The 54,597-nt window shown below is 71.4% G+C and carries 57 protein-coding genes, 1 tRNA gene and 1 other RNA gene (1 of these 59 running past the window's edge); 26 read left to right on the forward strand and 33 right to left on the reverse strand.

Going from position 1 to position 54,597, the window contains the following annotated elements; genetic code table 11:
* Nucleotides 1–76: 76 nt before the first annotated feature.
* Both ACLQ3K_RS06675 and ACLQ3K_RS06680 read left to right on the forward strand, forming a co-directional pair.
* On the forward strand, nt 77–379 hold the full coding sequence (locus tag ACLQ3K_RS06675) for a VOC family protein (RefSeq protein ID WP_425997994.1): 303 nt from the start codon (nt 77–79) through the stop codon (nt 377–379).
* 28 nt (nt 380–407) lie between these two features.
* The gene (locus ACLQ3K_RS06680; protein WP_425997996.1) at nt 408–557 is read left to right on the forward strand and encodes a hypothetical protein; all 150 of its coding nucleotides are present in this window, start codon (nt 408–410) and stop codon (nt 555–557) included.
* Nucleotides 558–599: 42 nt separating this feature from the next.
* Here the strand turns inward: ACLQ3K_RS06680 and ACLQ3K_RS06685 are convergent, their stop codons facing one another.
* The 6 genes from ACLQ3K_RS06685 to ACLQ3K_RS06710 all read right to left on the reverse strand — a co-directional run bounded on the left by ACLQ3K_RS06685 (nt 600) and on the right by ACLQ3K_RS06710 (nt 2,549).
* Nucleotides 600–983 (reverse strand): hypothetical protein, encoded by a 384-nt coding sequence (locus tag ACLQ3K_RS06685; RefSeq protein ID WP_425997998.1) that lies wholly within the window; start codon nt 981–983, stop codon nt 600–602.
* 103 nt (nt 984–1,086) lie between these two features.
* Nucleotides 1,087–1,242 (reverse strand): hypothetical protein, encoded by a 156-nt coding sequence (locus ACLQ3K_RS06690; RefSeq protein ID WP_425998000.1) that lies wholly within the window; start codon nt 1,240–1,242, stop codon nt 1,087–1,089.
* Complete coding sequence (locus tag ACLQ3K_RS06695; RefSeq protein WP_425998002.1) at nt 1,239–1,454, reverse strand: helix-turn-helix domain-containing protein; 216 nt, start codon at nt 1,452–1,454, stop codon at nt 1,239–1,241. Before ACLQ3K_RS06695 ends, ACLQ3K_RS06690 begins: the two co-directional genes overlap by 4 nt.
* Nucleotides 1,451–1,714 (reverse strand): glutaredoxin family protein, encoded by a 264-nt coding sequence (locus ACLQ3K_RS06700; protein WP_425998004.1) that lies wholly within the window; start codon nt 1,712–1,714, stop codon nt 1,451–1,453. The genes ACLQ3K_RS06695 and ACLQ3K_RS06700 overlap by 4 nt, the downstream gene beginning before the upstream one ends.
* A gap of 27 nt (nt 1,715–1,741) precedes the next feature.
* Entirely contained in the window at nt 1,742–2,137 is a 396-nt protein-coding gene (locus ACLQ3K_RS06705) for a hypothetical protein (protein WP_425998006.1), read from the reverse strand.
* 88 nt (nt 2,138–2,225) lie between these two features.
* On the reverse strand, nt 2,226–2,549 hold the full coding sequence (locus ACLQ3K_RS06710; RefSeq protein WP_425998008.1) for a hypothetical protein: 324 nt from the start codon (nt 2,547–2,549) through the stop codon (nt 2,226–2,228).
* A gap of 116 nt (nt 2,550–2,665) precedes the next feature.
* Between ACLQ3K_RS06710 and ACLQ3K_RS06715 the strand changes: the two genes are divergently transcribed.
* Nucleotides 2,666–3,505: a tyrosine-type recombinase/integrase gene (locus ACLQ3K_RS06715; RefSeq protein ID WP_425998010.1), complete on the forward strand. Its 840-nt coding sequence runs from the start codon at nt 2,666–2,668 to the stop codon at nt 3,503–3,505.
* 55 nt (nt 3,506–3,560) lie between these two features.
* Here ACLQ3K_RS06715 and ssrA read toward each other — a convergent pair.
* From ssrA to prfB, 7 genes are all read right to left on the reverse strand, one after another.
* Nucleotides 3,561–3,931: a transfer-messenger RNA gene (gene ssrA / locus ACLQ3K_RS06720) on the reverse strand.
* A 316-nt stretch (nt 3,932–4,247) separates the two neighbouring features.
* Entirely contained in the window at nt 4,248–4,727 is a 480-nt protein-coding gene (smpB, locus tag ACLQ3K_RS06725; RefSeq protein WP_224648840.1) for an SsrA-binding protein SmpB, read from the reverse strand.
* 97 nt (nt 4,728–4,824) lie between these two features.
* The gene (gene ftsX, locus ACLQ3K_RS06730) at nt 4,825–5,730 is read right to left on the reverse strand and encodes a permease-like cell division protein FtsX (RefSeq protein WP_224648842.1); all 906 of its coding nucleotides are present in this window, start codon (nt 5,728–5,730) and stop codon (nt 4,825–4,827) included.
* Between the two features lie 51 nt (nt 5,731–5,781).
* On the reverse strand, nt 5,782–6,471 hold the full coding sequence (ftsE, locus tag ACLQ3K_RS06735) for a cell division ATP-binding protein FtsE (RefSeq protein ID WP_068521966.1): 690 nt from the start codon (nt 6,469–6,471) through the stop codon (nt 5,782–5,784).
* A gap of 27 nt (nt 6,472–6,498) precedes the next feature.
* Nucleotides 6,499–7,095, reverse strand: coding sequence for a hypothetical protein (locus ACLQ3K_RS06740; RefSeq protein ID WP_425998013.1), 597 nt, complete (start codon nt 7,093–7,095; stop codon nt 6,499–6,501).
* Nucleotides 7,092–8,003 (reverse strand): mechanosensitive ion channel family protein, encoded by a 912-nt coding sequence (locus ACLQ3K_RS06745; protein ID WP_425998015.1) that lies wholly within the window; start codon nt 8,001–8,003, stop codon nt 7,092–7,094. Before ACLQ3K_RS06745 ends, ACLQ3K_RS06740 begins: the two co-directional genes overlap by 4 nt.
* Nucleotides 7,993–9,108: a peptide chain release factor 2 gene (prfB, locus tag ACLQ3K_RS06750; RefSeq protein WP_425998017.1), complete on the reverse strand. Its 1,116-nt coding sequence runs from the start codon at nt 9,106–9,108 to the stop codon at nt 7,993–7,995. The genes ACLQ3K_RS06745 and prfB overlap by 11 nt, the downstream gene beginning before the upstream one ends.
* Nucleotides 9,109–9,169: 61 nt before the next feature.
* On the opposite strand from prfB, the gene ACLQ3K_RS06755 reads away from it, so the two are divergent.
* Nucleotides 9,170–9,940, forward strand: coding sequence for a sulfite exporter TauE/SafE family protein (locus ACLQ3K_RS06755; RefSeq protein ID WP_224648850.1), 771 nt, complete (start codon nt 9,170–9,172; stop codon nt 9,938–9,940).
* A 9-nt stretch (nt 9,941–9,949) separates the two neighbouring features.
* Here ACLQ3K_RS06755 and ACLQ3K_RS06760 read toward each other — a convergent pair whose 3' ends face one another.
* Nucleotides 9,950–10,312 (reverse strand): hypothetical protein, encoded by a 363-nt coding sequence (locus ACLQ3K_RS06760; RefSeq protein WP_224648852.1) that lies wholly within the window; start codon nt 10,310–10,312, stop codon nt 9,950–9,952.
* A gap of 62 nt (nt 10,313–10,374) precedes the next feature.
* On the opposite strand from ACLQ3K_RS06760, the gene hisN reads away from it, so the two are divergent.
* From hisN to ACLQ3K_RS06800, 8 genes are all read left to right on the forward strand, one after another.
* The gene (hisN, locus tag ACLQ3K_RS06765; protein WP_425998020.1) at nt 10,375–11,175 is read left to right on the forward strand and encodes a histidinol-phosphatase; all 801 of its coding nucleotides are present in this window, start codon (nt 10,375–10,377) and stop codon (nt 11,173–11,175) included.
* A 133-nt stretch (nt 11,176–11,308) separates the two neighbouring features.
* Nucleotides 11,309–12,685, forward strand: a complete 1,377-nt coding sequence (locus ACLQ3K_RS06770) for an acyl-CoA dehydrogenase family protein (protein ID WP_425998022.1) — start codon at nt 11,309–11,311, stop codon at nt 12,683–12,685.
* A gap of 35 nt (nt 12,686–12,720) precedes the next feature.
* Nucleotides 12,721–13,962, forward strand: coding sequence for an acyl-CoA dehydrogenase family protein (locus ACLQ3K_RS06775; protein ID WP_224648858.1), 1,242 nt, complete (start codon nt 12,721–12,723; stop codon nt 13,960–13,962).
* 155 nt (nt 13,963–14,117) lie between these two features.
* On the forward strand, nt 14,118–15,281 hold the full coding sequence (locus tag ACLQ3K_RS06780; RefSeq protein WP_425998025.1) for a sensor histidine kinase: 1,164 nt from the start codon (nt 14,118–14,120) through the stop codon (nt 15,279–15,281).
* 45 nt (nt 15,282–15,326) lie between these two features.
* Nucleotides 15,327–15,983 carry a response regulator gene (locus ACLQ3K_RS06785; protein ID WP_224648863.1) on the forward strand — a complete coding sequence of 219 codons (657 nt, stop codon included), beginning with the start codon at nt 15,327–15,329 and terminating at the stop codon, nt 15,981–15,983.
* Nucleotides 15,984–16,123: 140 nt separating this feature from the next.
* Nucleotides 16,124–19,672: a tRNA-guanine transglycosylase gene (locus ACLQ3K_RS06790; protein WP_425998027.1), complete on the forward strand. Its 3,549-nt coding sequence runs from the start codon at nt 16,124–16,126 to the stop codon at nt 19,670–19,672.
* Nucleotides 19,673–20,230: 558 nt separating this feature from the next.
* On the forward strand, nt 20,231–20,554 hold the full coding sequence (locus ACLQ3K_RS06795) for a transglycosylase family protein (protein WP_224647952.1): 324 nt from the start codon (nt 20,231–20,233) through the stop codon (nt 20,552–20,554).
* Nucleotides 20,555–20,710: 156 nt separating this feature from the next.
* Nucleotides 20,711–21,946 carry an MFS transporter gene (locus ACLQ3K_RS06800; protein ID WP_425998030.1) on the forward strand — a complete coding sequence of 412 codons (1,236 nt, stop codon included), beginning with the start codon at nt 20,711–20,713 and terminating at the stop codon, nt 21,944–21,946.
* Here ACLQ3K_RS06800 and ACLQ3K_RS06805 read toward each other — a convergent pair.
* Both ACLQ3K_RS06805 and ACLQ3K_RS06810 read right to left on the reverse strand, forming a co-directional pair.
* On the reverse strand, nt 21,909–22,388 hold the full coding sequence (locus tag ACLQ3K_RS06805) for a GNAT family N-acetyltransferase (RefSeq protein WP_224647950.1): 480 nt from the start codon (nt 22,386–22,388) through the stop codon (nt 21,909–21,911). The genes ACLQ3K_RS06800 and ACLQ3K_RS06805 overlap by 38 nt on opposite strands.
* Nucleotides 22,389–22,473: 85 nt before the next feature.
* On the reverse strand, nt 22,474–23,427 hold the full coding sequence (locus ACLQ3K_RS06810) for a sulfite exporter TauE/SafE family protein (RefSeq protein ID WP_224647949.1): 954 nt from the start codon (nt 23,425–23,427) through the stop codon (nt 22,474–22,476).
* A 161-nt stretch (nt 23,428–23,588) separates the two neighbouring features.
* Between ACLQ3K_RS06810 and ACLQ3K_RS06815 the strand changes: the two genes are divergently transcribed.
* Complete coding sequence (locus ACLQ3K_RS06815) at nt 23,589–23,975, forward strand: DUF3060 domain-containing protein (RefSeq protein WP_425998033.1); 387 nt, start codon at nt 23,589–23,591, stop codon at nt 23,973–23,975.
* A gap of 22 nt (nt 23,976–23,997) precedes the next feature.
* Here ACLQ3K_RS06815 and ACLQ3K_RS06820 read toward each other — a convergent pair whose 3' ends face one another.
* A complete protein-coding gene (locus ACLQ3K_RS06820; RefSeq protein WP_425998035.1) occupies nt 23,998–25,248 on the reverse strand; it encodes an adenylate/guanylate cyclase domain-containing protein in 1,251 nt (416 codons plus the stop codon).
* Between the two features lie 95 nt (nt 25,249–25,343).
* Here ACLQ3K_RS06820 and ACLQ3K_RS06825 point away from each other — a divergent pair, with 95 nt between their 5' ends.
* Nucleotides 25,344–26,237, forward strand: a complete 894-nt coding sequence (locus ACLQ3K_RS06825; RefSeq protein WP_425998037.1) for an LLM class flavin-dependent oxidoreductase — start codon at nt 25,344–25,346, stop codon at nt 26,235–26,237.
* Here ACLQ3K_RS06825 and ACLQ3K_RS06830 read toward each other — a convergent pair whose 3' ends face one another.
* The 3 genes from ACLQ3K_RS06830 to ACLQ3K_RS06840 form a co-directional block, all read right to left on the reverse strand.
* Nucleotides 26,238–26,783 (reverse strand): sugar O-acetyltransferase, encoded by a 546-nt coding sequence (locus ACLQ3K_RS06830; protein WP_425998150.1) that lies wholly within the window; start codon nt 26,781–26,783, stop codon nt 26,238–26,240. It abuts the gene before it with no gap.
* A gap of 119 nt (nt 26,784–26,902) precedes the next feature.
* Nucleotides 26,903–26,976, reverse strand: a tRNA-Met gene (locus ACLQ3K_RS06835).
* A 111-nt stretch (nt 26,977–27,087) separates the two neighbouring features.
* Complete coding sequence (locus ACLQ3K_RS06840; RefSeq protein WP_425998039.1) at nt 27,088–30,054, reverse strand: UPF0182 family protein; 2,967 nt, start codon at nt 30,052–30,054, stop codon at nt 27,088–27,090.
* Between the two features lie 89 nt (nt 30,055–30,143).
* Between ACLQ3K_RS06840 and ACLQ3K_RS06845 the strand changes: the two genes are divergently transcribed.
* Entirely contained in the window at nt 30,144–30,740 is a 597-nt protein-coding gene (locus ACLQ3K_RS06845) for a PPA1309 family protein (RefSeq protein WP_224647943.1), read from the forward strand.
* 24 nt (nt 30,741–30,764) lie between these two features.
* On the opposite strand, the gene ACLQ3K_RS06850 is transcribed toward ACLQ3K_RS06845, so the two are convergent.
* Entirely contained in the window at nt 30,765–31,808 is a 1,044-nt protein-coding gene (locus ACLQ3K_RS06850; RefSeq protein ID WP_224647942.1) for a YlbL family protein, read from the reverse strand.
* A 96-nt stretch (nt 31,809–31,904) separates the two neighbouring features.
* Here ACLQ3K_RS06850 and ACLQ3K_RS06855 point away from each other — a divergent pair, with 96 nt between their 5' ends.
* From ACLQ3K_RS06855 to ACLQ3K_RS06875, 5 genes are all read left to right on the forward strand, one after another.
* A complete protein-coding gene (locus ACLQ3K_RS06855; protein WP_425998042.1) occupies nt 31,905–33,263 on the forward strand; it encodes a zinc-dependent metalloprotease in 1,359 nt (452 codons plus the stop codon).
* A 48-nt stretch (nt 33,264–33,311) separates the two neighbouring features.
* Nucleotides 33,312–34,037, forward strand: coding sequence for a ferritin-like domain-containing protein (locus ACLQ3K_RS06860; protein WP_425998044.1), 726 nt, complete (start codon nt 33,312–33,314; stop codon nt 34,035–34,037).
* Nucleotides 34,038–34,113: 76 nt separating this feature from the next.
* Complete coding sequence (locus tag ACLQ3K_RS06865; protein ID WP_425998046.1) at nt 34,114–34,959, forward strand: hypothetical protein; 846 nt, start codon at nt 34,114–34,116, stop codon at nt 34,957–34,959.
* Nucleotides 34,960–34,973: 14 nt separating this feature from the next.
* A complete protein-coding gene (locus tag ACLQ3K_RS06870) occupies nt 34,974–36,290 on the forward strand; it encodes an ABC1 kinase family protein (protein ID WP_425998048.1) in 1,317 nt (438 codons plus the stop codon).
* A 75-nt stretch (nt 36,291–36,365) separates the two neighbouring features.
* Entirely contained in the window at nt 36,366–36,716 is a 351-nt protein-coding gene (locus tag ACLQ3K_RS06875; protein WP_425998050.1) for a VOC family protein, read from the forward strand.
* A 4-nt stretch (nt 36,717–36,720) separates the two neighbouring features.
* Here the strand turns inward: ACLQ3K_RS06875 and ACLQ3K_RS06880 are convergent, their stop codons facing one another.
* The 4 genes from ACLQ3K_RS06880 to ACLQ3K_RS06895 all read right to left on the reverse strand — a co-directional run bounded on the left by ACLQ3K_RS06880 (nt 36,721) and on the right by ACLQ3K_RS06895 (nt 40,948).
* Complete coding sequence (locus tag ACLQ3K_RS06880) at nt 36,721–38,703, reverse strand: acyl CoA:acetate/3-ketoacid CoA transferase (RefSeq protein WP_425998052.1); 1,983 nt, start codon at nt 38,701–38,703, stop codon at nt 36,721–36,723.
* A 107-nt stretch (nt 38,704–38,810) separates the two neighbouring features.
* Nucleotides 38,811–40,019: an acyl-CoA dehydrogenase family protein gene (locus tag ACLQ3K_RS06885; protein WP_224647935.1), complete on the reverse strand. Its 1,209-nt coding sequence runs from the start codon at nt 40,017–40,019 to the stop codon at nt 38,811–38,813.
* 212 nt (nt 40,020–40,231) lie between these two features.
* A complete protein-coding gene (locus ACLQ3K_RS06890; protein ID WP_224647934.1) occupies nt 40,232–40,528 on the reverse strand; it encodes a WhiB family transcriptional regulator in 297 nt (98 codons plus the stop codon).
* Nucleotides 40,529–40,744: 216 nt separating this feature from the next.
* Entirely contained in the window at nt 40,745–40,948 is a 204-nt protein-coding gene (locus ACLQ3K_RS06895) for a hypothetical protein (protein WP_415675014.1), read from the reverse strand.
* 225 nt (nt 40,949–41,173) lie between these two features.
* Here ACLQ3K_RS06895 and ACLQ3K_RS06900 point away from each other — a divergent pair, with 225 nt between their 5' ends.
* On the forward strand, nt 41,174–42,016 hold the full coding sequence (locus ACLQ3K_RS06900) for a siderophore-interacting protein (RefSeq protein WP_425998055.1): 843 nt from the start codon (nt 41,174–41,176) through the stop codon (nt 42,014–42,016).
* Nucleotides 42,017–42,019: 3 nt separating this feature from the next.
* On the opposite strand, the gene ACLQ3K_RS06905 is transcribed toward ACLQ3K_RS06900, so the two are convergent.
* On the reverse strand, nt 42,020–44,110 hold the full coding sequence (locus ACLQ3K_RS06905) for an ATP-dependent DNA helicase UvrD2 (RefSeq protein ID WP_425998057.1): 2,091 nt from the start codon (nt 44,108–44,110) through the stop codon (nt 42,020–42,022).
* A gap of 77 nt (nt 44,111–44,187) precedes the next feature.
* Here ACLQ3K_RS06905 and ACLQ3K_RS06910 point away from each other — a divergent pair, with 77 nt between their 5' ends.
* Nucleotides 44,188–44,427, forward strand: a complete 240-nt coding sequence (locus ACLQ3K_RS06910; protein ID WP_068522052.1) for a mycoredoxin — start codon at nt 44,188–44,190, stop codon at nt 44,425–44,427.
* Between the two features lie 78 nt (nt 44,428–44,505).
* Here ACLQ3K_RS06910 and ACLQ3K_RS06915 read toward each other — a convergent pair whose 3' ends face one another.
* Nucleotides 44,506–45,063 (reverse strand): hypothetical protein, encoded by a 558-nt coding sequence (locus ACLQ3K_RS06915; protein ID WP_425998060.1) that lies wholly within the window; start codon nt 45,061–45,063, stop codon nt 44,506–44,508.
* A 66-nt stretch (nt 45,064–45,129) separates the two neighbouring features.
* Nucleotides 45,130–46,032 carry an NAD(+) diphosphatase gene (nudC, locus tag ACLQ3K_RS06920; RefSeq protein WP_425998062.1) on the reverse strand — a complete coding sequence of 301 codons (903 nt, stop codon included), beginning with the start codon at nt 46,030–46,032 and terminating at the stop codon, nt 45,130–45,132.
* Between the two features lie 14 nt (nt 46,033–46,046).
* Between nudC and ACLQ3K_RS06925 the strand changes: the two genes are divergently transcribed.
* The gene (locus tag ACLQ3K_RS06925) at nt 46,047–46,841 is read left to right on the forward strand and encodes a sulfurtransferase (protein ID WP_425998064.1); all 795 of its coding nucleotides are present in this window, start codon (nt 46,047–46,049) and stop codon (nt 46,839–46,841) included.
* Between the two features lie 4 nt (nt 46,842–46,845).
* On the opposite strand, the gene ACLQ3K_RS06930 is transcribed toward ACLQ3K_RS06925, so the two are convergent.
* Both ACLQ3K_RS06930 and ACLQ3K_RS06935 read right to left on the reverse strand, forming a co-directional pair.
* Nucleotides 46,846–47,613, reverse strand: coding sequence for an SDR family oxidoreductase (locus tag ACLQ3K_RS06930; protein ID WP_425998066.1), 768 nt, complete (start codon nt 47,611–47,613; stop codon nt 46,846–46,848).
* Between the two features lie 38 nt (nt 47,614–47,651).
* Entirely contained in the window at nt 47,652–48,245 is a 594-nt protein-coding gene (locus ACLQ3K_RS06935) for a TetR/AcrR family transcriptional regulator (RefSeq protein ID WP_425998068.1), read from the reverse strand.
* An 85-nt stretch (nt 48,246–48,330) separates the two neighbouring features.
* Between ACLQ3K_RS06935 and ACLQ3K_RS06940 the strand changes: the two genes are divergently transcribed.
* Nucleotides 48,331–48,885 carry an LLM class flavin-dependent oxidoreductase gene (locus tag ACLQ3K_RS06940; RefSeq protein WP_425998070.1) on the forward strand — a complete coding sequence of 185 codons (555 nt, stop codon included), beginning with the start codon at nt 48,331–48,333 and terminating at the stop codon, nt 48,883–48,885.
* Nucleotides 48,813–49,199 carry a hypothetical protein gene (locus ACLQ3K_RS06945; protein ID WP_425998072.1) on the forward strand — a complete coding sequence of 129 codons (387 nt, stop codon included), beginning with the start codon at nt 48,813–48,815 and terminating at the stop codon, nt 49,197–49,199. The genes ACLQ3K_RS06940 and ACLQ3K_RS06945 overlap by 73 nt, the downstream gene beginning before the upstream one ends.
* On the opposite strand, the gene ACLQ3K_RS06950 is transcribed toward ACLQ3K_RS06945, so the two are convergent.
* Nucleotides 49,196–50,299, reverse strand: coding sequence for a potassium channel family protein (locus tag ACLQ3K_RS06950; protein ID WP_224647925.1), 1,104 nt, complete (start codon nt 50,297–50,299; stop codon nt 49,196–49,198). The genes ACLQ3K_RS06945 and ACLQ3K_RS06950 overlap by 4 nt on opposite strands.
* Before the next feature lie 96 nt (nt 50,300–50,395).
* Between ACLQ3K_RS06950 and ACLQ3K_RS06955 the strand changes: the two genes are divergently transcribed.
* Entirely contained in the window at nt 50,396–50,803 is a 408-nt protein-coding gene (locus ACLQ3K_RS06955) for a DoxX family protein (protein WP_425998075.1), read from the forward strand.
* On the opposite strand, the gene ACLQ3K_RS06960 is transcribed toward ACLQ3K_RS06955, so the two are convergent.
* Both ACLQ3K_RS06960 and ACLQ3K_RS06965 read right to left on the reverse strand, forming a co-directional pair.
* On the reverse strand, nt 50,800–54,102 hold the full coding sequence (locus ACLQ3K_RS06960; RefSeq protein WP_425998077.1) for an ATP-dependent DNA helicase: 3,303 nt from the start codon (nt 54,100–54,102) through the stop codon (nt 50,800–50,802). The two genes, ACLQ3K_RS06955 and ACLQ3K_RS06960, sit on opposite strands and share 4 nt — an antisense overlap.
* Nucleotides 54,095–54,597, reverse strand: partial view of an ATP-dependent helicase gene (locus ACLQ3K_RS06965; RefSeq protein ID WP_425998079.1) — the end only. It continues 2,794 nt past the right edge of the window; 503 of the gene's 3,297 nt are visible here — the last part of the coding sequence; its start codon lies off the right edge, out of view — the gene reads right to left on this strand; it ends in the stop codon at nt 54,095–54,097. The genes ACLQ3K_RS06960 and ACLQ3K_RS06965 overlap by 8 nt, the downstream gene beginning before the upstream one ends.

The following is a 54,597-nucleotide window of genomic DNA, read 5'->3' on the forward strand; positions in this document are numbered from 1 at the left end:
CGGGGCAGGATCCGATCGGAGCAGTGTTGATAACATCAACACTGCTCCGTCAGCCCCGAGGGGCATGCTTCACGTCATGAACCTGAGCTACCTCGTCATCTACTGCTCCGACCCCGACGCCAGCCGCGACTGGTACGAGTCCGCGCTCGGCCTGTGGTTCCAGCGTGAGCAGCACGGCGTCAACCGGCCGGTGCACTACTCCACGACGCTGGACGGCGGCACCGTGCTCGAGCTCTATCCCGCCGGCGACAGGCCCGTCACCCGCACCCGCATCGGAATCACCGTTCCCGATCCCTACGGCGTCACCCCGGCCCCGACCGTCATCACCGACCCTGACGGGAACACGATCGCGATCGAGGCCCGCGCCGCATCAGCCTGATCCGGCGCCGCGCTGCTACACCGGCGCAATGGAGAAGCAGCAGCTCAGCGGGGATGCGCGGCGATTGATCGCGTACCGCATCGAGAACGGCGGGACCGCAGCCCGGGTGGCGTACGACTTCGGGATCACGGAGGAGGAGGCGCAACGGGTCGCCCTCAGCTACTACCCCCGCACATAAGAACAGCCCCGGCCGTGTGGCCGGGGCTGTTGCATATCGGGGTCAAGCGGCCCGCACCTGCGCCGTAGCGAGCAGGTTGCGGAGCTCGGCGGCGGTCTCGCGCGGCGAAGAGGTGACCTCGCCGACGACGCCGACCACCCGGAGGCCGTGGTCGAGGGCGTGGAATGCCGCGCTGACCTCCTGCGGGTCGCGCCGGCCGATCCTCAGGTGCGCGTCCGTCATCGCATCCTCGAACGGGCTGGGCCGCACCCAGACCACCATGAACTGCTCGGGGAGCTGGGCCACGGTGCCGAGGCAGACCGCGGCGGCGATGCCGGTCACCTCGTCGGGCGGCGTGACGGCCACCCCGCCGTCGCGGAGGATCGTGGTCCACGGCTCTGCGCGGAACTTCGAGCCGATCAGGGTGACGGGGATGGGCTGGGACATGAGGGTCTCCTTCTTTATTGGGCCTAGCGACGGCCGCGCCAGGCTAGGAACAGGCGCCGCCACCACGGCAGATGCGGATGCTGTGCGGGGCCGGCGTACTCGCTCACGGTGCCTCCGTCCGAATGCGGAAGAACGCCGCGTCGAGGGCGGCCTCGGCGGTGGCCCGCGACCGCTGCACGGCGGCCTGGTCGACCGGCGTCGCGGCGTGCAGGGCCTCGGCGAGCTGCTCGGCGGTGAACTCGGGGATCGTCGTGGTCACTGGTCCTCCTTCGGGTCGAGAGGCTTCGGCGTCGTCTGCTCGGCGGCGAAGGCCTCGACGTCGGTGCGCTTTAGCAGGATCCTGTTGCCGACGCGGTACGCCGGCAGATCACGTCGATGGACGGCCGCCGTCACCCGCTGCGGGTACCAGCCGATCAGTCGGGCGGCCTCGGTGCGGGTCACGAACTCCGGCGGAGGCGGGGCGGCGCTCACGCGGCCTCCTCCCGTCGCAGTTCCCGGAGCCGGTCGCGGATCACGGGGCCGATCACCACGTCGCCCGGACCGAGGATTGTGACGGGCGTGCTGGGGTGCTGACCCGGGCGGAGGCGCTCGTAGATGCCTCGGAGCAGATCCTCCGCAGCGGGGTCTTGGCGGACGTCGCGAACCGTGTACGGCAGGCCCTCCGCGTCGAGGGTCTTCTCGACGAACCGGCAGGCGGCACATCCGGGCTGGCTAAGCACGGTGATGGTCATGGTCCTGATTCCTGTCGTCGATGCCGGTCAGGCGGCGAAGCCGTCGTAGTTCTCGCCGAAGGCTTCGAGGTACGGGTCGTTCTCACCGCGGGCGATCTGCCCCGCGCGCAGCAGGATCACGGGCCAGAGGCGACGCACGAACTCCTGAACCAGCGCGCCGGCGTCCCCGAGCTCGGCGTGCGCCAGGGAGACGTGCGGATCCCAGACCTCACGCGCCGCGGCGACTCCGGTCAATCCCAGCGCGTCCTCGACGTACCGAAACCGTGCATACCAGGAGGCTGCGACGGCCTCGGCCGGGGTGATCCGACGGCGGAACGGGCTCAGAGAGCTGCTGTCGAGGATCTGCACGGCGGCGGTGCCGACTCGCACGGCGTGGACGCCGTGCTGGCGGACGAACTTCTTGTCGGCGCTGTTCTTGGTCATGGTGTTCTCCTTGTTCTGGGGTCGCCTGTGCTCCGGCCGACGCGGCGGGGCACCTCGCGAAGGAGATGCGCCACCGTCTCGGCTGGCGTCAGAGCTGAGCGTCGCGAAGGTGGTCGATCACCGCTGCCCGCATGTCGGATTCGTTGCCCACTCCCTCTTCGATCACCTTCCACCGACCACGTGCAGGCAGGCTCAGGAGCTCCCACTCCAGCGCGTCGCCGGCTTCGGTCGGCCACACAGCAGCGCGGCGCTCGCCCCGGCTGATGGTGTAGGCGTCGGCGGGGTGCAGTTCGAGCGCCGTCGCCTCGATGTCGTGGGCGGCGATCTCCAGCAGCAGGTGGTAGACGGCGCGGTCGTTGTAGGAGCAGCTCGTCGGCGGTGTGATGTGCATGGTGGTGGTTGCGTTCTCCATGATGTAGTTCCTTTGCTAGAAGGTGTTTCCGATGACATCGATGATGCCGTTGTCGAGACGTCGTTCGCAAGGAGTCATAGCCTCTGACCTGCGATAATTCTCTGAAACAGAGCGACGTGAGGGACTGGATCGCACGCCTCGACCGCGCGGCGTCAACGGTTCAGGACATCCACGGTGTCCTCCTCGCGATCCTCGAGGAGGCCTGCGACGAGCGGCGCATCTCGGCGAACCCCGCCCGTGGGATCCCTCTCCCCCGCCGGACCGGCAGTGACCACGTGTACCTCACGCACGGCCAGGTGCGCACGCTGGCCAGCGAGGTCTCACGTCACTCGGAGATCATCATGCTGCTCGCGTACTCCGGTATCCGTTGGGGCGAGCTGGCAGCACTGCGCCCCCGAGATGTAGACACCGACCGAAACCGAATCCGCATCGCCCGCAGCGCCTCGAAAGTGAACGCACGCAGCATCATCGTCGAGCCCAAGACGTGGGAGCGGCGCACGGTCGCGGTTCCCTCGGAGGTGATGGGTTTGCTGGTCCCCGTCATCGGTAAGCAGAGAGATCCGTCAGGGCTGATATGGGCTCGGCCAGACGGCGAACCGATGCGGCCTCCCACCACAACGCACTGGTTCACCAAGGCCGTGGCGCGGTGCGTCGAGGCCTCCGTTCCTCGCAGCGATGACGGCGAGCCAGTCGGGCTGGCTACCTTCCCGCGCATAACCGCGCACGAGCTGCGACACACCGCCGCCTCGCTGATGATCGCGTCGGGCGCACACGTGAAGACCGTGCAGCGTCAGCTCGGGCACAAGAGCGCGACGATGACCCTCGACACGTACGGGCACCTGTTCGACGATGACCTGGGGGAGGTCGCGGACCGGATGGGAGAAGGACTGAGGGCCGCCGCGGCGGAGCTCGCGAAGGAGAATGTGCAACTTTCGTGCAACTCTCGACCGATGTAGACGCCGACCGCAAAGATAAATCGGCTCCCACCTGGCATTTCAGGTGGGAGCCGATTCGTGGAGCCGCCGGGAATTGAACCCGGGTCCTCCGTCATTTCTACGGGGCTTCTCCGTGCGCAGTCCGCTCTGTCTCTACTCGGATCTCCCGGTCTCACGGACGAGCCGGGATGACGATCCCAGTCGCTGTTTGATGTCCCCCGCGATACCGCGACCGCACCGCGGGGTGAATCCCTCTAGCTGATGCCAGTACCCGGGCCGAGGGCGAACCCGGACTGACAGACTCGCCTGGCTGCTTAGGCAGCGAGAGCGAAGTCGCGCTGATTGGAATCGGCGCTTATAGGGTTGCTGCGACGCTTACGGTGGTCTCCAGCCTGCACCGGCACGCTTCCCCCGCGTCAACAAACGAAGTCGAAACCGATCGGCCCCTCATCGTCCGCTCTGCGGAAGCCCATCCCTTGCGGAGTGGAAGTTCCATACTACCGCACCGGCATCGGCGACTGTCCAGCGATTATCAGACGGTGCGCAGCCGCACGCCGGCGGCGGAGGCGTTCATGTTCATCAGCACGGTGAGCAGCACCGCTCCGACGCGATGCGCCAGCGAAACGACCTTGGCCTTGTTCTCGACACTCATGGATCCGCTCCTCACTTGAGTCCCACGAGTCACATCAGTAACTCGTATCTCAAGTGAACGCCCGCCAAGACCGGAACTCAACGCGCCACGCCGGGCACCGTCGGAAAGAAATCAGCCGCGCATGCCCTTGACGCGCCGGCCCAGCTCCTTGACGAGCTCGCGCTCGGCGGTGCGGCGGGCGATGTCCTGGCGCTTGTCGTAGTCCTGCTTGCCCTTGGCGAGCGCCAGCTCGACCTTGACCCGGCCCTCGTTGAAGTACATCGACAGCGGCACCAGGGTCTGGTTGCCCTCGCGGATCTTGCCGGTCAGCGAGTCGATCTCACGGCGGTGCATGAGCAGCTTCCGCGTGCGGCGCGGCGTGTGGTTGGTCCACGAGCCGTTGCCGTACTCGGGGATGTGCAGCCCGCGCAACCAGACCTCGCCGTCGTCGATCGTGGCGTAGGCGTCCACCAGAGACGCCTTGCCCTCGCGGAGCGCCTTCACCTCGGTGCCCACCAGCACCACGCCGGCCTCGAAGGTGTCGAGGATGGCGTAGTTGTGGCGCGCCTTGCGGTTGCTCGCGATCACCGAGCGCCCCTTCTCCTTCGCCATCGTCTCTTCCCTTCCGTTTCGGCCGCTGCGAGCGGCTGGACAACCACTCCATCGTACGGGGATGCGACGGTGCGCGGAAAGCGACTTATCGGCGGGGCTACTCCCGCACGTAGAAGCGCAGCGTGACGTACGCCGTGATGGCGGCGAAGCCGGCGCCCACGAGGAGCAGCCACGGGGAGACCAGCAGCACGTCGGTGTTCGTGATCCGCGCCAGGATGTTCACGCCGTACATCTCGCGCAGGGCCCGGTCGAAGAACAGGGCCTTGCCCGCGAACAGGCCGGCGATCGCGAGCACCGCCCCGATGACGGCGCCGATCACCGCCTCCAGCAGGAAGGGCAGCTGGGTGTACCAGCGGGAGGCGCCCACCAGGCGCATAATCGAGACCTCGGTGCGCCGCGTGTACGCGGCCACCTGCACCATGTTCGCGATCAGCAGCACCGCAGCGACGGCCTGGATCAGGGCGACGAAGAAGGCGGCGTTCCGCGCGCCGTTGAGCACGGAGAAGACGCGCTCCACCAGCTCGCGCTGGTCCTGCACCCCGGCCACGCCGGGCTGCCCCTTCACCGCGTCGATCACCGCGGAGAACTTCGTCTCATCGCCCACGCGCACCTTGAAGGACGCGGGCAGCACCCCGGGCCGCACCAGCTCGGCGAGCTCGGGCTGGTCGGCGAAGGTCTTGGTCTTCGCGGTCTCGAGCGCCTTGTCCTGCGAGATGTAGTCGATCGAGTCGACGCCCGGCTGCGCCTTGATCTTCGACTCGATCGCCTGGCACACGGCCTTCTGGCAGTCGGGGTCGTCGGCGGCGACCTTGTCGTCGACGAACACCTGGATCTCGACGCGCTGCAGGAAGATGTCCTGGCTCTTGTCCGCCATCCGCACCACGAGCAGGCCGCCGCCGAACAGGCCGAGCGAGATCGCGGTGGTGAGGATCATGGCGATCGTCATGCTCACGTTCCGGCGGAGGCCCGTGAAGACCTCGCTGGTGATGAAACTGGCTCGCACTGGAAATTCAGTCCTTCGGTTCGTCGTCGTCGGCGGGAGCGGCGGGCGCCGTCAGCGGCCCAGCCCGTACACGCCGGTGGCGTCGTCGCGCACCATCTCGCCCATGCGGAACTCGATGACGCGGCGGCGCATCGAGTCCACGATGTGGCGGTCGTGCGTGGCCATGACCACGGTGGTCCCGGCCCGGTTGATCCGGTCGAGCACGTCCACGATCTCCGCGGAGGTGTCGGGGTCGAGGTTGCCGGTCGGCTCGTCGGCGAGCAGCAGCAGCGGCCGGTTGGCGATGGCGCGGGCGATGGCCACGCGCTGCTTCTCGCCGCCCGACAGCTCGCTGGGCATGCGGTTCGCCTTGCCGCCGAGGCCCACGTAGTCGAGCACCTGCGGGACCGTCCGGTCGATGACGTTGCGCGGCTTGCCGATGACCTCGAGGGCGAAGGCCACGTTCTCGGCCACCGTCTTCTGCTGGAGCAGGCGGAAGTCCTGGAAGACGCAGCCCAGCGACTGCCGCAGCTGCGGCACGCGGCGCCCGGAGAGCTTGTTCACGTGGTAATCGCCCACGTAGACGTCGCCGCTCGTCGGCTTGTCCTCCTTGAGCAGGAGCCGGAAGAACGTCGACTTCCCGGAACCCGAGGGCCCGATCAGGAAGGCGAACTCACCCTTGCCGATCTCGAGCGACAGGTCGTGGAGCGCCGGCCGGGCCGACGCCTTGTACATCATCGTGACGTTCTGGAGCGTGATCACGAGCGCCCAGTCTACTGACGCCGCGCACTAGCCCGGCGGAACCACCGTCGTCGGTGCGCCGCCGGTGGTGGGCGGCTCGGTCGTCGCGCCCGGAATCCCCGGCAGCGTGACCCCGCCCGGCAGCACGATCCCGCCCGGCGCGGAGGTGGTCGTCGCGCCTCCCGTGGTGGTGGCGGTCCCCGGCTCACCCGAGCGGCCCGGCACCGTCGACGACGGTGCGCCGGACTCCCCCGGCCCACCGCTCGACGGGACCGCGCTCGACGGTGCCCGCGGGGGCGTGGTCGTGACCGGCGCGTCGTACGTGGGCTCCTCCTGCGCGGGCGCCGTCGTGGTGGCGACCGGCGTCTGCCCGGTGCGGCGCTGCTCCTCGGGGACGAACTGCGCGTACAGGTCGAGGTACCACCACATCAGCCCCAGGAACAGCAGCCCCAGGACGACGGTGCTGGTGCGCGCGCGGGTGTGCGGGATCGTCTTCGGGATCCGCTCCCACGCGGCCGGGAGCGCCCGGGTGGGCTCGGACGGCGCGGGAGGCGGCTCGGGCGGCGCGGCCTGGGCGCGGATCTCCGTCGTGGCGTCGGCGTCGTTCTCGGGCTCGTCCTGCGGCCCCTTCGAGATGTCGCTCACTGCGGCGTCACCTCCTCCTCGTCCTCGACGGTGTCGGTGACGGGCGCGACGTCGATGCCGGCCGTCGCCAGGCTGCGGACGATGCGCTCGCGCAGGTTGCGACCCACCTCGAACTGCTTGCCGGGCAGTGTGCGGGCGACCATCCGCAGGTTCACCCGATCGAGGTCGATCGACTCGATGCCCATGAGGGTGGGCTCGTCGAGCAGCAGCGTCGACATCTTCGGGTCGTGATAGGCCCGCTCGCCGACGCGGTGCAGCAGCGTGTTGACCTTCCCCATGTCGACGGTCTTCGGCAACGGGATGTCGACCACGGCGCGCGCCCAGTCCTTCGACAGGTTGGTGGCCTTGACGATCTGCCCGTTCGGCACGGTGATGACCTCGCCGTCGGTGTTGCGGAGCTTGGTGACCCGCAGCGTGACGTCGGAGACGGTGCCCTCGGCCTCCGAGCCGCCGGTCAGCGAGAGGTTCACCACATCACCGAAGCCGTACTGCCGCTCGGTGATGAGGAAGAAGCCCGCGAGCAGGTCCTGCACCACCCGCTGGGCGCCGAAGCCGAGGGCGGCGCCGATGACGGTGGCGGGCGCGACGAGGGCGTTGATCGGCACGCCGAGCGCCTTGACGATCTGATAGGCGGCGAACAGGTAGATCGCGGCGATGGCGACCCAGCTGATCACCTGGATGAGCGCGTGCTGGTGCTTCGCGGACTCCGAGCGCACCAGCGAGTCGCTGTTCTTGAACTGGGCGTCGATCCGCATGGTGACGCGCGCCGAGAACCAGTTGACGAACCGGTTCGCCAGGACCGCGGCGAGTATCCACAGCATGATCGGCAGGACCCGCTCGAACATGAGGAGACGCCACCCCGTGACGTCGGGGAGGATCGAGTTCGCGAGCAGCGCGCTACTCGTCATCGCCGCGCATCCGCCAGCGGATACCGGCCTCGATGAAGCCGTCCAGGTCGCCGTCGAGCACGGCCGACGGGTTGTTCACCTCGTACTCGGTGCGCAGGTCCTTGACCATCTGGTACGGGTGCAGCACGTAGGAGCGCATCTGGTTGCCCCAGGAGGCGCCCTCGTTGGTCTTGAGCGCGTCCATCTGCGCGCGCTCCTCCTGCCGCTTGCGCTCGAGCAGCTTGGCCTGCAGGACCTTCATGGCCGAGACCTTGTTCTGCAGCTGGCTCTTCTCGTTCTGGCAGGTGACGACGATGCCGGTGGGGATGTGCGTGAGCCGCACCGCGGAGTCGGTGGTGTTGACCGACTGGCCGCCCGGGCCCGACGAGCGGTACACGTCGACGCGCACCTCGTTCTCGTCGACGTCGATGTGGTCGGTGGTCTCCACCACCGGCAGCACCTCGACCTCGGCGAAGGAAGTCTGGCGGCGGCCCTGGTTGTCGAAGGGGCTGATCCGCACGAGGCGGTGGGTGCCCATCTCGACCGAGAGGGTGCCGTAGGCGTAGTCCGTCTTGACCGCGAAGGTGGCGGACTTCAGGCCCGCCTCCTCGGCGTAGCTGGTGTCGTAGACCTCGACGCCGTAGCCGTGCTTCTCGGCCCAGCGGATGTACATGCGCATGAGCATCTCGGCCCAGTCCGCGGCGTCGACGCCGCCGGCGCCGGCGCGGATGTTGACCAGCGCGTCGCGGGCGTCGTACTCGCCCGAGAGCATGGTCTTGACCTCCATGGCCTCGATCTCGGTGCGCAGCTGCGCGCGGTCGCCGTCGGCGTCCTCGAGCGCCGCCGCCTTGTCGTCGCCCTCCTCCGCGTCGGCCAGCTCGTAGAGCACGGGCAGGTCGTCGAGCCGCTGCCGCAGGTCGGTGACGCGGCGCAGCTCCGCCTGGGCGTAGGACAGCTCGCTGGTGACCCGCTGGGCGTTGGCCTGGTCGTTCCACAGCTCGGGGTCGGACGCCTTGTGTTCCAGCTCGTCGACGCGCCGGCGCAGCTCGTCGAGGTCGATCACCTTCTCCACCGTCTGCAGGGTGGTGTCGAGGCTGTCGATGTCTGCGGCTACGTCAGGATGCACAGTCACCCAGGATACTGGGCCGCCGCGATGGCCGAGGCCGACGGCGCACTATGGTCGCGTCATGGACGGATGGGAGCTGCTGATCGTCCTCGCGGCCGGTGTCGGGGCCGGTTTCATCAACTCCCTCGTCGGCAGCGGCACCCTGATCACCTTCCCCACGCTCGTCGCCTTCGGCGTCCCGCCGGTCACCGCGACGATCAGCAACGCGATCGGCCTCGTCGCGGGCGGGATCTCCGGCACCTGGGGGTACCGCCGCGAGCTCTCCGGGCAGTTCGACCGGCTGCGCTGGCAGATGCCGGCGTCGGTGGCGGGGGCGGTGGTCGGCGCGTTCCTCCTGCTGCACCTGCCGGAGACGGTGTTCGAGACGATCGTCCCGATCCTCCTGGTCCTGGCGCTGGCGCTCGTGGTCCTGCAGCCCCGCATCCAGCGGTGGACCGCCCCGCACGACGATGCCGACACACCGCCCTCGACGGGCCGGCTCGCCGCGCTCGTCGCCGCCACGTTCGCGATCGGCATCTACGGCGGCTACTTCACCGCCGCGCAGGGCATCCTGCTGGTCGCCGCGATGGGCGTCCTGGTGCACGACGACCTGCAGCGAATCAACGCGGCGAAGAACCTGCTCTCCCTGCTGGTCAACGTGGTCGCGGCGGTGTTCTACCTGGTGTTCGCCTTCGACCGGATCGCCTGGCCTGTGGCCGGGGTCATCGCGGTGGGTTCCCTGATCGGCGGAGCGCTCGGCGCGCGCTTCGGCCGAGGCCTCTCCCCCACCGCGCTGCGCACGATCATCGTGGTGGTCGGCACCATCGGGCTGTGGCGGCTCCTCACCACCTAGGCCCTGCGATCAGATGGCGGGCGGCTGCAGCGAGCCGAGCTGCCAGGAGCTGTCGACCTTGCCCACCTTGTAGTAGACGGGCAGACGGTCCCCGACCTCCGGCCAGCGCTCCGTGAAGTCCACGATCAGCCGCCGGTAGACGTGCGTCGGCGGGGTGGTCGGGCCCTCGACGGTGCCGGACACGGTCACGAAGGCCTGCCCCTTCTGGTCGGGTTCGACGGGCCGCGGGCTCACGCCGCTGAGCGTGAGCATCCCGTCCTCCATGCCCGGGCCCGCCGGCGCGGTCCCGAGCGTGCCCCGCTTGGAGCGCTGCCACATGACGACGAGCGCGCCCAGCATCGCGGCGAGCATGAGCACCCAGATCCATTCCATATGTCCAGATTACCGACGGGGACCGCCCCGCGCCCGTGACCGGCCTCGGCTACCGTTCTCGCATGTCGAGCGCACCGTCGAACCCCGTGAACCCCGACCTCGCCCTGGCCCTCGCCCTCGCGGACGCGGCCGACGAGTTGACCATGGCGCGGTTCGGCGCGCTGGACCTGAAGGTCGACGCCAAGCCCGACCTCACGCCCGTCTCCGACGCCGACCTCGCCACCGAGACGCTCATCCGCGAGCGGCTCGCCGCGGAACGCCCCGGCGACGCGGTGCTCGGCGAGGAGTTCGGCGGCGAGGCCGTCTTCGAGGGCCGGCAGTGGGTGATCGATCCCATCGACGGCACCAAGAACTACGTCCGCGCGGTGCCGGTCTGGTGCACGCTGATCGCGCTCCTCGAGGACGGCGTGCCCGTGGTGGGCGTGGTCTCGGCCCCCGCGCTCAAGCGCCGCTGGTTCGCCGGCGCGGGCGCCGGCGCGTTCGTCTCCTTCGACGGTGCCGAGCCGCGCCGGATCGCGGTCTCGGGCGTGCAGGAGATCGCGGACTCGTCGATCTCCTTCTCCGACCTGTCGTACTTCCCCGACGCCGGATCGCGCGAGCGCTTCCTGGCGCTGGCCGCCGACGCGTGGCGCCTGCGCGGCTACGGCGACTTCTGGAGCTACTGCCTGGTCGCGGAGGGCGCGGTGGACATCGCGGTGGAACCCGAAGTGTCCCTGTGGGATCTGGCCGCCGTCGAGATCGTGGTGCGCGAGGCCGGGGGCGTGTTCACCGGCACCGACGGGACGCCGGGCCCGCACGCGGGCTCGGCCGTGGCCGCGAACCCGGCGCTGCACCCCCAGGTGCTGGCACGTCTCACTCCCTGACACGCCGACACCGTTTTCGTCCCATCTCTTGGCACTTAACTTACCGAGGAGTAAGGTCTCATCTGACTGATGAGTAAGTTGGCGGTCAGGGCGCCGGGATCACCCCCGCGACCAGCGCCGCCACGACGACGAGATGGTGGAGATGAGCACGTCAACCGATCCCCGGGACACCAGCGCCATCGGGAAGAACCCGATCCGGCGGAACCCCACGGGCCAGCTGATCCGCGCCCTGATGGCCGTGGTGCAGACGCCCTTCGTCCAGAACCGCGGCCTGCAGGACGTGGTGAACCGCGTCGCCTACGAGGGCACCAAGCACGGATTCAAGGCGCTCGGCGCCGCGAACCGGACCTTCAAGGTGGTCGCCGGCACCGGTAAGCCGAAGCGGCTGAGCTCGAGCACGAAGTCGAACTACGACCTCACCCCGGACGACGAGCAGCAAATGATCGTCGACACGGTGCGTGACTTCGCGGCCGAGATCGTCCGTCCGGCGGCCTTCGACGCCGACGCGGCGACCGCAGCCCCGGCGTCGCTGCTCGAGCGCGCGACCGAGCTCGGCATCACCATGATCAACGTGCCCGAGGAGCTCGACGGTGCCGGCAGCGACCGCGGCGCGGTGACCAACGCCCTCGTCGCCGCGGCCCTCGCCCACGGCGACATGGGCCTCGCACTGCCGATCCTCGCCCCCAGCGGCGTCGCGGTGACGCTGTCGCAGTTCGGCTCCGACGGCCAGCAGCAGACCTACCTCAAGGAGTACGCGGGCGAGTCCGTGCCGCAGTCCTCCGTGGTGATCGCCGAGCCCGGCGCGCTGTTCAACCCGTTCGCGCTGTCCACCAAGGCCACGCGCACCACGGGCGGCTACGTCCTGAGCGGCGTGAAGTCGATGGTGCCGCAGGCCGGTTCGGCCGAACTGTTCGTGGTCGGCGCCGAGCTGGACGGCAAGCCCGCCCTGTTCATCGTCGAGTCCGGCACCGACGGCGTGATCGTCGAGGGCGATCCCAGCATGGGCCTGCGCGCCGCCGCGCTCGGCCGCCTGAACCTCAACAACGTCAAGGTTCCCGCGACCGCGCTGCTGGGCGAGGTCGACCTCGACACCGCTACCCAGAACTACACCGACGTGGTGCGCCTGGCCCGCCTCGGCTGGTCGGCGCTCGCGCTCGGTACGTCGCGCGCCGTGCTCGACTACGTCACCCCGTACGTCAAGGAGCGCGAGGCCTTCGGCGAGCCGATCGCGCACCGGCAGGCGGTGGCCTTCGCCGTGGCCGACATGGCGACCGAGATCGAGGGCCTGGAGCTGCTCGTGTGGCGCGGCGCCGCGCGCGCCGACCAGGGCCTGTCCTTCGGCCGCGAGGCCGCGCTCGCGCGGAAGTTCGCCACCGACAAGGGCATGCGGATCGGCCTGGACGGCGTCCAGCTGCTCGGCGGGCACGGCTTCACCAAGGAGCACCCCGTGGAGCGCTGGTACCGCGACCTGCGCGCCGTCGGCATCGCCGAGGGCGTCGTCGTCCTCTAGGCCCCTTCGACTTCAGAGCAGAAGAAAGAACCCTCATGGCAATCAATCTGGAACTCCCCAAGAAGCTGAAGGCGTCGGCCGAGATGTCGCACCAGGGTGCGGCCGAGATCTTCCGCCCCATCTCGCGCAAGTACGACCTCGCCGAGCACGAGTACCCCAAGGAACTCGACACCATCGCGGCCCTCTACGACGGGCTCGCGGACGCGGGCCAGGCCCCGTCGGCCGCCACGGGCGACCGCAAGAAGGGCGAGGGCGAGGAGAAGCCCAAGCCCAAGCCGGCCGATGTCACCGCGGGCAGCCGCAACGGCGGCACCATGGAGTCGATCATCAACGCGATCGAGATGTGCTGGGGCGACGCGGGCCTCATGCTCGCCTTCCCCTACCAGGGCCTCGGTAACGCCGCGATCGCCGCCGTCGCGACCGACGAGCAGCTCGAGCGCTTCGGCAAGGTGTGGGCGTCCATGGCGATCACCGAGCCGTCGTTCGGCTCGGACTCGGCCGCCGTCACCGCGACCGCGACCCGCGACGGCGACGAGTGGGTCCTCAACGGCACCAAGATCTTCGTGACCTCGGGCTCGCGCGCCGACCACATCGTGGTGTGGGCGACCGTGGACAAGAGCGCCGGCCGCGCCGCGATCAAGTCCTTCGTGGTGCCCCGCGAGCACCCGGGCGTCACCGTTGCCCGGCTCGAGCACAAGCTCGGCATCCGCGCCTCGGACACCGCGGAGATCCGCTTCGAGGACTGCCGCATCCCCTTCGAGAACATCCTCGGCAGCCCCGAGGTGAACGTCGAGAAGGGCTTCGCCGGGGTCATGCAGACCTTCGACAACACCCGTCCTCTGGTGGCCGCCATGGCCATCGGCGTCGCACGGGCGTCGCTGGAGGAGCTGCGCACCGTGCTCGAGAACGCGGGCATCGTCATCGACTACGACGCGCCGGTGAACACCCTGCCGCACGCCGCGGCCGAGTTCATCCGCCTCGAGTCCGACTGGGAAGCCGCCTACCAGCTGACGCTGAAGTCGGGCTGGATGGCCGACAACAAGCTCCCGAACTCGATGAACGCATCGATGGCGAAGGCCAAGGCGGGCCGGGTGGGCTCGGACGTCACGCTCAAGGCCGTGGAACTGGCCGGTGCGCTGGGCTACTCGGAGCGCACGCTGCTCGAGAAGTGGGCCCGCGACTCGAAGATCCTCGACATCTTCGAGGGCACGCAGCAGATCCAGCAGCTGATCATCGCGCGCCGTCACCTGGACCTCACGAGCTCGCAGCTCAAGTAAGCCAGGGGAGGTACGACGGGGCGTCGGCGCGGTGGACCGCGGCGGCGCCCCGTTCGCGTGCGCGGCCCGACCGCGACGAAAGTCGTAGGCGCGCGAGCCCGCGCCGCGACCTTCGGCGGCTCCCCGCCGCTGCGCCTCGCCAGTACCGTGGACGCATGGATTCGAGCGTCGACGGGCCGCGGTGGCAGCGGTGGTGGACCGCCCCGCGCCTGCGCGACGGCGCGTGCGTCCTGCTCTCGGTCCTCCTCGCGGTCGCCACCGCAGCGGTGGAGTGGCGCGGCGGGTCCACCGCCTACGGCAACCTCGCGCTCGTGGTCGGCCTCGCCGGTTCGCCGCTCCTGTGGTGGCGCCGCCGGTGGCCGCTCGAAGTCACCGTGATCGGCGGGATCCTCACCGCGGCCGTCGGATTCCCCGGCGTGGCCCTCCTCGGCCTGTTCACCCTCGCCGTGCGGCGGCGCGACCGCGTCCTGGTGATCGCGACCGCCTTCGTCGCCGCCTGCCTCGCCGTGCCACGCCCGTGGTCGAGCGTTCCGTGGCAGCTCGGCGACACCCTCACCAGCGTGGCGCTCGCCGCGGCCTTCGCGCTCTGGGGCTCGTACGTCGGCGCGCGCCGGGACCTCATCGAGTCGCTGCGCGAGCGCGCCGTGCGGGCCGAGGCCGAACGCGAGCTGCGCGCCGTCCAGGCCCGCACCGCCGAGCGCTCGCGCATCGCGCGGGAGATGCACGACGTCCTGGCGCACCGGGTCTCGCTCATCGCGCTGCAGGCCGGCGCGCTCGAGGTCAACGCCGGCGCGGCGTCCGGCACCGTCGAACGGGCGGCGGCGGAGATCCGCACCACGGCGCACGAGACCCTCGAGGACCTGCGGGGCGTGCTCGGCGTGCTGCGCGGGTCCGACGCCGAGCCGCTCGCGCCGCAGCCGGATCTCGCCGACCTCGCCCGCCTGGTCGAGGAGTCCCGGGTGGGCGGCGCCACCGTCGAGCTGCTGATCGACGAGGCCGCCGCGGCGCCGCACGCCGTGCCGGAGGCCCTGGGCCGCACCGCCTACCGCATCGTCCAGGAGAGCCTGACGAACGTGCGCAAGCACGCCGGCCCGGCGGCCGTCCGGGTCGCGGTGCGGCTGCACGCGCATCGGCTCTCCATCGAGGTCGTCAACGACCGCCCGCACTCGCCCGCGTCTCCCCTGCCCGGCTCGGGCTCCGGCCTGATCGGCCTGGCCGAGCGGGTGCAGCTCGCCGGCGGCGAGATCACCTCCGCCGCCACCGCTGCCGGCGGGTGGCGCGTCTACGCCGAGCTGCCCGTCCCCGTCGAGCGGGCCTGACCCGCCGCGGGCCGTGGCAGGATGGTCACGACCCCAGGAGGACCCGTGACCCGCATCGTCATCATCGACGACGACCCGCTGGTGCGGTCCGGCCTGCGCATGATCATCGAATCCGCCGAGGACCTGACGATCGTCGGCGAGGGCGGCGACGGCGCCGAGGCCGTGGACCTGGTCCGCGAATGCCGTCCCGACGTGGTGCTCATGGACATCCGCATGCCGTCCGTCGACGGTCTCGCCGCCACCGCGCTGGTGCGCGCGGAGCCCGAGCCGCCGCAGGTCATCGTGCTCACCACGTTCGACCTCGACGACTACGTGCTGCGCGCCCTGCAGGCGGGCGCCGCCGGCTTCATGCTCAAGGACACCCCGCCGCGCCAGCTGCTCGACGGCGTCCGCGTGGTCGCCTCGGGCGAGGCGATGCTCTCCCCCAGCGTGACCCGCAAGCTCATCGCCCGCTTCGCCGACGATCCGCGCGAGGACCGCCGCCGCGTCGCGCTCGCCCGGGTCGCGGTGCTCACGGACCGCGAGCACGAGGTCTTCCTCGGTATCGCCGGGGGCGGATCCAATGCCCAGATCGGCCGGGAGCTGTTCATGAGCGAGGCCACGGTGAAGACCCACGTCTCGCGGCTGCTGGACAAGCTCGACGTGGCCAATCGGGTGCAGCTCGCGATCCTCGCGCACGACGCCGGTCTCACGCCCCGCTAGGCCGACGGTGCCACCCGTACGACTTTCGTAGGGGGTCGCCGGCGCCCCGGTCCGACCATCGTCTACGAAGTGGACATCGGTCGTCCACAAGGGCTTTCGAGGCCTACCGTGCGTCGCTCCCGGTGGCCACACTGGATGGCATGGCATCATTCCTCTACAAGGTCGGACGGTTCTGCTACCGGAAATGGTGGCTCGTCCTCGTGCTCTGGATCGTCGCCTTCCTCGCGATCGGGGCCGCGGGATCGTCGCTGTCCAAGCCCTTCAAGGACGACTTCAACCTCCCCGGCAGCCGCGCCGTCGAGGCGCAGAACGTGTTGCAGGAGAAGTTCCCCGAGACCGCGAAGACGCAGGCGCCCACCGCCACCGTCGTGCTGCAGTCGACCAACGGGCAGCGGCTGGACCAGGGCGGCAACGCCACGGCCGTGAACGCCGTGGTCGACAAGCTGCGCCAGGTGCCGCAACTCACCGCCGCCGACAAGGCCGCCGTCATCAACCCCACCGTGGGGGCGGCCGCCGCCGAGAACCTCAGCAGCGACGGCCGGACCGCGCAGATCCACTTCTCCTTCGGCGACGTCAAGGAGGTCTCGGAGGAGTCGATCGAGGCCGTGGCGGCGGCGAAGAAGGCGGGCACCGACGCGGGCCTGAAGGTCGAGAGCGCCGGCTCCGCCAACGAGACCGAGGCCGAACCGCCGGCGGAGATGATCGGCATCGTGGTGGCGGTGATCGTCATGATCATCACCTTCGCGGCACTGCTCGCGGCACTGATGCCGCTGGGGGCGGCGCTGATCGGCATCGGGCTCTCGACGTCGATCATCGCGATCGGCACCTCCTTCCTCACGCTCGGCACCTCCACGACCGGCCTGTCGATGATGATCGGGCTCGCGGTGGGCATCGACTACTCGCTGTTCGTGATCTCGCGGTACCGCCAGGAGTTGATGACCACGTCGGACCGGTCGCACGCCGCGGGCCTCGCGGTCGGCACCGCGGGCAGCGCCGTGGTCTTCGCCGGTGCCACGGTGATCATCGCGCTGTGCGGGCTGTCGATCACGGGTATGTCGTTCCTGTCCCAGATGGGCCTCGGTGCCGCGGTCACCGTCGCGCTCGCCGTCCTCGTGGCGCTGACGGTGCTCCCCGCCCTCCTGGGCATGTTCAAGTCGACCGTGTTCAAGCCTCGGCTGCCGCTGCTCTGGACGCCCGAGCAGACCGAGCGCCGCCCGATGGGTCAACGCATCGGCGACCTCCTCACCCGCAAGCCGCTCCCCTTCCTCGTGGGTGCCGTCGCGATCCTCGCGCTCGCGGCAATCCCCATCGGGAAGATCGAGCTCGGCCTGGACTTCGCCGCGCCGTCGGACAAGGCGGCGGTGCAGATGCAGAGCGACGCTTTCGGCGCCGGCAAGTCGTCGCCGCTCGTCGCCGTCGTCGACACCCAGGGCAAGGGGGACCTGAAGGCGGCGACGCAGCGGTTCGCCGAGCAGGCCCGCACGCTGCCGGGAATCGCCCACGACGGCGTGATCGGCCCCGTGCCCAACGCGACCGGCGACGCGGCGCAGTTCATCATCGTCCCGGAGTCGGGGCCGTCTACGAAGCAGACCGCGACCCTGCTCGACGAGCTGCGGGACCGCGCGGAGACCGTGGGCGGCGCCACGTCGACCTACATCGGCATCGGCGGCGCCGCGGCGATCAACGCCGACTTCTCCGAGACGCTCACCTCGAAGCTGCCGCTGTACCTGATCGTGGTCGTGGGTCTGGCGATCCTGCTGCTGATGATCGTCTTCCGCTCGGTGATCATCCCCGTGATCGCGTCGCTGGGCTTCCTGCTCTCCATCGCCGCCACCTTCGGCGTCACCGTCGGCGTCTTCCAGGAGGGCTGGTTGGGCTGGATCGCGCCCGAGGAGCGCGGCCCGATCCTGGTGTTCATGCCGATCTTCCTCATCGGCATCGTCTTCGGGCTCGCGATGGACTACCAGGTGTTCCTGGTGAGCCGGATGCGGGAGGAGCACCATCACGGAGCGCCGGCTCTGGAGGCGATCCGGATCGGCTACCGGTCGGGGGCCCGCGTCGTGACCGCGGCCGCGATCATCATGATCTCCGTCTTCGCCGGATTCACGCTCTCCTCCATGACCTTCCTGAAGCTGATGGGCTTCTCGATGGCGGCGGCCATCGTCTTCGACGCCTTCCTCGTGCGGATGATCATCATGCCCACGGCGATGGCGGTGCTCGGCGAGCGCGCGTGGTGGATCCCGCGCTGGCTCGACAAGGCGCTCCCCCGCATCGACGTGGAGGGCGACGGGTTGCGGGCGATGGACGCCGGCGCGGACGCGGACACCGCACCCGTGCAGCAGAACCCGGCGATCGCGGCCGCCGCGCCGACGGTGGCTTCGACTCGCGTTCCGGCACCGCACCCGATCGCGGCGCCGGCGGTCACCCCGACGCTGATTCCCGCAAGGACTCCCGCCGGTGCGGGAGGCGGGGCGGGAGGCGGGGCGCCGCAGGCCCCGCGGAGCACGGCCGAACTGGCGGAGCTGCGCGCGAGCAATCGCGCGCTGGCGGCGGAGCTCTCCGAGCTGCGTTCGGACTACCGATCGCTCTCCGCGCACGCCCGGCTGCAGGCCGAATCCGTGACCGACCCTGTGCGTTTCGAGGTCACGGGCGGATCGGACGCCGCGCGCTCGGGGACGCTGCACACGGCCCACCGGGCGATCGCGACGCCGGCCTTCGTGGCATCCGCGCCGCTCGCCGCGATCCCGGGCGTGGATCCCGCGTCGGCCGCGCGGCTCGGCGCGAGCGGTGTCACCGTCGACGGGGCCCGGTTGGGACTCCACCCCGGCGCCGAGACCATCGAGGAGGCCGGCGGCCTCGCCGCCTTCGCGGGGTGGGATCTGCCACTGTTCGTGGACGTCTCGGCCCCGTCCTCCGATCCGGCCGCTGCCGTCACTGCGGCGTACCGGCTGGGCGGCGACGTCGTCTTCGCACCTGCGGCGGCGAGCGGCGCCCGGCGCGCTCTCGCCGAGCACAACTGGCTCACTGCGCTGCGACGGGGCGAGATGTCGCTGTGGGCCACTGTTCCCCTGCGCCTCGCCCACGACCGGGCCGCGTTGCGCGATCTGCTCGCCCGCCACGAGGAGGACGTCCGTTCCGGCGGACTGGGATTCGGCGGCGTCCGGGTCGTCGGCGCCGCGACCGATCCGAAGGCCGGCGATGCGCTCGTCCTGCTCACCGCGGCGCTGGACGCGGACCTTCCGCGGTACCTCGCCGCGGTCCGCGGACCCGAGGAACTGCTGCATGCGATCGGCGCGGGCGTCGATCTCATCGAATCCCCGGCGCCGCAGGACCTCGCGACCCGCGGAATCGCGCTGACGGCGGACGGTCCCGTCGCGGTGTCCACGCGGCCCTTCCGCGACGACGTGCGTCCGCTCGACGCCGCCCCCGAACGGGACGGGGCGGCACCGTCTCCGAACCGCGCGTACGTGCACCACCTCTACCGCACCGACGCACCGTCGGCGGTGCAGGCGGTGACCCGGCACAACCTGCGGTTCCTCACCGCGCTCACCGCCGGGGCCCGGCGCGCGATCGACGAGGGACGGTTCCCCGCGTACCGCGACGCCTTCCTGCAGCGCTTCGGCGGCGGAGCCACCAGTAGCGGGCGGGTGGACGACCACGACGGCGACGTCGTGGCGACCGCGCACTAGCGACGGAGAAGAGCGCTGCCGGACGGCGGCGGTGACGGCGGAAAGGCCGGCACCGCCGCCGTTCGTCGTCGGTCGAGGCGCGATCACGTACACCGTTCCGTAACCTCGTGCTCCGTGACGGGAGCCACATTCCCCTTGTGATTGCCATCACTTTTCGCAGGTCATTGCCTATGCAAGCTATTGCTAGCGATCTCCGGGGTGACCTGGTCTTACGGTCCTCACAGCCGATCGTGACCGAAGCGTTATCAAATCGCGACCGTCCCGCGGCGGGGATGACACCGCGTCGATAGGCCCCTAGTGTTCATCTCGACCCGCTCAGCGGGAACACAATTGAATCCACGAACCACCGCGTATGTGTGGGCCCGCCGCCGAAACGAGAGCATCTTCCTCGGGCGCCGGACCGCTTCCAGCGTGACGCACCACGTCGCCGAAGCCGGTTGAGCGATCGTCCTCAGCCCACCGCCGTGCCCGACAGAGAAGGCACGGTCCATGTCTTTCCCCGACACCTCCGCCCCAATCGGGCTGTGTCCTGGCATGCGCACCGGCGAAAGGAACACCTTGAAGAACATCCGCAAGACCCTGGGCATGATGGCCGTCACCGGCGCGATCGTCGCCGCTCCCGTTGCCTTCGGCACCGGTGCTGCGAACGCCGACAGCGTGAACTGGGACGCCATCGCGGCCTGCGAGTCGGGTGGCAACTGGAACACCAACACCGGCAACGGCTACTACGGCGGCCTGCAGTTCAGCCCGTCGACCTGGTCCGCCAACGGTGGCTCGGGCCTGCCGCACAACGCCTCGCGTGCCGAGCAGATCCGCGTCGCGGAGAACGTTCTGGCCTCGCAGGGCATCGGCGCGTGGCCGAGCTGCGGCGGCCGCGGCTAAGTCGCACCCGCTGTACAGAGACTGACGCCTGTGGCGGTCGATTCCTCGTGAATCGGCCGCCACAGGCGTTTTCGCGTCGCACCCCAGAGGACCGCCTCGTCCCGCCCGCTGAGACCTGGTCGCCCCGCTTCCGGCGCGAACTGCCAGAATCGCGGGGTGCGACTGCGCGTGCTCCTCCTGCTGACGGGGCTGTACTTCGCCCAGGGGCTCCCGTTCGGCTTCTTCACGCAGGCGATCCCCGTCCTGCTCCGCGAGGCGGGCCTGTCCCTCACCGCGATCAGCCTCACCTCGTTCCTCTACCTCCCCTGGGGATTGAAGTTCCTCTGGGCGCCCGCCGTCGACCGGATCGGCACGCGCCGGCGGTGGCTCCTCGCCACGCAGCTCGGCTCCGCCGGCGTCGCCTTCGCCCTGGCCGCCACCGACCTCACCGGGTCCCTGCGGTGGCTGTTCGTCGCCATCGCCGCCATCAACCTGCTCTCCGCCACCCAGGACGTCGCCACCGACGGCCTCGCGGTGCGGCTCCTCGGCCCCCGCGACCGCGGCCTCGGCAACGGCATCCAGACGGGCGCCTACCGGCTCGGCATGATCGCCGGCGGCGGCGGGCTGCTGTGGATCTACGCGGAGAGCGGCTGGCGCGTCCTGTTGCTCACCCTGGGCGGGCTGATCCTGCTGTGCACGGTCCCCGTCGTCCTGCTGGCGCGGGACGAGCCCGCCGACGGTGCGCCCCGCCCCGTCGAGCACGTCCGCCGCGACGGCCTGGGCACGGCGTGGTGGCACCGCCTGCGCCGGCCCGGGGTGATCCCGTTGATCGGGCTCCTGGCCTCCTACAAGTTCGGCAATGCCATGGCGTCGTCCGTCTCCGGCCCGTTCCTGCACGACGCGGGCCTGGGCCTGCGGGAGATCGCGCTGGTGAGCGGCGCCCTGAGCTCCGCGGGCGCCCTCGCCGGATCGGCCGTGGGCGGCTGGCTCGCCTTCCGGCACGGGCGGCGCACGGCATTGCTGTTCGGCGGAGTCAGCCAGAGCCTGGCGGTGGGGCTGTACGTGATCGCGGCGCTCGGGATCGGCGGCGGCATGGTGATCGCGGCAACGCTGCTCGAGCACGTCTTCGGCGGCGCCGCGTTGGTCGCATTGTTCACGCTGATGATGGACGCGTGCGAGCGCGACGACGCGGGCGCCGATTACACGCTGCTCGCGAGCGCCGTGGTCGCGGCGCAGGGGATCGCCGGATTCGCCGGCGGCGCCGTGGGCGATGCGCTCGGCTACCCGGCCGTGTTCACCATCGGCATGGTGCTCTCGGGCATCGGCTGCGCCGTGCTCGTGCGCGGCCTCGACCGGGGCGTCGGGCCCGCCACCATCACGACGTGGCGGCGGGGCCCGGTTCCCACACCATGAGCTCGTCCGCCGCGCGGAAACCGGTGCGGCGGTACAGCGGTATCGACTCCTCGCTCGGCGAGAGCACCAGTCGCCGGTAGCCGCGGTCGTGGGCGGCGCGCTGCACCGCCTCGATCAACGCCCGGCCGTGCCCCTCGCCCCGCGCCGCGGGCAGGACGAAGAGATGCCCCAGGTACCCCCAGGCCGATGGGGCCGCGCCCGGCACCGGCATCCGCCGGTACTCGTGGAGCGTCACCATGCCGGCGGCCGCGCCACCGCCGCCCGGAATGGACTCCCCCGCCAGGAACACGGTGCGCTCGTCGCGGATCCACCACGCCCGCACCTGTTCCACGAACGCGTCGTCCTGGGGATCGGTGGTGGCGCCGGAGGTCCGGGCCCACGCGTAGCGCAGCGTCGCCACCAGGCCGGCGTCGCGCTGCGGGTCCGCGATCCAGACGTCCATGCCTCCAGCCTACGGACGGAAAGACGAAGCAGCGCGGTGGATCGTGCCCGCCGAGGGGCACGATCCACCGCGCTGGGTGCGGTGATCAGGCCGGGACCGGCTCCTTCGGATCCTCGGTCGCGGCGGCGTTGCGGGCCGCGAGATCGCTGATGGAATCGGCGGACTCGAGGACGGCGTCGCGGCGGTACTGCACGAAGGAGTACGCGAACGCGGCGATCCAGCCGGCGACGATGAGGATGTACACCACGCGCTGCGTCCCCGGATCGAGCGCGAGGCCGCTCTTGCCGACGAGGGTCCGGGCGTTGGTGAGGATGATCAGGCCGCCCACCGAGGCGCCGAGGAGCCGCGGCGGGAAGTGGCGCACCAGCCAGGCGGCGAAGGGAGCCGCGATGACGCCGCCCAGCAGGATGGCGCCGGCGTAGGCGAAGTTCACGCCCTCGCCGCCGAGGTTGGCGAGGAAGCCGAGCGACGCGGCGAGTGCGATGAGGAACTCGCTGGTGTCGATGGTGCCGACCACCTTGCGGGGCTCCATGCGGCCCGAGGCCAGCAGCGCCGGCGTGCCGACGGGGCCCCAGCCGCCGCCACCGGTGGCGTCGACGAAGCCGCCGAACAGGCCGAGCGGGGCGAGGAAGCGCGACTTCAGCGGCTTGCCCAGGTTCTTGGTGTCGATGCCACGGAAGGTGAAGCGCAGCAGCACGTACAGGCCGAGCAGCAGCAGGATGGTGGACATCAGCGGCTTCGCGACCTCGGTGGAGAGGTTGGAGAGCACCGTCGCGCCGATGAACGCGCCGATCGCGCCGGGGATGCCGATGCGGCGCACGACCTTCCAGTCGACGTTGCCGAAGCGCCAGTGCGAGGCGCCCGAGACGGCGCTGGTACCGATCTCGGCGAGGTGGATCGTCGCGCTGATGGCGGCGGGCGAGAGCGTCGTGAGCGCGACCAGGAAGGTCGTCGCCGTCACGCCGAAGGCCATCCCGAGGCTGCCGTCGACGAGCTGCCCGAGCAGTCCGACGAAGGCGACGATGACGAGGGTGGGCATGCTGGTCTCCTGCGGCTGAGGCGGACGAGGGGACTCGTCCGGATATGACAGGCCACTCTGCCGATCGCGTCACAGGATCGGAACCGTCCCGATCAGCGTGATCCGAAACCGGTACTGTCCGATTCGCCCCGATCGCACGTTTGCAGAAGGACGGACTCGACATGCGCACGCTCCTCGCCCGTTCCACCGCCGCGGCCGCCGCCGTACTCGCAGCCTCGGTCCTCGCACCGACGGCCGCCGCCCGGATCGACCTCTCCGGTCACGACCAGGTACGGACGCTGGCCTGCAACGACGATGTCAAGCTCATCGGCTCCGACAACGCGATCGTCTTCACCTCCGCCTGCAAGCGCGTCGAGGTCAACGGTCACGACAACACGCTGACGCTGCGCGACGTCACCTCGCTGCAGGTGATCGGTAGTAACAACTCGATCGTCCTCGCCGGCGCGTCCTCGATCGACGTGAGCGGCCACGACAACACGATCACCTGCGGCGCGGGCAAGAAGCCCACCGTGAAGTCGATCGGCAGCGACAACTCCTACCGCTGCTGACCCCTCCCTCCCGGTGACGCGGTCACGCCGGCGGCTCGGTCACGCCGCGCGTTCGCCGAGGAGGAACCAGGTCCGCTGGTCCGGCTTGCCCTTGACGGCGATGAGACCCCCGCTCCTCGAAGGCGAAGGCCCGTCCGAGCCGGTCGTGGACGGACGACGTCACCTGGATGCGGCCGACGACCCCCGTCGACTCCATCCGGGACGCGACGTTGACGGCATCGCCCCACACGTCGAAGAAGAACTTCTTCGACCCGACGATGCCGGCGACCACGGGACCGTCCGCGAGGCCGATCCGGAGCGGCGTCGCGCGGCCGTCGGCGTTCGTCACGCCGGCCGCGGCGCCCTGGAGCGCCACCGCGAACCGCGCCAGCTCCTCGAGGTGGTCGGCGCGCGGTTCGGGGACGCCGCTCACCACCATGTAGGAGTCCCCGGTGGTCTTGATCTTCTCTAGCCCGTGGCGCTCCACCAGCGCGTCGAGGGTGGTGTAGAGCCGGTCGAGGTACCGGACGACGTCCGCGGGCGCGGTGCGACTGGACATCTCGGTGAACCCGGCGATGTCCGCGAACAGGACCGAGGCGTCGTCGTAGGAGTCCGCGACCTCGGCGTGGCCGGGCTCCTTGAGGCGCTCCGTGACCGACCGCGGCAGGATGTTGTTCAGCAGCGCCTCGGACCGCCGGAACTCCTCCTCGAGCGCGGCGTCCGCGCGCTCGATCTGGAACAGCCCGGCCCCGACGATCGCCACCGCCAGGGACGCCGCGGCGACCACGTTGACGACGAAGCCCATGGTGGCGAACCAGTGCGGCATCAGGCCGGTGTCCTCGGGCACGGTGAAGTGCAGGTAGATCATCGCCGCGAGACAGACGACGACCACCGCGGTGGCGGCGACGATCCGGCGCACGCCCACGATCATCGGCACGCCGACCGCCATGACCAGGTAGTAGTACAGCAGCCCCACGCCCTCGCCGAGGAGGACGCACAGGCTCCACAGCGTGACCGTCGCGACGGCGAAGAACGCCGTCGGCGCCACCAGAGTCCCGAACCGCCCCAGCAACGGGACCAGCGCCAGCGCGGCCCCGGAGACGACGTTGACGACCATCACCTGGTGCGGGCCGCCGAAGACCAGGCCGATCACCGCGAAGCCGACGCTCACCGCCGCCGAGGCGTAGGCCGCGAGCGAGACGAGGCGCAGCCGGCGGCGGTCCGCCTCCGGGATCGTCCCCTCGGCGTAGGCGCTCGCGGCGCACCACGCCCGGAAGTCTGCGCTGGTCGGCACAGGCCGAGCGTAGCCAGGCCCGGGCGCCGCCGATGCCGATCCGGGCGGATGCCCGTACCGCTGCCGGGCCCCGCGACGGGGCCTAGGCTGGCGGCATGGACTACCTGCGTCCCGTCGCATTCGGCCTGTTCGTCACCCCGTCCGCCGCGGCGCTCGACAACTGCTTCGCCCTCGCCGAGCTCGCGGACGGGAAGGTCGAGTTCCTGGGTGTGCAGGACCACCCCTACCAGCAGGCCTTCGTCGACACCTTCACGCTGATCGGCGCGCTGCTCCATCGCACCGAGGAGGTGCGCGTCTTCCCCGACGTCGCCAACCTGCCGCTCCGGCCGCCCGCCGTGATGGCGCAGGCCGCGGCGACCCTCGACCTGCTGTCCGAGGGCCGGTTCGAGCTGGGCCTCGGCGCGGGCGCCTTCTGGCCCGCAATCGCCGCGATGGGCGGCCCCGAGCGCAGCCCCGGCGAGGCCGCCGGCGCGCTCAGGGAGGCCGTCGAGGTGATCCGCCTGATGTGGTCGGGCGAGCGGTCCGTGCGCTTCCACGGCGAGCACTACCGCATCGACGGGGTGCATCCCGGCCCGCGCCCCGCGCACGACATCGGGGTGTGGCTGGGCGTCGGCGGGCCGAAACTGCTGCGCTTCCTCGGCGGCCACGCGGACGGGTGGGCACCGTCGAACTCCTTCTTCCCGCCCGCGACCCTGCCCGAGCGGCACGCCGCCATCGACGACGGTGCCCGCGCCGCCGGCCGCGATCCCGCGTCGATCCGGCGCGTCTACAACATCTTCGGGTCGATCGACGACCAGCCGTCGGACGAGGCCTTCCACGGCACCGTCGAGCAGTGGACCGAGCAGCTGACCGGTCTCGCCGTGGACACGGGCATGGACACCTTCGTCTTCGGCGCGGAGGACGACGACTACGAGCAGTGCCGCCGATTCGTCGACGAGGTCGCACCGCGCGTGCGGCAGCGCGTCGCCGAGGTGCGCGCGAGCGGGTAGCTACTCGGCGGGGAGCGACCGCACGACGCGGCAGGGATTACCGACGGCGGCGACGTGGTCGGGGACGCCGCGCGTCACCACGCTGCCGGCGCCGATCACTGCGTTGCGGCCGACGGTGACGCCGGGGCACACGATGACGCCGCCGCCGAACCAGACGTTGTCGCCGATCGTGATGGGCTCCGCGGTCTCCCAGCGCGCCCGCCGCGCGGCGTGGTCCTCCACGGGGTGCAGTGCGGTGAGCAGCTGCACGCGCGGCCCGATCGAGCAGTCCTCGCCGATCGTGATCGGCGCGCAGTCCATGAGGATCGCGTCGTAGTTGAGGAAGCTGTTGGCGCCGATCGTGATGTGCGCCCCGTAGTCGCACTGGAACCGCGGCATGACCCAGGAACCCTCGCCGATGCCTCCCAGGAGCTCCTGGAGGATCTGAGAGCGCAGTGCGTCGTCGTCCGCGGCGGTGGCGTTGAACCGGTCGAGCCGCCGGCCGCAGGACTTCCGCATCGCGACGAGCACCGGATCGTTGTCGCGGTAGCGCTCGCCGGCGAGCATCCGCTGGAGTTCCGTGGCCACGCCCCGACGGTACCCACCGCAACGGAACTACCCGGAGACCGCGAAAGGGCTCCGGAATGCGAAAAGCCCCCGGATTTCTCCGGGGGCCTTCGACCTAGTAGCGGGGACAGGATTTGAACCTGCGACCTCTGGGTTATGAGCCCAGCGAGCTACCGAGCTGCTCCACCCCGCGTCGGGTAAACACCACGTTACTGGAATGCGCTCACGATGTGCAAATCAGTTGAACGTGACGCTCGTCTCTCCGGCCGGGCCGGGCGTCGCCGCCCCGGCCGGAGAGCTGAGATCAGTTGCCGCCCCGCGCCTTCGCCTCGGCCGCCTGCAGCTTGGTGATCGCGTCACCGAGCTGCTTCATCGACTGGCCGACGGCGACCTGGTCGCCGGAGCGCTGCGCCGAGAGCACCGAGCTCCAGGCATCGGAAACGGCCTTCACCGCGGCCTGCACCTCGGGGGTGTCGGCGTCGGGCACGGTCGCCTGCGTGGGCGGCTGGTCCGGGCCGGGCTGCGTCGCGCCCGGCACCGTCTGGCCCTGGGTCGGGCCGGAGACGCCCGTCGCCGCCGTCGCGAGCGCCGCGTCGACACCCCGGTACCCGGCGTCGGTGAGCGACGCCGCGACCGTCGTGCGGTAGCCCGCGCCGCCCGTGACCGGGTTCAGGCTGAGCACCTTGATCAGCTTGGGCGCGGCCCGCTCCCCCGTCGACTGCGCGTACATCGGCCAGACGTAGGTCAGGCCGCCGTTCGCGAGCGCGATCGCCTGCAGGTTGCCGAAGCGCGGGTTGAGCGCCTGGATGTTGGCGTTGTCGGCCACGACCGGCGGTGCGCCCTTGATCAGGTCGGCCGCCTGCATCGGGCCGGGGGTCCGGCGCCCGGGCAGCTCGCGCATGTCGCGCACCAGCAGTCGGCCCGCGTCCTCGCCCTCCGACGACACGGAGACGAGCCCCGCGAGGTACGGCTGGTCCTTCGCCTGCAGGATCGACGAGAGCTGGAACTGCGCCGGGCCACCGCCGGGCGCCGACGCCACCGAGTAGTACGGGGACTGCAGGCCGTCCTTGTCGGGCGTCTCGTTCGGCGCCGCGGCGGCCTGCCAGACGTCGTTCTGCCGGCGGAAGGTGTCGGGGTCCGACGTGTGGTACTTCTGCAGCAGGAAGCGCTGGACCTCGAACAGGTCCTGCGGGTAGCGGAAGTGCTGCGCCACCTCGGCGGGCACCGCGCTCTTCGGCTCGACCACACCGGGGAAGACGCTCTTCCAGGCGTTGAGGACGGGATCGTTCTCGTCGACCTGGTAGAGGTGCACGGAACCGTCGTAGGCGTCGACGGTGGCCTTCACCGAGTTGCGGATGTAGCCCACCTTCTCGTCCACCTGGCGGCGCTGCGCCTGCTGGCCGGGCGTGGTCTGCTGGCGCGAGCCGGTGGCGTCCGACAGCGAGGTCTGCTGCGCGTACGGGTACTTCGGCAGCGTGGTGTAGCCGTCGACCACCCACAGGATCCGGCCGGTGCGTGAGTCGACCATCGGGTAGGTCTTCGTGTCCACCGTGAGGAAGGGCGCGAGCTGCTTGACCCGGTCGCGCGGGTCGCGCTGGTAGATGATCTTCGAGTCCGGCCCGATGTTCCCGTTGAGCAGGATGTTCCGCTCGGTGAACTTGATCGCGTAGGCGAGGCGGGTGAACCAGTTGCCGATCCCGACGCCGCCGTCGCCCTCGTAGCGCGAGCGCTCGGTGTCGCTGTCGAGCTCGCGCGGGTCGCCCGTGCTGCCGACGACGGAGTAGAAGCCGGGATCCGAGCCGATGATCTCGCCGTAGTAGATCCGCGGCTGCGTGACGGCCTTGCTGCCGGCCACGCCGTTGCGCGTGAACACGGGCTGGCCGCCCGCGTTGTTGTTGTTCACGGCGTCGCGGCCGCTCTCGCTGACCACCTGGTCGACCTGGCCGGCCGGCGCGGTGATCAGGCCGTTGCCGTGGGTGTAGACCATGTGCCGCGAGGTCCAGTCCGACGGGGTCTTGCTCGGGTCCAGCTCGATCGGTGCGAGCAGCACGTTGGTCTGATTGCCGCCCACGTCGTAGCGGTCCACCGAGAGCTTGCCCGAGAGCCGGTAGTAGTCCTTGAGGCCGCCGAAGTTCGAGAAGGCCTGCGAGACCACGTTCGGGTCGAGCAGACGCACGTTCTGCAGTGAGGGGGCGTCCTTGGCGGTGAGCGTCTGCAGGGCCTCGGGTGAGGCCTTGGGATCGGATTTCTCGTACTTGGCGCTCGCGAGCCCGTAGGCCTCCTGCGTCGCCGCGATGTTCCGCGCGATGTAGGGCAGCTCCTTCTCCGCGTTGGGGCCGACGGAGAAGGTCTGCACCGCGGTGGGCCAGCCGACGCCGACCACCAGCGAGGAGAACAGCATGAGCACGGTCGCGATCGCGGGGACCCGCAGGTCGCGCAGCACGATGCCGAAGAAGAAGGCGGCGGCGCAGATGATCGCGATGCCCGTGAGGATCGCCTTCGCCGGGAGCATCGCGTGGATGTCGGTGTAGTTCGCGCCGGTGAACATCGGCGACCGGTTCGAGTAGACCAGGGCGTACCGGTCGAACCAGTAGGCGACGGCCTTGGTCAGCAGGAAGACGCCGGCGATCGCGGCGAGCTGGATGCGCGCGCCGCGCGACAGAGAGCCCTCGCGGCCCGCCAGGCGGATTCCGCCGAAGACGTAGTGCGCGACCAGGTTCGCCAGGAACATGACGATCAGGCCGGCGAACAGGAAGCCGAGGACGAACTCGATGAAGGGCAGCGTGAAGGCGTAGAAGCCGATGTCCATGCCGAACTCGGCGTCGGTGTCGCCGAAGGGCTGGCGGTTGAAGAACAGCAGCACCTGCTGCCACGCCGACTGCCCGAAGATGCCGGCGATGAGCCCGATCAGCAGAGAGGGCACGATCGCGAAGGTCTTCAGCTTGCTCGTCACCACGGCGCGGTACCGCACCACCGGATCGTCCGTCGGCGAGGGCAGGAAGGCCGGCCGCACGCGGTACGCCAGCCACATCCCGGCGAACGTGAACAGCGCCAGCACCACGCCCGTCACCACGAACAGGCCGAGGCGCGAGAGCAGCACGGTCCGGAGCACGCCGGCATGGCCGAGCGAGCCGTACCAGAGGAAGGCGGTGATCACGTCCACCACCCGGGGCCCGATGAGCAGCAGCGCCAGGAGGACCACGGCGATCGCGATGAGGATCTTTGCCCGGCGGGACAGCGTGGGAATGCCCGCGGCACGAGGTGTCGTCACGACAACCACTGTACGGATTGCCCGAGATGGGATCCGCGCGTGCTCACCGACGTGGTACCGCGCGCGCCCCGGGATGCGATCATGGGCGCGTGACCTACGACGAGCCGGAGCAGGTATTCGACGAGGCGGCCCTGGGCCGCGCGGCCCGCGAGGCCATCGAGTTCGTGGAACCGCAGGGCTGGGGCCAACCGCCCCAGTTGTTCGGGCTCGTCCCGACCTCGCTGCTCGCGACCAGTCAGCCCGAGTGGGCCGACATCCTCGACGACGGTGCCTCGCTCACCGTGATCGAGCAGGAGCCACTGCCCGGCGACCCGCGGGGCGGCAGCACCGAGCTCAACCACGTGCTCGCCACCACCACCTGGCCCGACGAGGTCGTCGGGTGCGCGCTGGTGCAGGAGATCATCGTGCTGCCGCCGACCGCGGAGGCGGATCTCGACGGCGCGCTCGAGCCCCATCTGGCCGATGTGGACGCCGCCGACCGGGCCGGCCGCGCCGCCGCCGAGAGCCACCCGGGCCGGCGCACGGCGCGGATGGTCGCGGCGGTGCTGCGCGACGGCCACCGGATCACCCTGCTCACGCTGCAGCCCGACGACGACGATCCCTTCGCGGACTCCGACCTGCTGCGCGCCGACCAGCTCGCGCCCGGCCTGATCCAGGGACTGCTCGCCACCTTCGACGAGGACTGACCCCGCTCCGCCGCGGGCGGGCGTTCAGCAGGACGGTGCGGGGCGCCCCTCGCGGACGTCCGCGAGGGCCTGGATCGCGCCGTCGAGCGTCTCGACCTTCACCAGCTGCAGGTCCGCGGGCGGCGAGGACTTCGCGGCGTCGCAGTTGGCGGCGGGCACGAGGAAGACCGAGGCACCGTCGCGCTTGGCGCCCTGGAGCTTGTGCTCGATACCGCCGATGGGCCCGACCTTGCCGTCCGAGGCGATCTCGCCGGTCCCGGCGACGTTCTTCCCGCCCGTGAGGTCGCCCGGCTCGACCAGGTCGACGATGCCGAGCGAGAGCATCAGCCCCGCCGACGGCCCGCCGACCTGCTGCACGCCGAAGCCGATGCGGATCTTCGGGTCCGCGGGGACCTGCCCCACGACGATCCCGAGACGCGGCTTGCCCTCGGACTCGGCGAGCGTGACGGGGACCTGCGCGGCACCGTCGGCGCGCCGGACGGTGACGGTGACGACGTCGCCCTTCTTCTTGCCCTCGAGGCCCTTGGCGACCTGGTCGGGGGCGGCGACGGGCGCACCGTCGACCGCCTCGACGACGTCGCCCTCGCGCAGCTTGCCCTGCGACGGTCCGCCCTCGCTGAGGCCGACGACGCCGACGGCCGTCGGGATCTTCAGGTACCGCAGGGCCGCGACGGTGGCCGAGGATTCGGAGCCGGTGAACTGCTCGCGGTTGCCCGCCTCGATCTGTTCGCGGGTGGCGCCGGGCGGGTAGTAGGCGTCGCGGGGCGCGATCTGCGCGCCGGTCACCCACTTGGCGAGCGCGCCGTAGAGGTTGAGGCCGTCGGTCACGGCGATCGTGGTGAAGCGCAGCTGACCGGCGGGCTGATGCACGGGCAGGCCGTCGATGGTGATGACCCTGCGGTCGACGACCTTGCCGTCGGCGTCGCGCTCGGCGTACGTGGTGAGCGTGTCGGCGGTGTCCCCCGGGCCGACGGCGACGTAGGGCACCGTCACGAACATCCCCAGCAACACGAGCACCAGGAGCGGTACCAGGGCGGCGAGAGCTGTCGTGATCCTGCGTTCCGTCACGGGCCACAGCGTAGCCGCCGCCGTTCGCGCGGGATGTTCGCGCAGAGCGTGACGGACGGAGCGGCCCGGGGTGGACCGGGGCAGTACCGTGGAGTCATGAATGACCTGCCCTTCGGATTCTCCTCCGGCGACGACGGCGGTGACGACGGCAAAGGCCGACGGGACCAGCCGTTCGGCGCCGGTCAGCCCTTCGACATGTCGCAGCTGGGCGACATGCTGAGCCAGCTCGGCCAGATGATCTCCGGCATGGGCACCGGCATGACCGGCCCGGGTGCCGGCACCGGCGAGCCCGTCAACTACACCCTCGCGGCGCAGCTCGCGCGCCAGACCCTCGGCAAGCACGAGCCCGTCTCCGAGGGCCAGCGCACGGCGGTCGAGGAGTCGATGCACCTCGCGCAGCTCTGGCTCGACGGTGCCACCGTGCTCCCGGCGGGCCCGCAGAAGACGGCGGCGTGGACCCCCGTCGACTGGCAGGAGAAGACCCTGCCCACGTGGAAGCGGCTGGTGAACCCCGTCGCGGAGAAGATCTCCGGCTCGTGGATGCAGAGCATGCCCGAGGAGGCGCGCGAGATGGCGGCGCCGATGATGGGGATGTTCAGCCAGATCGGCTCGATGTCCTTCGGCACGCAGCTCGGCCAGGCGCTCGGCTCGCTGTCGAAGGAGGTGCTCACCAGCACCGACATCGGGCTGCCGCTCGGCCCCGAGGACACCGCGGCGCTGCTGCCCGAGGCGATCGAGGCGTTCAGCAAGGACCTCGACGTCAAGGACCAGGAGATCCTCGTCTTCCTCGCGGCGCGCGAGGCCGCGCATCAGCGGTTGTTCTCGCACGTGCCGTGGCTGCGCGCCCGGGTGCTCGACACCGTCGAGCAGTACGCCCGCGGCATCACGATCGACATGTCGGGCATCGAGGAGCTCTCCCGCAACCTGGACCCGACCGCGCTGCAGGACCCGTCGAAGCTCGAGGAGCTGATGGCCGCGCAGGGCGCCGCGCTGCAGCCCAAGGCCACGCCGGAGCAGACCGCCGCGCTCGAGCGCCTCGAGACGCTGCTGGCCCTCATCGAGGGCTGGGTCGAGGACGTCGTGCACGCGGCGATCGCCGACCGGCTCCCCAGCGCCGCCGCGCTGCGCGAGACGATGCGCCGCCGGCGCGCGTCGGGCGGCCCGGCCGAGCAGACCTTCGCCACGCTCGTCGGCCTGGAGCTGCGCCCCCGCAAGGTGCGCGAGGCGGCCGACCTGTGGGAGCGGATCCTGAACGCCACCTCGATGGAGGAGCGCGACGGCATCTGGGCCCACCCCGACCTGATCCCCGACGCCGCCGACCTGGACGCGCCCGCGGCCTTCATCGACCGACTGCTGGGCGACTCGTCCAGCGCGGAGGCCTCGGACCTCGACGATCCGATCGCCGCGATCGAGCGGCTGGGACGCGAGTCCGGCGGCGAATCCGACGGGAACTGACCGAATCCACTCACCTTCATCTCAGCTTTACTGGGCTATGAAGGAGGGATGGAATGGGTCGAACACTTCGAAGAACGGGCACGACGACGCGGACCGGACCCGGCGTGGTCCCTCGGCGCGGAGTTGCCCCCGGCGGTGATCGCGAGCCTGCAGCGCTTCCAGGTCGGTGAGAGCGGCGACGGCGCGACGCTGGCCGCGCACGCCGACGCCGCGGGCGACCCGGCGTACGCCGCGGCGGTCCGACTGTTCGTCGCCGAGGAGAACGAGCACGCACGACTCCTCGCGGAGCTGATCCGCGCGGGCGGCGGCGAACTGCTCGACGGGCACTGGTCGGACGCGGTTTTCGTGCGCGCCCGTCGCGCCCTCGGCCTGCGCTGCGAGCTGCTCGTGCTGACCGTCGCGGAACTCATCGCGGTCAGCTACTACGGGGCGCTCGCGCAGTCGCCCGATCCGCTCCTCGCCGAGGTCAGCCGCCGCATCCTCGACGACGAGCAGTACCACATCCGATTCCAGCGGGACCACCTCAGCGAGGGCTTCGCGGCCACCCCGCCCGCTCGGCGGCGAGCGATCGGGGCCCTCTGGCAGGGCTTCGCCTGCGCGGTGTCGATCGTGGTCGCCGCAGACCACGGTCGTGCGTTGGTGGCGGTCGGCGGCTCGCGACGGACACTGCTGCGGGAGAGCGCCGCGCTGTTCGGCCGGTTCCGGCGCGAGGTCTTCGTCGCCGCGCCACCGGTGACCGCGCGAGAGATCTCCGCCGCGCCCCATCGCCCCTGATCAACACCGGTATGCGCCTGTGGATAACCGCTGATTCCGGACGGTTCACGGAGCGCCGGCGTGCTCGACTGGAGCCATGCGGCACCGTCTGAACCCGTATCTCACCGTGGTGGTCCGGCCGCCCACGCTGGTCCAGCTGGGCGCCTCGGCGACCGGCGCGCCCGTGCTGCAACCGCCGCCGTGGCTGGCTCCGGACGCGACGGCGGGGCTGCTGCGCTGGCTGCAGTCCTTCCGCACCGCCCGCGAGCTGGAGCGCCGCGCCGCCGACCTGGGCATGACCCCGTCCGACGTCACCGAGCTGCTGGACGCGCTCCGCGGCCACGGGCTGTTGGAGGCGGAGCCGCCGCACGCGCCCCTGCAGGTCCACCTGCACGGGCGGGGCCCGGTCTCCGACACGGTGCTCGGCGAGCTCGCCGCCCTCGACGAGGTCCGGGTGACCGCCGGGACCGCGCGGAGCTGGACGCCTGCCGGCCGCGGCGTCGACCTCGTCGTGCTCGCGGACGCCCTCTCCCCCGATCCCGTGCTGGTGGCGCGGCTGATGCGGGAACGGGTGCCGCACCTGCCCGTGGTGCTGCGCGACGGTGCCGGGATCGTCGGGCCGCTGGTGCTGCCCGGCGCGGGCCCGTGCCTGCTGTGCCTGGACCGCGCCCGGGCCGACGCCGATCCCGGGTGGCCCACGCTCGCCTGCCAGCTGTTCGGCCGCGCGGGGCGGGCCTCGGCGCAGATCCTGCGGATCACGGGTGCGGTGGCCGCGCACCAGGTGGCGGCCGTCGCCGCCGGGCGGTGGGACTCGGCGGACCCGCCGGACGCCCTCGGCTGTACGTTGGAGGTCGAGGGCAGCGCGATCGCCGTCCGACGATGGTTCATGCACCCCGGGTGCGGATGCGGGGTCCCCGCTCCCGCGGCCGAGGCGGCAGGCTGACTCCAGGGGGCCAGATGTCCGAGATCACCCGTGGCAGTGCGAAGCGCACCGCCAAGCTGGCGGGGCTGCCGTTGGGCATGGCCAGCCGCACCGCGGTGGGCTGGGGCAAGCGTCTCGCCGGCGCCGACAAGGACGAGGTGAACGCGGAGCTGCAGGCCAAGGCCGCGGAGCAGCTCTTCGAGGTCCTGGGGCAGCTCAAGGGCGGCGCGATGAAGCTCGGCCAGGCCATGAGCGTGATGGAGGCGGCCGTGCCGCCGGAGTACGCGGCCCCCTACCGCGACGCCCTCGCGAAGCTGCAGAACGAGGCGCCGCCCATGCCGGCGGCCACCGTGCACAAGGTGCTCGACCAGCAGCTGGGCACGGGCTGGCGGGACCGGTTCAGCTCCTTCGACGACGAGGCCGCTGCGTCCGCGTCCATCGGTCAGGTGCACCGCGGGGTGTGGTCCGACGGTCGGGAGGTGGCGGTCAAGGTCCAGTACCCGGGCGCCGACGAGGCCCTGCGCGCCGATCTCAAGGCCCTCGGCCGGCTCAGCTCCGTGCTCAAGCCGCTCACGCCGGGCGCCGACGTGAAGTCGCTGGTGCAGGAGCTCACCGACCGCACCGAGGCCGAGCTCGACTACCGGTACGAGGCCACCAACCAGCGCAAGTTCGCCAAGGCCTTCGACGGTGACCCGAACGTCCAGGTGCCCAAGGTCTTCGCCAGCGCGCCCACCGTGATCATCAGCGAGTGGGTCACCGGGCGGCCGCTGCGCGACGTCATCGCGAACGGCACCCAGGAGGAGCGGAACGACGCCGCCTCGAAGCTCACCGAGTTCGAGGTGAGCGCGCCCGCCCGCACGGGCCTGCTGCACGGCGACCCGCACCCCGGGAACTTCATGATCGCGCCCGACGGGCGGCTCGTCGCCCTCGACTTCGGCGCCGTCGCCGAGTACCCGGGCGGCATACCGCCGGCGGTCGGCAAGATCCTTCGACTCGCCCGCGACGAGGACTACGACGCCCTGTTCCCGCTGCTGCGCAGCCAGGGCTTCATCCCGCCGCGGCTGGAGATCACGCCCGAGGACATCCGCGCCTACCTCGCGCCGTACGTCGACCCGCTGCGGTCCGAGAGCTTCCACTTCACCCGCAAGTGGCTGATGAAGGCCGCGTACACCGCGACCGACGTGCGCGGCGAGCAGTTCCAGACGGGCCGCAAGCTGGCCCTGCCGCCCGAGTACGTGATGCTCTTCCGCGTCCTGCTCGGCATGGTCGGCATCTGCTCGCAGATGGAGGCCGAGGCGCCGTACCGCGCGATCGTCGAGCACTGGGTGCCGCTGCTCGACGGCGACGAATGATCATCCCTCGCGCAGGCGCCCGAGCACACGCAGCGCCGCCGCGAGGTCCGCTCCGCCGGGCGTAGTGTCGGGCGCATGACCGCGTCGATCTCCCGCCTCGTCGTCTCCGTCTCCGCGCTGGACCCGGCGCTGGCCTTCTACGCGGGCCTTCTCGGCCTGCGCCGCACCGCCGCCGCCGACGAGCTGGCGTGGCTCGCCACCGCCGACGGCGTCGAGATCATGCTGCACGAGCGCCCGGCGACGCCCAGCGACACCGCCGTCGCCCTCGGATTCGCCGTTGCGGACCTGGACGGCGTCGTCGGCGCGTGGACGGCACGCGGCGGCGCCGTCGTGGACCCGCCCGAGGCGCGGCCGTGGGGCGAGCGGATGGCCGTCGTGCGCGATCCCGACGGGCACCTCGTGTGCCTGTCCCAGGCCGCGGCGTAGTCGCTCAGTCCCCGTCCGCCGGCTTCGACGCGGCGACGGCCTCCGTGCGGCTCTCGTACAGGTGCGGCGCGAGGCCGCGATCGGCGAGGTGGTCGGCGAGCTTGAGCCGCAGGAACGCCGATGTGGTGTATCGGGTCACCGACTCGTAGTACTTACTCATCCGGCGGACGCGGGTGGCGAACTCGTCGACGAGGTCCGGGCCGAGCACGAAGTTGTCGTAGTTGATCACCACGTTGACGGGCCGCCCGATCTCCGCGAGCCGCCGCTCGATCTCCACCCCGGCGCGCTCCACCTCCTCCTCGGTGCGCACCGCGACGCCCTCGAAGTTCATGAAGAACAGGTTCCGCTTCTCGTCGTAGCTGAACCGCGCCTCGAGCGGCACGGACAGCAGGTCGTCGCGCAGCCCCATCGGGTCGTCCCGGAAGATGCGTGGATCCATGATCGCGGGCGGGCCGTCCATGACGGGCTCGAAGCCCAGCAGGTCCAGCACGTCGCGCTGCAGGTCGACACCGGGCGCGATCTCGATGAGCTCCATGCCGCGCTCGGAGAGCCTGAACACGCACCGCTCGGTGATGTACATGACCGGTTGCCCCGCCTTGAGCGCGTACTCGCCGGAGAAGGTGCGCTGGTCGACGGACGCGACGAACTTCGGCGCGGCCGGGCCGTCCGAGGTCACGATGGCACCGTCGGAGACCTCCGTGCGCGCCGGCGCGAGGAAGGTGCCCAGGAAGTAGACCGCCTTGGCGTTCTGGCTGATGTTGATGAACCCGCCGGCGCCCGCGAGGCGCGGGCCGAACCGGCTGACGTTGACGTTGCCGTCGACATCGGCCTGGGCCATGCCGAGGAAGGCCGCGTCGAGCCCGCCACCGTCGTAGAAGTCGAACTGGGAAGGCTGCGCGAGGATCGCGTCGGCGTTGATCGCGGAACCGAAATCCGTTCCACCCGCTGGCATGCCGCCGATGACGCCGGGCTCGGCGGTGAGCGTGAGGTACTCGAGGACGCCCTCCTCGGCGGCGACGGCCGCGACCCCCTCGGGGACGCCGATGCCGAGGTTGACCACCGAGTTCGGGCGCAGTTCCAGCGCGGCGCGCCGGGCGATGACCTTGCGTGGGTCGAGCGGCATCGGGCGGATCCAGCTCATGGGCTGGCGGATCTCGCCGCTCATCGCCGGGTTGTACTGCGAACCCCACGACTGGGTGTGGTGCGCGGAGCTGGTCGCGACGACGACGCAGTCGACGAGGGCGCCCGGGATCTTCACGTCCCGCGGATTCAGCGATCCGCGCTCGGCGATCCGCTCGACCTGCACGATCACGAGGCCGCCCTTGTTGTGCACGGCGATCGCCGTCTCGAGCGCCTCGAGCGTGAGCGCCTCCTTCTCCATGGTGATGTTGCCGCTCGGGTCCGCGGTGGTACCGCGGAGGAAGGCGACGTCGAGCCGGTCGAAGGCCTTGTAGAAGAGGTACTCGCGGCCGTCGATCTCCATCAGCCGGACGCGGTCCTCGGTGGTCGCGTCGTTGACCTTGCCGCCGCCGAGCCGCGGGTCGGCGAAGGTCCCCAGGCCGACGTGGGTGATCAGCCCCGGCTTGCCGGCGCCGGTGTCGCGCAGCAACTGCGCGATCACACCCTGCGGCAGGTTGTACGCCTCGATCTCACCGGAGAGCGCGAGCTTCTGCAGCGCGGGGGCCATGCCGTAGTGGCCGCCCATCGCGCGCTTGATCATCCCGTCGTGGCACAGGTGGACGGTGCCGCGCTCGCCCCGATCGCCCTGCGCCACCGTGAACACCAGCGACAGGTCCTTCGGCGAACCCGTCGCGAGGAAGCGTTCCTCGAGCGCCAGCACGAGCTCCTCCGCGAAGCCCTGCCCGGCGAAGCCCTCGAGCACGAGGTGGTCGCCGTCGCGGACGAGGCGCACCGCCTCCTTCGCCGTGACCACCTTGTCGCGGATCGGTGATGTGGCCGTGGGCATCAGGACCGGATCGATGGACATCGCGTGCCGCCTCTCACTCGCCCCGCGGGGCTGCGATCGCAGTATGCGATCGCACTGTGATGTGTATCACGCGGCGCGGCGGCGTTCGCGCGATTCCGCGACAGCGGTCAGACGAAGGCGCTCTTCCCCGTGACCTCCCGCCCCACGAGCAGCGACTGGATCTCGGCGGTGCCCTCGTAGGTGACCAGCGCCTCCATGTCGCAGAGGTGCCGCATCACGTGGAAGTCGAGGGTGATCCCGTTGCCGCCCAGCACATCGCGGGCCATCCGACAGACGTGCCGCGCCTTGACGCTGCAGTAGTACTTGGCGAGCGCGGCCATGGTGTCGGTGACCGCTCCCTCGTCGAGCAGGCGCCCGAGGCGGATGCAGTAGAGCTGCATCGAGGTCACGTCGGCGAGCATCTCGACGAGCTTGCCCTGCACGCTCTGCGTGGCGGCGATCGGCTTGCCGAACTGGGTGCGCCGCTGGGCGTAGGTCAGCGCGATCTCGTACGCGGCGACGGCGTGCCCCGTCGACGACCAGGCGACCGCGTTGCGCGTGCCCATGAGTACCTTGGAGACGTCGGGGAAGCCGTTGCAGTTGACGAGGCGGCGGTCGTCGGGGACGCGCACGTCGTCGAGCACGATGTCGGCGTTCTGCACCATCCGCAGCGAGACCTTGCCGCCGATCTTGGTGGCGCTGTAGCCGGGGTCGTCCTTCTCCACGACGAAGGCCTTGACCTTGCCGTCGCCGGTGTCGCGGGCGAAGACGACGATGACGTCGCACCACGTCGCGTTGCCGGGCCAGCGCTTGAGTCCGTTGAGGATCCAGTCGCTCCCGTCGCGGGTCGCGGTGGCCTCCAGCGCCACGGAATCGGAGCCGTGGTCGGGCTCGGTGAGCGCGAAGGCGCCGATCTTGTCGAGGTTCGCCATCGCCGGCAGCCATCGCTGCCGCTGCTCCTCGGAGCCGAGGATGTAGATCGACTGCATGGCGAGGCCGACGTGCACGCCGAGGAACGTGGCGATACTGCCGTCGATCCGGCCCAGCTCGTACGACACGAGCCCCTGCCCGACCGCGGTCATCGGCGTGATGCCGTATCCGGTCATGGTGTCGCCGACGACCTTCAGCTCGCGCAGCTTCGGCAGAATCTCGAACGGGAACTCACCGCGCTCCCAGTAGTCGTTGACGATCGGCAGGAGCTCCTTGTCGCCGAACTTGCGGACCTTGACCAGCAGGTCCTTCTCCTCATCGGAGAGCAGCGCCTCCATGTCGAGGTAGTCGGTGTCGCGGGAGCGGGCGATGCCCTCCGCCAGGGCCTCGGTGGTCTGGTCCGTCATCGGGCGTCCTCACTGTCAGTCGATTCGCGTGGATCAACTGTGCGCCGCGTCACTGTGCGGTCGCAATGGTTTCGAGGACAACGCCGGAACGACTTTCGGCTCACCCGGCACAGCGGCGGCCATCGAGCCTCCTGGGATCATCGGGGGCGACAGCGCCGCCCGGCCCCGGAAACGAGTGAGCCCCGATCCTCTCGGATCGGGGCTCACTGCGATCAGGCCGCATTCTTCCGCGGCCGGCCGCGCGGGCGCTTGCGCGCGATCACGACGCCCTGCTCGAAGATCTGGCCTCCCCACACGCCCCAGGGCTCGCCGCGCTCGAGGGCGGCGGCCAGGCAGGCGCGCTGGAGGGGGCAGGTCTCGCAGAGGGTCTTGGCCCGCTCGAGGTCCGACGGGGCCTCGGCGAACCACAGATCGGGATCCCCGGCCCGGCAGGGCACGCGGCTCTCGATACTGGTCGTCCGGGTGATACTGATCGAATCGATGGTGCGGACGACGGGTCGTTCGTCCATGATGGTCGGCACTTCTGGTCACCATTCCACCTGTGGTTCAGGTGGCCTCGGTAGCGGCGCCCGGTCAGGCGCACGGGATGTTTCTTCCGGGTGGGTGCGCGAACCGTGTGGCGGTCCTCGATCCCCGACGGGGCGGGGGTGACGAGAGACCGCGAATCCACGGGTTCCGCGCTGCTGCGGGGCCCGTGGTGAATGTGAAGAGGTGGGTCTAAGGACCTAACCTCGTCGCGAGAGACACACGGGGCGCGTGAGCGGTTCGTGATCGACGGCGTACGTCGCCTGCTCCTGGCGCAGTCGCCACAGACGTGGCGACATGCCGGGCAGGGCGTGGGAGGCCTCGATACGAACCGCTACTGCAGCGAACACTCCACCCTCTGCTGCGGTGAACTGCTTGCTTGCGTTGATGATTGCGTTGTTCATTTCGTTTGCCTCCTTTCGCGCGCTGGTCAATCACGTTCCGGCGGCGAGGCAGTACCTCGCGCGTCTTCCCGTGCGGTCGTGTTCCACAGTATGCGCACGAAACTATTCGCACAAGTTATTTTTGACCTGCGCGTTTCCGGATTCCACGCGACTAGTGTGCGGACTATCGAAATGATTTAGGGTAGCCTTTGCTACAGCTGCTCGATCACGACGAGAGGACCCCCGATGACGGACCGCCCCACGGACGCCGCCGAGCCGACCGAGGAACGCGCCCGCGCCGTCCTCGCCAGCGAGGGCCACGCCACCCGCGAGATCCAGGCGCTGACGCTGACGGTCCTCGCCGTCACCGAGGCCGCCGGCCCGTTCGTCCGGATCCGGGGTGCGCTGCGCGGCACCGTCGTCCACTCGGACTGGACTCTGCCCAATCTCGCGGTGCGGCTGAGCGTGCCCGCGCTCGACGGCGGCGAGCCCGCGTCGCGCATCTACACGGTCCGCACCTTCGACCCGGCCACCGAGACGATCGAGCTCGACGTGCTGCGGCACGGCCACGACTCCCCCATGATGCGCTGGATCGAGGCCGTCCGGCCCGGCGACGTGGTGCCGCTCGTCGGGCCGCGGCCGCACTTCGTCCCCGATCACGAGTCCGGGCGTCCCGCCCTACTCCTCGCCGACGACTCCGCCGTCGCGGCGCTCCACTCCGTCTTCCGGCACTGGCCCGACGGTGCCCGCGGCGTCGCGTACGTGCGCACCGCGGAGCAGGAGGTCATCGACGAGCTCGACGCGCCCGCGGGCGTCGAGGTGATCCGGGTCGACGGCCCGCTGCTCGACGCGGCGCGGGAGGCACCGTCGGGCACGACGCTGTGGGCGGCCGGCGAGCGGACCGAGATGCGGGCCGTTCGCGACCACTTCCGGCGCGAGCGCGGCCTGCCGCGCGGGGAGGTGCGCCCGTACGGCTACTGGCAGGCCGCGACCGATTCGACGGCGGTCGACAAGCGGCGACTGGCGCACTTCGACGTGCTCATGGAGCGCGGCGAGTCCTTCGCCGAGGTCGACGACCTCGATATCTGAGCGCTACGCGTGCTCGGAGACGAGCGCGAGCACCTCGTCGCCGTACTTGTCGATCTTCGTCGACCCGATGCCGTTGATCCGCACCAGCTGGGCGCGGGTGCGCGGCTGGTGCTCGGCGATCGCGAACAGGGTGGCGTTGGAGAAGATCGTGTACGGCGGCACCTGCTGGTCGCGGGCCTGGCCGGTACGCCAGATCTTCAGCGCCTCCACGAGGGCGTCGTTGAGGTCGGACGGGCAGTCCTCGCAGCGCGAGCGCAGCTTCTCCTCGCGAGTGTCGAGGATGCCGCCGCACACACGGCAGACGTCCGAGGTGCGGCGCTTGCCCTTGCTCGGCCCGGACTCGACCCGCGGCCGGCCCGCGTCGGCCTGCCCGGCGACCACGTCGAGGAAGCGGGTGCGCTTGCGGGTCTTGCGCCCGCCCTCGTTGCGGGCGAGCGCCCACGAGAGGTGCAGGTGCTCCCGGGCGCGGGTGACGCCGACGTAGAGCAGGCGGCGCTCCTCCTCGATCGGCTCGGGATCGCCCTTGGCGATGGCCTGCGAGATCGGCACCGAGCCCTCGGTGAGGCCGACGAGGAAGACCGCGTCCCACTCCAGGCCCTTCGCCGCGTGCAGCGATGAGAGCGTGACCCCCTGCATCGTGGGCGGATGCTTGGCCTCGGCGCGGGCGCGGAGCTCGCCGATCAGCTCGGCCAGCGTGAGGCCCGGCCGCTCCTTGGCGAGATCGGCCGTCAGCTCGACCAGCGCGCCGAGCGCCTGCCAGCGCTCGAGGGCGCGGGCACCGTCGGGCGCCTCCGGGATGAGGCCCAGCGGCTCGAGCGCGCCCTTCACGAGGGCGAGCAGTTCCTCGCCCGCGACGCCGCCGAACTGGCCCGCGCGCTCCATGAGCGCCCGCACGGCCTGGCCGATCTCGGGCCGCTCGAAGAAGGCGCTTCCGCCGCGCACCTGGTACGGGATGCCGGCCTCGGTGAGCGCGGCTTCGTGGACGGCCGAGTGGGCGTTGATGCGGTAGAGGATGGCGATCTCGCTGGCGGGGACGCCGCGGGCGAGCAGCTCGCGGATCCGCTTCGCGACGAGCTTCGCCTCGGCGGGCTCGTCGTCGACCTCGGCGTAGATCGGCGCCGGCCCCTCGGGGCGCTGGCCGATCAGTTCGAGGCGGGTGCCGGCGACGCGGCCCTGCGCCGCGCCGATCACCTTGTTGGCGAGCGCCACGACCTGCGGGGTCGAGCGGTAGTCGCGCTGCAGCCGGACGATCGTGGCGTCCTCGAAGCGGCGGGTGAAGTCGAGCAGGTAGTTCGGGGTGGCGCCGGTGAAGGAGTAGATGGTCTGGTTCGCGTCGCCCACCACGGTGAGGTCGTCGCGCTCGCCGAGCCAGGCGTTGAGCAGCTGCTGCTGCAGCGGCGTGACGTCCTGGTACTCGTCGACGACGAAGCTGCGGTAGCGGTCGCGGAACTCCTCCGCGATCATGTGGTTGTCCTCGAGGATCGCGGCCGTGACCAGGATCAGGTCGTCGAAGTCGAGTAGGCGGTTGCCGTCCTGATCGGTCTTGCGTCGCTCGTAGGCCGCGTAGACGTCCGCGACGGTGCCGGGCGCCATGGGCGCGGTGCGGCCCGCATCCTCGACGGCCTTCGCGTACGTCTCGGGGGTGACGAGGGAGGCCTTCGCCCAGTCGATCTCGCTGAGCAGGTCGCGGATGGTGTCGGTCTCGGGCCGGAGGTCGCAGTCGCGGGCGGCGCGGCCGATCACCGGGAACTTGTTGTCGAGCAGCTCCCAGCGGGTGTCGCCGATCGCGCGGGCCCAGAAGTACCGCAGCTGCCGCATCGCAGCCGCGTGGAAGGTGACGGCCTGCACGCCCGGGTTCCCGTCGCCACCGCCGATACCGAGCCCGCGCAGCCGCGCCCGCATCTCCCCCGCCGCCCGCGATGTGAACGTGACGGCGAGGACCTGACCTGCGGCGACGTGCCCCGTGGACACCTGGTGCGCGATGCGGTGGGTGATGGTGCGGGTCTTGCCCGTGCCCGCGCCCGCCAGCACGCACACCGGTCCGCGCGGCGCGAGAACCGCCTCCTGCTGTTCCGGGTCCAGTGCTTCGATCACACCGTCGAGTATTCCAGCCCGGTCCGACAGGTCGGGGCCGGGGAAGAAGTGCGGGCGCGGCGTGGTTGAGTCAAGGCATGAGCCAGCTGACGATGTACACCACCACGTGGTGCGGTTACTGCAACCGCCTCAAGACGGGCCTCAAGGCCAACGGGATCGAGTGGACCGAGATCAACATCGAAGAGGATCCCGCGGCCGCCCAGTTCGTCGAGGGCGTCAACGGCGGCAACCAGACGGTGCCCACCGTCAAGTACGAGGACGGTTCCACCGCGACCAACCCGTCCCTCGCCGACGTCAAGCGCAAGCTCGGCGTCTGACCCGTCCGATCCGACGAGAGTCCGGTCCTTCGTCTCGGCGATCCCTGAGACGGATGACCGAACTTTCTCGTTCCGCGCTCACGCCGCCACGAGCACGGCCCGCCGCTCGCCGACCCGCGCGACGTACGCCCGCGTGAACACCGCCGGCAGGGCGAAGCCCAGCGCCCGGACCGCGATCCGCACCGGCTCGGGCTCGCTCAGCGCGACGCACGCCGCGCCCAGCAGGGCGGTCGCGGCGAAGGATCCCGCCCACGCCGCGGTGATGACCGCGTTGACGTGCAGGAACAGCGGGTGCTCCGCGGTCTCCTCGTCGACGGACCGCCGGGCGATCGCCAGCGTGAACGGACGGCCCGTCGCGAGCCCGATCCCCGCGATCACGGCGAGCCACGCCGACGAGAGCGCGCCGTCGTAGGCCTCGAGCGGCGAGTGCGGCGCGACGAACGCGAGCGCCGCGAGCGCGACGAAGTAGCCGGCGCCGCCGAGCTCGAGCGCGCCCACCTCCCGCCCGGCGCGCCGGTCCTGCACCAGCAGCACGACGGTGACCGCCAGCGCGGCCACGGCGCCCCACTGCCAGCCGACGGTCGACGAAGCGATCGCCAGGACGATCCAGGGGAGGAATCCGCGTACGTAGCTCATGGGAGGAACGCTACGAGCGCGGAGGCCGGAGGGCCTCGGCCCGCGGGTGGAGATCCGGGTGGAGACCTACTGCGCCGCCCAGGCCTCCGTGATCGCGCGGGCGATGGAGATGGAGTTGGGCAGCAGCAACGGCGCGTCGGGGGCGTCCGTGCTCCAGTCGCCGGCGGCCAGCGCGTCGCGGACCTGCGTCCGGCTGAACCACCGCGCCTCGGCGATCTCGCCGTCGCGGAAGTCGAGCACCGCGTCGCGCGAGGCGCGGGCGGTGAAGCCGAGCATCAGCGAGCGCGGAAAGGGCCAGGGCTGGCTCGCGACGTAGGTGATCTCGTCGACCTCGATCCCCGCCTCCTCGTGCAGCTCCCGCGCGACGCACTGCTCCAGCGATTCGCCCGGCTCGACGAACCCGGCGAACAGCGAGAACAGCCTCTCCGGCCACTGGTGCTGGCGGCCGAGCAGGACGTGATCGCCGCCGTCGTGCACCAGAGTGATCATCGCGCCGTCGGTGCGGGGGAATTCCTCTCGGCCGTCGGCGGTGGTGCGCACCCAGCCGGCCTTCCCGGGGAGCGTCGGCGCACCGTCGACGGGCGAGAAACCGGCGGTGGCGTGCCAATTGAGGATGCCGAGGGCCTGCGCGAGCAGCGCCGAGTCCACCGCGGAGAGCAGGTGCCCGCGCATGCGCAGGTCGGCGCCGTCGAAGACGTCCACGCGCAGCGCGAAGACGACCGCCCCGTCGACCCGGCCGAGCAGCACCGCGTCAGCCGGGCGCGACGGCGCGACCTCGTGCCCGCGGGCGAAGACGAGGTCGGTGTCGTCGAGGTCGAAGCGGCCGCGCGGATCGATGCGCAGCACCTTCGCGGTCGCCCACGCCGCGTCGAGCGCGGTCTCGTCGGCGCGCAGTTCGTCGGCGCGGTCGACGTGATAGCGGGAGAGGAGCGGGGGCACGGTCAGACTGAGCTTCGCCACGCTCATCATCGTAGGCTGACCGCATGATCGAACCGTTCGTGGACGCCGCGTGGGTGCGGGCCAACCCCGGCGTGATCCTGGCCGACACCCGCTGCTACCTCGACGGGCGCTCCACCCGCGAGGCCTACGACGCCGGCCATCTGCCGGGCGCGGTGTTCGTCGACCTCGACGGCTACCTCGCCGCTCCCCCGTCGTCCGCCGAGGGCCGGCACCCGCTGCCCACCCCCGAGGCCTTCGCCGCCGGGCTCTCCGCCGCGGGCATCGGCGACGGTGCGACGGTGGTCGCCTACGACGACGCGGGCGGCGTCATGGCCGCGCGCCTCGTGTGGCTGCTGCGGGCGCTCGGCGAATCCGCCGCGCTGCTCGACGGTCCGCTCGGCCCCCTCGACGACACCGACACCGTCGAGCCCGCGCCAGCGCGCTTCACCCCGCGACCGTGGCCCGCGGACCGGCTGGCGTCGATCGACGAGGCGGCCGGCGGCGCGATCCCCGTGATCGACGCGCGCCCCGCGGACCGGTTCCGCGGCGAGAACGAGACCGTCGACCCGCGCGCGGGCCACATCCCCGGCGCGGTCAGCGTGCCGTGCCGGGAGAACGTGTCCGACGGTGCGCTGCTCCCCCGCGCGACCCTCCGAGCGAGGTTCGAGGAGGCCGGCCTGCGGCCGGGCGCGGACTTCATCGCCTACTGCGGCTCCGGCGTCACGGCGTGCCACGACCTGCTCACCTCGGAGCACGCGGGCTTCCCCGGCGGCCGCCTCTACCCCGGCTCGTGGTCGCAGTACGCGGCCACCGACCGGCCCGCCGCGACGGGCGACTGACGCGCTACACCGCCTTGAGCGTGCCGCCGTCGGCGACGACGTCGGCGCCGGTGAGGTTCGCCGCGCGCGGCGAGGCGAGGTAGGTGATCAGAGCCGCGGTCTCCTCCGGCTCGCTGAGCCTGCCGAGCACGATGGACATCGCGTCGGGCACGCCGGCGAGGAAGTCGTCGAGGGGGACGCCCGCCTGCGCGGCGAGGTGCGCCGCGTAGCCATGCGGATCGCCCCAGTTGGCGGTGCGCGTCGGCCCGGGCGAGACCGTCAGGGAGCGGAGCCCGACGGGGCCGAACTCCTCCGCGAGCGCCTTGCTCAGATTCGTGAGAGCCGCCTTCGCCGCACCGTAGTCGACCGGTTGGTACGGGGCGCGGGCGCCGATCGACGAGACATTGACGATCACGCCCCGGCGGTCCAGCAGGGACGGCAGCAGGGCGCGGGTGACGCGCACGGTGGCGAACAGGTTGAGCTCGAACGTGCCGAGCCAGGTCGCATCGTCGATCCCGAGGAAACCCTCCGCGTGCATGCTGGCCGGGAGCGCGGCGCCGACGTTGTTGATCAGGATGTCGACCGGGCCCACGGCCTCCGCCAGGCCGGCCGCGGCGGACGGGTCGGTGAGGTCGCGCGCCAGGAAGGTCACGCCCGGCACGGGCTCGGGGACGGTGCGGGCGACGCCGTGGACGATCGCCCCCTCCTGCGCGAGGAGCCGCGCGGTCTCGAGCCCGATCCCCTTGCTGGCGCCGGTGACCACCGCGGTCTTCCCCGTGAGCTGCAGGTCCATGTTTCGTCCTTCGTGTCGTCGGTTCGGGTCGGGCGGATTCAGGGCGCGTCGGGGGCGAGCCCGCGCAGCGCGGCGTCCGCGAGCGCCGCGAGGCGCTCCTCGGACGGATCGATCCGGGCGAGCACCCGGATCCCGTTGAGGGCCGCAACGAGGAGGCCCGCCGTCGCGGCGGCGTCGACGCCGGCCGCGATCTCCCCCGTGCGCCTGCCGGCTTCGATCGCGTCGGCGAACGCCGCGGTCTGCTCGTCCACGACGCGCTGCAGGAGCGCGCGCACGGCGTCGTCGTCGCGCGCGCGGTCGATCGCGGCGTTCGTGACGAGGCATCCGCGGTGTTCCGCATCGCGCAGCGAGAGCGCGACGACGTGGTCGATGACGGCGCGCAACCGGGGCAGGACCGGGCCCTGCGCCGCGAGGATGTCGACCACCTGCCGCGACTCCTCGCGGACGTAGTGGTCGAGGGCACGCAGGTACAGCTGCTGTTTGCTGCCGAAGGAGTTGTAGAGGCTGCTGCGGCCGATCCCCATCGCGGCCTCGAGGGTCGCGGGCGTCGCGCCCGCGTATCCCTGGCGCCAGAACACCTGCATCGCAGCGTCGGTCGCGGCATCCGGGTCGAACGTCATCGGGCGGGGCATGTGCACACCGTAGCAGTTCTGTACCTGAAGGTTTAAAACTACGGGATCCGTCGCCTCCGGGGATTCGGCTGGTTGACTGAGCCGCATGGTCCAGGACTTCCGGTTCGGCGTGGCGCTCGGCGCCGCGACGTCGCGCGCGAGTTGGGTGGAGCGGTGCCGCCGCGCGGAGGGGCTCGGCTTCGACGTGATCGGCGTCCCCGACCACCTCGGCATGCTCGCGCCCTTCCCCGCGATGATGCTCGCGGCGGAGGCGACGGAGCGGGTTCGCCTCAACACCTTCGTGCTCAACGCGCCCTTCTACAGCCCCGCACTCCTCGCGCGCGACGCCGCCACCGTCGACCTGCTCACCGACGGACGGGTGGAGCTCGGGCTCGGCGCGGGCTACGCCGCCGCCGAGTTCGAGCGGGCCGGCATCCCCTTCCCCACGGCGCGCGAGCGCGCGACCTGCTGGACGCCACGGCGGCCGCGCTGCGCGCCGCCTTCGCGGACGAGAAGCAGACGCCGCGCCCGGCGCGACCCGGCGGGCCGCCGCTGTTCATCGCCGGGTGGGGCGACCGGCTGCTGGGCGTGGCCGCGCGGCACGCCGACGTCGTCGGGCTGTCGGGCGCACGCACGGACGACGCGGGCCGCCTGCGGCTGACCACGGAGGCCGAGGCGGCGAGTCGGATCGCGCGGCTGAACGGCCTGCTGGGCGAGCGCGCCGGCACTGTCGAGATCAACACGGTGATCCAGGCCCTCCTGCCGACCGGCACCGGCCGGCCGGAGGGACTCACCCCGCGCGTGACGTGGAACGAGGACGCACCCGAGGACCACATCAGCGTGCTCGTCGGCTCACCGGCCGCGATGGCGGACCGCCTGCGGGAGCTCCGCGAGCGGCTCGGCATCGGCTATGTCACGGTGATCGACCACAACCTCGAGGCGATGGCGCCGGTCATCGCACTGCTGCGGAGCTAGCCGGAGGCCTTCACGTCGGCGTTGCGGACGAACAGCAGCCGGTCGCCGGCCTCGACGACCGAGACGGCGGGCGAGTCGACGCGATACAGGTTGCCCTTGCGGACCACGCCCAACACGATGTTCGGCAGGTGCCGCGGCGAGCGGCCCACCTCGACGCGGGTCACCTCGCGCTCGGCGATGTTGAAGCCGTCGCCGGGCGAGAGCAGGTCCTCGATCATCTCCACCACCGACGGGGTGGTGGTCGCCATGCCGAGCAGGCGACCCGCCGTCTCCGAGGAGACGACCACCGAGTCCGCGCCCGACTGGCGCAGCAGGTGGGTGTTCTCGGACTCGCGGATCGACGCGACGATCTTCGCGCGCGGGGCGAGCTCGCGGGCGGTCAGCGTGACCATCACCGCGGCGTCGTCGCGATTCGCGCCGATGATGATCGACGCGGCGCGCGGCGCGCCGGCGAGCCGGAGTACGTCGGCCTTCGTGGCGTCGCCGCGGACGGTGACCAGTCCATCGATCTCCGCGACCTCGAGCGCGGCCTGATCGGTGTCGACGACGACGATCTTGCCGGGCTCGATGCCGTCGTTGATCATCGCGCTCACCGCCGTGCGGCCCTTCGTGCCGTAGCCCACGACGATCGTGTGGTTGTGCACCGCTGACCTCCAACGTTGGATCTTGAACGCCTGGCGGGACCGCTCCGTGAGCACCTGGAGCGTGGTTCCGACCAAGACGATGAGGAAGAGAATGCGCAGCGGGGTGATCAGCAGGACGTTGATCAGGCGCGCGGATTGGGTGACCGGGGTGATGTCGCCGTAGCCCGTGGTCGAGAGGGAGACGGTGGCGTAGTAGAGGCAGTCGAGGAAGCTGAGCTGCGTCTCGTCGCTGTACTTGCCCTCGATCGCGGCGTCCCGGTAACCGTCGCGTTCGAGGTAGACCACGATCACGGCGAGGAACAGGGCGCCGAGCGCGACGAGGATCCTGGCGCCGATGGCGCGCCACGGGTTGGTGGAGTCGCCCGCGGGGATGCGGAGGACACTGACCAGCGCATGGTCGGGGAGATCCGTCAGCTCGGACTTACTCCGTCTGCGGAACGTGGTGCGTGCGGACATACCTACCTGGACGATTCCTCGCGAGAATTGCTGGTCGTTACCCGTCCGGTCTAGCACGTCCGGCGGAACCGACGAGCAATCTGCCACAATCTTCAGATGCTGTCCACACACGGCCCCGCCCGTCGCACCGACAAGCTCGCCCGCGGAATGGCCCTGTCCCTCGCCGGGATGGGCGCCCTGCACTTCGTCGCGCCGAAGCCCTTCGATTCGATCGTGCCGCCGAATCTTCCGCTGGGGCTGACGCCCCGCCGCGCGACGCAGCTCTCGGGCGTCGCGGAGCTGACCACCGCCGCTCTGCTGGCCGCCCCCAGGACCCGCCGGCTCGGCGGCGTCGCCGTGGCCGCCCTGTTCGCCGCGGTCTTCCCCGCCAACGTGCACATGGCGCAGCAGTGGTCCGACAAGCCGCTGCCGCTCAAGCTGGGCGCGTACGCCCGGCTGCCGCTGCAGCTGCCGATGGTCGTCTCCGCCGTGAAGATCGCCCGCGACAAGGGCGAACCCGCCTAGCCCTCCCCCGCGCTCGTGATCAAGTCCGCGAGGCCCTGGTGCTCGATCAGGTCCGACGGTGCCACCGTCTCCCCGGAGCGCACGTAGAAGAAGGCCGCCCGCACGTCGTCGACGGGCACGTCGCGCAGCCGGGCCCACGCCAGCCGGTACGCGGCGAGCTGCACGGCGGCGGCGCGTTCGTCGGCGGGCTCGGTGGGCCGCACGCCCGTCTTCCAGTCGACGACGGTGAAGCCGCCGCCCGGATCGCGGAAGACGGCGTCCATCCGCCCACGGACGACGGTGCCCGCGGCGGCGATCTCGAAGGGCACCTCGATGTCGACGGGGGTGCGCGCCGCCCACTCGCTCTCCTCGAACCGCCGCTGCAGCAGCGCGAGGTTCTCGTCGGCGCCGGCGTCGCCGTCGGCCGCGCCGGGCAGCTCGTCGAGGTCGAGCAGCCGCGACGCCCCGTACCGGCGCTCCAGCCAGGCGTGGAAGGCGGTGCCGCGCCGCGCGTACGGGTTCGGCTTGAACGGCACGGGCCGGCGCAGGCGGCTCGCGAACGTCGCCGGGCTGCGCCGCAGCTCCACCAGCTGGCTCACCGAGACCTCCCGGGGCACAGCGACCTCCAGTTCCAGCTGCGCCTGCCGGGCGCGCTCGGCGAGGAGGGCGGTGACCTCGGCGGCCCAGCCGTACGGGTCGGCCTCGTCCGGATCGGGCTCGTCGGTGCCGCGGCCGAGCTCGGCGAGCACCAGCTCCGCGCCGGCGTCCACGTCGGCGCGGTGGGCGCCGAGGAAGTCACGCGGCCAGAGCAGCCGGATCGGCTCGGTCTCCAGCGGATTGGGCGCGTCCTCGAGGGGTTCGGCGGCCCACTCGGTGACGGCCTCCGGGGCGTGGTCGCGCGCCGCGACGAGGAAGCGCGACGGTGCCTTCGGCGTCTTCACGTCCTCGCTCCAGTAGTGCCCGGAGAGCAGGAGCACCGACTGGGTGCGCGTGACGGCGACGTAGAACAGGCGCTCGTCCTCGTGCATGTTCATGCCCTTGAGCGCCTTGCGGTGCGCGTCGAGGGCGTCCTCGAGGTCCTTGCGGTTGTCGCAGCCGTCGAGGTCGAGGCGGGGCACGCCGTCGGTCTCGCCGGGCTCGGCGAGGTCGCCGCGCAGGTTCGGCTGCAGCTCGGCGGGCGTCGAGAGCCAGGTGGGCAGCGCCCGGTTCGACGGGAAGATGCCCTCCGACAGGTGCGGCACCGCCACCACGTCCCACTCGAGGCCCTTGGCCGAGTGCACCGTGAGCACCTGCACCCGGTCGGTGGCGACCTCCACGTCGCCCGGGGTGAGGCCGCCCTCCACCTTCTCGGCGGCGGCGAGGAAGGCGAGCAGGCCCGGCAAGGTGGCGGTGGGCCGTTCGGCGTAGGAGACGACCACGTCGGCGAAGGCGTCGAGGTGCTCGCGACCGGTCGCGCGGCCGCCGAGCTGCCGGGACGCGCGGATACGGGTCTCGATGCTCACGCCCAGCACGCGCTCGGCCTCGGCCACGACCTCGGGCAGCGGGTGCCCCAGGCGTTCCCGGACGTGCCGCACCTCGCGGTCGAGCGAGCGGATCTTCGCCAGACCCGCGGCCGAGTAGTCGGCGTCCGGCCCCGGGTCGGCGATCGCGTCGCCCAGGCCCGCGGCGTCGAGGCTCTCCGAGGGCAGCGTGGCGTCGAGGGCGGCGTCGAGCTGCTCGGCCGTGGCGACGGCGCCCGCGGCCGCGCGGCCGGTGGTGTGCGCGATCCGGCGGGCGCGGTTCCACAGGGCCCGCAGGTCGGCGGCGCCGAGCTGCCACCGCGGGCCGGTGAGCAGCCGCATCGCGGCGGTGCCGGCGAGCGGTTCGACGGCGAGCCGGAGCAGCGCGACCACGTCCTGCACCTCGGGCGTGCTCAGCAGCCCGCCGAGGCCCACGACCTCGACGGGCACGCCGCGCTCGCCGAGAGCGGCGGCGATCCCCGCGGAGTCGGCGTTGCGACGGACGAGCACCGCCACCGTCGGCGGCTCCTGCCCCGCCTCGATGCGGCCGCGCCATTGCTCGGCGATCGCATCGGCGGCCCAGTCGCGCTCGTCGATCACGGTGGAGTGCAGGGAGATCCGCAGGTCACCCTCGGGCGCGTCCGGCCGGGCCTTCAGCTCGGAGACAGGGACGCCCCGGCTGCGCAGGTCCTCGGAGACGGCGTTGGCGAGGTCCAGCGCGCCGGTCGGATTGCGCCAGCTGGTGAGCAGCTCGCGGCGCGGGGCGGGGGTGCCGTCGGCCTGCGGGAAGTCCGTGGCGAAGCGGGGCAGGTTCGCGGCCGACGCGCCGCGCCAGCCGTAGATCGACTGGATCGGATCGCCCACGGCGGTCACGGCCGCGGCGCCCGACGGTCCGCCGAACAGGGACGCCAGCAGCATGCGCTGCGCGTGCCCGGTGTCCTGATACTCGTCGAGCAGGACGGCGCCGAACCTCGCCCGCTCGAGGCCCGCGACGTCGGGGTTGGCGAGCGCGAGCTGCGCGGCGAGCCCCATCTGGCTGCCGAAGTCGAGCACCTCGCGGGCCCGCATCTCCGCGGCGACGGCCCGCACCAACGGGATCAGCCGGCGCCGCTGCTCCTGCACCTCGGCGGCCTTGAGCAGCGCCGCGTTCGGCGCGGCCCGCTGCCGCGGCCCGGGCGGCAGCAGCCCGATCAGGCGCTCCAGCTCGTCGTCGTCGGCCTCGAGCTGGTCGGGCGTGACGAGGTGGTCGGCGAGCGCCCCGGAGAGCCCGAGCACCCACTCCGTGAGGTTCGCGGGGTTCCGGTCCAGCTCCAGCGCCTCGTCCCAGCCGGTGACCACGTCGTACGCGATCTGCCACCGCTCGGTCTCGGAGACGAGGCGCACCGACGGCTCGACCGGCAGCAGCATGCCGTAGTCGCCGAGCAGTCGCCCCGCGTAGGCGTGGTACGTGCTGATCTCGGGCTCGACGGTGCGCAGCGACGCCCGCAGCTCCCCCGACGGGTCGATCCGGTCGACGACGGGCGCCCCGGCGAGGCGTGCGAGCCGCTTGCGCACGCGGATCATCAGCTGCTGCGCGGCCTTCCGGGTGAAGGTGAGGCCGAGTACCTGGTCGGGCGTGACGTAGCGGTTGGCGATGAGCCACACCACGCGGCCGGCCATCGTCTCCGTCTTGCCCGCGCCCGCGCCGGCGACGACGAGGCACGGCCCGAGGGGCGCCTCGATGACGGCGCGCTGCTCCTCCGTGGGCGCGAAGGCCTGGCCCAGCTCGTGCGCCAGGTCGACCGCCGAGATCAGCGGCGCGTGCGGGAATCCTTCAGTCATCGACGACGCTCCTCCCCTTGTCCACCACCGGGCAGCACGACGCGACCGCGCAGTACTGGCACGACGCGTTCAGCGTTGCGGGGAACTGCGGCCCGCGGGTGCGGCGCGCCGCCTCGCGGATCACGCCGAGCCACTCGTCCACGTCGGCCGGAGTGAGCGCGTCCTGCTCGCGGACGGTGGCGCCGGTCTTGTTGTGCGCCTTCGCGACGTACACCAGCTTGCCGCCGCCCGGGGTCTCCGGGACGCCGCCGATCCCGCCGTGCGCGAGGGCCACCTGGTAGGTGCGCAGCTGCGCCTGGGCCTGTCCCTCGGCCTGCGTGGGCAAGGTGCGGCCGGTCTTGACGTCCACCACGACGGCCCGCCCGAGCGGGTCGCGCTCGAGCCGGTCGATCCGGCCGCGGATCCGCACGTCGGGATCCTCCCCCGCGCCCTCGATCACCGCGTCGACGCCGATCTCCACGCCCGCCTCGGTGAGCTCGCCGCGGCTGCCCGCGA

Source organism: Tsukamurella sp. DT100, assembly GCF_049844855.1.
GTDB lineage: Bacteria > Actinomycetota > Actinomycetes > Mycobacteriales > Mycobacteriaceae > Tsukamurella.

Excerpts from the sequence above, each read along its gene's own strand:
- ACLQ3K_RS06675 (WP_425997994.1), top strand. The coding sequence starts at position 77 with ATGAACCTGAGCTACCTCGTCATCTACTGCTCCGACCCCGACGCCAGC.
- ACLQ3K_RS06680 (WP_425997996.1), top strand. The coding sequence starts at position 408 with ATGGAGAAGCAGCAGCTCAGCGGGGATGCGCGGCGATTGATCGCGTAC.
- ACLQ3K_RS06685 (WP_425997998.1), bottom strand. The coding sequence starts at position 983 with ATGTCCCAGCCCATCCCCGTCACCCTGATCGGCTCGAAGTTCCGCGCA.
- ACLQ3K_RS06700 (WP_425998004.1), bottom strand. The coding sequence starts at position 1,714 with ATGACCATCACCGTGCTTAGCCAGCCCGGATGTGCCGCCTGCCGGTTC.
- ACLQ3K_RS06705 (WP_425998006.1), bottom strand. The coding sequence starts at position 2,137 with ATGACCAAGAACAGCGCCGACAAGAAGTTCGTCCGCCAGCACGGCGTC.
- ACLQ3K_RS06710 (WP_425998008.1), bottom strand. The coding sequence starts at position 2,549 with ATGGAGAACGCAACCACCACCATGCACATCACACCGCCGACGAGCTGC.
- smpB (WP_224648840.1), bottom strand. The coding sequence starts at position 4,727 with ATGGCGAAGGAGAAGGGGCGCTCGGTGATCGCGAGCAACCGCAAGGCG.
- ACLQ3K_RS06745 (WP_425998015.1), bottom strand. The coding sequence starts at position 8,003 with ATGACGAGTAGCGCGCTGCTCGCGAACTCGATCCTCCCCGACGTCACG.
- ACLQ3K_RS06755 (WP_224648850.1), top strand. The coding sequence starts at position 9,170 with ATGGACGGATGGGAGCTGCTGATCGTCCTCGCGGCCGGTGTCGGGGCC.
- ACLQ3K_RS06760 (WP_224648852.1), bottom strand. The coding sequence starts at position 10,312 with ATGGAATGGATCTGGGTGCTCATGCTCGCCGCGATGCTGGGCGCGCTC.
- hisN (WP_425998020.1), top strand. The coding sequence starts at position 10,375 with ATGTCGAGCGCACCGTCGAACCCCGTGAACCCCGACCTCGCCCTGGCC.
- ACLQ3K_RS06770 (WP_425998022.1), top strand. The coding sequence starts at position 11,309 with ATGGTGGAGATGAGCACGTCAACCGATCCCCGGGACACCAGCGCCATC.
- ACLQ3K_RS06775 (WP_224648858.1), top strand. The coding sequence starts at position 12,721 with ATGGCAATCAATCTGGAACTCCCCAAGAAGCTGAAGGCGTCGGCCGAG.
- ACLQ3K_RS06780 (WP_425998025.1), top strand. The coding sequence starts at position 14,118 with ATGGATTCGAGCGTCGACGGGCCGCGGTGGCAGCGGTGGTGGACCGCC.
- ACLQ3K_RS06790 (WP_425998027.1), top strand. The coding sequence starts at position 16,124 with ATGGCATCATTCCTCTACAAGGTCGGACGGTTCTGCTACCGGAAATGG.
- ACLQ3K_RS06805 (WP_224647950.1), bottom strand. The coding sequence starts at position 22,388 with ATGGACGTCTGGATCGCGGACCCGCAGCGCGACGCCGGCCTGGTGGCG.
- ACLQ3K_RS06810 (WP_224647949.1), bottom strand. The coding sequence starts at position 23,427 with ATGCCCACCCTCGTCATCGTCGCCTTCGTCGGACTGCTCGGGCAGCTC.
- ACLQ3K_RS06815 (WP_425998033.1), top strand. The coding sequence starts at position 23,589 with ATGCGCACGCTCCTCGCCCGTTCCACCGCCGCGGCCGCCGCCGTACTC.
- ACLQ3K_RS06825 (WP_425998037.1), top strand. The coding sequence starts at position 25,344 with ATGGACTACCTGCGTCCCGTCGCATTCGGCCTGTTCGTCACCCCGTCC.
- ACLQ3K_RS06830 (WP_425998150.1), bottom strand. The coding sequence starts at position 26,783 with ATGCTCGCCGGCGAGCGCTACCGCGACAACGATCCGGTGCTCGTCGCG.
- ACLQ3K_RS06855 (WP_425998042.1), top strand. The coding sequence starts at position 31,905 with ATGAATGACCTGCCCTTCGGATTCTCCTCCGGCGACGACGGCGGTGAC.
- ACLQ3K_RS06860 (WP_425998044.1), top strand. The coding sequence starts at position 33,312 with ATGGAATGGGTCGAACACTTCGAAGAACGGGCACGACGACGCGGACCG.
- ACLQ3K_RS06865 (WP_425998046.1), top strand. The coding sequence starts at position 34,114 with ATGCGGCACCGTCTGAACCCGTATCTCACCGTGGTGGTCCGGCCGCCC.
- ACLQ3K_RS06870 (WP_425998048.1), top strand. The coding sequence starts at position 34,974 with ATGTCCGAGATCACCCGTGGCAGTGCGAAGCGCACCGCCAAGCTGGCG.
- ACLQ3K_RS06875 (WP_425998050.1), top strand. The coding sequence starts at position 36,366 with ATGACCGCGTCGATCTCCCGCCTCGTCGTCTCCGTCTCCGCGCTGGAC.
- ACLQ3K_RS06880 (WP_425998052.1), bottom strand. The coding sequence starts at position 38,703 with ATGTCCATCGATCCGGTCCTGATGCCCACGGCCACATCACCGATCCGC.
- ACLQ3K_RS06885 (WP_224647935.1), bottom strand. The coding sequence starts at position 40,019 with ATGACGGACCAGACCACCGAGGCCCTGGCGGAGGGCATCGCCCGCTCC.
- ACLQ3K_RS06890 (WP_224647934.1), bottom strand. The coding sequence starts at position 40,528 with ATGGACGAACGACCCGTCGTCCGCACCATCGATTCGATCAGTATCACC.
- ACLQ3K_RS06895 (WP_415675014.1), bottom strand. The coding sequence starts at position 40,948 with ATGAACAACGCAATCATCAACGCAAGCAAGCAGTTCACCGCAGCAGAG.
- ACLQ3K_RS06900 (WP_425998055.1), top strand. The coding sequence starts at position 41,174 with ATGACGGACCGCCCCACGGACGCCGCCGAGCCGACCGAGGAACGCGCC.
- ACLQ3K_RS06910 (WP_068522052.1), top strand. The coding sequence starts at position 44,188 with ATGAGCCAGCTGACGATGTACACCACCACGTGGTGCGGTTACTGCAAC.
- ACLQ3K_RS06915 (WP_425998060.1), bottom strand. The coding sequence starts at position 45,063 with ATGAGCTACGTACGCGGATTCCTCCCCTGGATCGTCCTGGCGATCGCT.
- nudC (WP_425998062.1), bottom strand. The coding sequence starts at position 46,032 with ATGATGAGCGTGGCGAAGCTCAGTCTGACCGTGCCCCCGCTCCTCTCC.
- ACLQ3K_RS06925 (WP_425998064.1), top strand. The coding sequence starts at position 46,047 with ATGATCGAACCGTTCGTGGACGCCGCGTGGGTGCGGGCCAACCCCGGC.
- ACLQ3K_RS06930 (WP_425998066.1), bottom strand. The coding sequence starts at position 47,613 with ATGGACCTGCAGCTCACGGGGAAGACCGCGGTGGTCACCGGCGCCAGC.
- ACLQ3K_RS06935 (WP_425998068.1), bottom strand. The coding sequence starts at position 48,245 with ATGCCCCGCCCGATGACGTTCGACCCGGATGCCGCGACCGACGCTGCG.
- ACLQ3K_RS06940 (WP_425998070.1), top strand. The coding sequence starts at position 48,331 with ATGGTCCAGGACTTCCGGTTCGGCGTGGCGCTCGGCGCCGCGACGTCG.
- ACLQ3K_RS06950 (WP_224647925.1), bottom strand. The coding sequence starts at position 50,299 with ATGTCCGCACGCACCACGTTCCGCAGACGGAGTAAGTCCGAGCTGACG.
- ACLQ3K_RS06955 (WP_425998075.1), top strand. The coding sequence starts at position 50,396 with ATGCTGTCCACACACGGCCCCGCCCGTCGCACCGACAAGCTCGCCCGC.
- ACLQ3K_RS06960 (WP_425998077.1), bottom strand. The coding sequence starts at position 54,102 with ATGACTGAAGGATTCCCGCACGCGCCGCTGATCTCGGCGGTCGACCTG.